Raw genomic sequence first — 57671 nt, 5'->3', positions numbered from 1 at the left:
TGCAGGTCAAAAACCGGTTTACAAGGCGCGCATGATAGGCCGAATTTTTAGATTTTGCCTTGGGCTGTTCTTTGTTACAGAAGTTTGGCCAGTGTATCGTGATGTTAGTTGGGAGGGAGTCTTTATAAGACTTTCATGGGCTATCGGGCTTCTGGCTTTTTATGCCATTCTTCATTTCGCTATTGTTCGGTTTACGCCAAAAATAGATCGAGTGTTTGGAGCTATTTTGGCTTTCGGTCCATTCCTTGCCGTTTTCTTACTTGGGTATGGAGGGCCAGCAGCTACTGGAGCTTTAACCTTTCTATCCGCATCCTTAATACTAGCAGGTATCCGAGCAGATCCGGGCTGTGAAGTGATGACAATACCAGCTATCTTTTCAGGTAAGCATACGCATTTAGCTTGTTTGCTTTTCTCTCCCATTGATTGGTGCGAAAAACATATTAAATCATAAACATTCATGCTACCCAAAGATTTAACAAAAGACATAAAAACCCGACTTCTAAGCATCAAAGGCCAAATGGATGGCTTGATAAAAATGTTGGATGATGGGAAAGATCCGGAAAAGATCCTCATACAGTTCAAAGCAGCAAAGAGTGGCTTAGATAAAGCGCACTACCTTTTATTGGACGAAACATTTAGAAAATCTCTGGCCATTAAGATTTCTGAAACTTCAAGTGCCTGTCCTGGAAATTGTGGTAATGAAGTGCAAATAGAAATGCTGCGTCAACAATTTCCGGCCATTGAATCGGATGATCTCACCGAAAAAATGAAAGAAATTTCGCGACTAAAAAAGAACCTGGATCGATTCAATGAGGTGGATAAAAAATAATTTCTAAACTTTTTCTTGGAGACCACCCCATAGCACCCCGTATGTTTGTTTCAGCTTTTATTTAAACCCAAAAAAGGAATAATAATGAAACGAAATGTAGAAGTATTTACTGCCAATTGCCTGGTATGTGATCCCGTGGTATCTATGGTCAGGGAACTGGCATGTAATGATTGTGAGATCACCATTTATGATTTGGTGAAGCAGTGTGAAGACAAGACCTGTCTGAGCAAACTGGAAGAATATGGGATCAAAAAAGTACCTGCTATTGCTGTGAATGGCAAACTTTTATCGTGCTGTGAAAATCAGGGGATTTCTAAAGAAGAGCTGATTAAAGCGAGTATAGGACAAGGGTAAAAACAAGTAAGGCACGGCTTACCTTATTTATTTTCCCTTGATTCTGTGCTGGTAAGGGAATTCATCAATGTAGTGACAATTAAAATAATGGGAGTCTTAAAATCACTAAAGCAGGATTTCGTCAGCATCGCATCCTTGTTTACATCAGTATCCACCTTACTGTGCTGCGCCCTTCCGTCATTACTCGTGGCGGTGGGTATGGGAGCGGTAGTGGCCGGAATGGTTTCGGACTTTCCGGCATTGATCTGGTTGAGTAAATACAAGGAATGGACTTTTCTGACGGCAGGTATTTTGATCGGGTTCAACTTTTGGCTGTTTTATGGCCGCAAAAGAGACCAGGTCTGTGAAATAGACGAATATGGCAATGAGACACCATGTGATACAGCCGCCCGGTGGAGTAAAATTATCCTATGGATATCCTTTGGCTTATACCTTCTCGGACTATTCTCAGCTTACCTGCTACTACCAATTCAACAATTTTTAGGACTTTAAAATAATACGATGAAAAGAACAGCCTTTTTAATATTACTAACTATTACAGCCATTTCTAAGGTCAGCGCTCAGGGACACGGACCCCTTTATGGTTTACAAACCCCCACATTGGCAAAAGGAGGATTTGACTTTAATGCAGCAGCTATGAGCCTGGCTACCGAAGATGATCAATCCTTTATGCTTAGGTACATCTGGTCGTATGGGGTGACAGAAGATTTGCAAATTAATATTACGACACCCACTATGATCAACAGACTCTCTGAAGCACCAAGAACAAGAGGTAACAACAATATGCCGGCAAATGGCGACATAGAAGCATCGGTATGGTATCGTTTCTTTTCCAATGCATTTGGCGTTGGCAAACGTTTTGAATCCACGGCTATTTTAAGTGTTTCGACACCTACCGAAGAAACCAGGAGTGGTATCAATGTAAGCAACTCCATTCATGGAGCGATCTCTACCGGCTATGCTTCCCGTACCTGGTATGCCTGGGTAGGTGGTGGTTATCAATATTATTTTGAGGAAGGCAATGATCAATTAGGCGACCTGCCTTACGCAAGTCTGGTAGTAGGTTATCGACCAAACATTTTTATGGGTGATTATCCAAAGCCGGACTGGAGGGTATTTGTGGAATCGCTGGCGGAGTTCCCCGGAGCTAATACCAGTGAAGGTCAGCTTACCCCCGTTGATCAAAGAGGGGAAAAAGTTATGCTTGGACCTTCGTTCCTGGGGCTTTATGGAGCCTGGGGCATCTCATTTGGAGCATTATTTCCGGTCTATCAGGATATAACACAGGGTCCAACAGAGGAATACAGGCTTTCAATGAACATTAGTTATTGGTTATAAACTTTAAAAAACAGAAAAAATGAAAAGATTAGGAATAATAACATTGTTAACAATTTTTAGTTTGAGCGGAGCAATGGCTCAGATGATCAAAGTAGATCAGAAAGTATTTGGAATGGATTGTGCACCGTGTGCCTATGGTCTGGAGCGCGGACTTAAAAAAATGGATGGCCTGGAAAGTGTGAAAGTAAGCCTCAATGACGGCAAGGCTTATCTCACGCTTGCTGCCACCAATGAACTGACCTTGCAAAAAATCCAGGAAGAAGTGAAGAATAATGGATTTTCAGCCAGAAATGCTGAAGTTACGTTAAAAGGAGAATTACAGAAAGAGCGAAATGTATGGAAAGTTAAGGTTAATGGAGAAATATTTATAGTGAGTGCTGATACTTCAGGTGACCTACTAACAAAGCTCAAACCAGGTAAGATTTGGATAAAAGGGTTTGTAAAAGATGAGGAGGATGGTGAGTTAACTGGTATATGGGAAATCAGAATTATTGAAGTATTAAAATCTTAATAAAGCCATGGAAATGGAAAATTTTGACAGAAAAAAACATTGGGAAGATATCTATCAGTCAAAGCAGTTGAATGAGGTAAGCTGGTTTCAGCAAACCCCGAAAATATCTTTGGATTTCATAAAACAACTCAAAGTACCCAAGAGTGCTAAAATCATTGATATTGGTGGTGGGGATAGCTTCTTGGTCGATCATTTGCTCGGCATGGGATATCAGGACATCACGGTGCTGGACATTTCTGAATCAGCCCTTAGAAGGGCAAGGAAGAGGCTTGGTACCCTTGCTGATAAAGTGAAATGGATAGTGGCAGATGTTGCAACTTTTGTACCAACCGGACAATACGACTTCTGGCATGACCGTGCGGCCTTCCATTTTCTGACTGAAGAACAAGATATTGCGAGCTATTTGGAAAATGCTCAAAGAAGTATAATGCCAGATGGAATGCTCATACTAGGCACTTTTTCTAAGCAAGGCCCACAGAAATGTAGTGGGATTGAAATCAAGCAATATTCAGAATCAACTATGACCACTCGCCTCCGAAAATTTTTTGAGAAAATAAAATGTATAACGGTTGATCATAAAACACCCTTTGATACCATTCAGAATTTCACCTTTTGCAGTTTTAGGAAATTACCGATAGATCCTATTTAATACTGAGATGGAAAAAGAAATTACACTCGAATCGACCATCACTTGTACCAACCGTGGGCATCAGAAGGAAGAAACCATACCAACCGATGCATGCCAGTATTTCTACGAATGCTGTCATGAAGTTTTGAAACCAAAAGAGGGTGACTGTTTTGTGTATTGCAGCTTTGGAACAAACCTTTGCCCGCCCATTCAGGAAAGTGGAAACTGTTGTGGAAGAAACAAATAAATGAATCCATTCAAAATTTATTTCCAAAATGGGATTGGGGTCTATACCGGTAAGGTGGTAGAAACAAAACCACACAGCCACCATGCCACCGAGATCATTTATGGTTTGGAGGGAAGTTTCAAGGTGGCTGATGCTCAAAATAATGAAAATGAATACAGACTGTCGCTGATACCTCACGATATCAAACATCGATTCATTAATACATCAAACATCACCCCAATTTTCATTTATTTGGATCCGTTTCATTATTTGTCACGGCAACTTGAGAGGAGCTATTCGTTAGATAAGGTAATTGTAGGGGTTGACAATTTGCATCGGTCATCAACCATGAACGACATTCGTTCCTGGGCTCTCGGGAGTGACGTAGATATTATTGTCCTAATCACACAACTTATCCATGATTTAGCAGGTTATGCTTCCCATACCATCACCCTAGATAATAGGATTGTAGAAAGCACAGAACACATCAGGACTGCACTACATGGAGGAATTAGCTTGGCTGATATTGCTGAAAAAGTTCATCTCTCAGAAAGCAGGTATGCTCATCTATTTAAAGAGCAGGTAGGGATTCCATTTCGAAGATTTGTGTTATGGACAAGGCTGCAAGCAACTGTTGAAGCCATCGTGAAAGGGAAATCTCTTACGTCTGCGTGCTATGTGGGTGGTTTTGCTGATCTACCTCACTTTTCAAAGACCTTTGTGGACATGTTTGGGGTTTCACCCTCCAGTGTGTTGAAAGCTTAGCAGGTTTATACAAGCTATCAATATTCGATTTTTTCATTTTTGCAGACTACTAAATGTACGCAGATATGAAAAAATTCTTTCAATTCAGCATCTATCCGGTTTTTATGATCTCTGCATGGGGCCTGATACTATGGGCTATTCAAACAGGTATGAATCAATACTTGGCTACAATCCCTATCATTGCACTCTTCGGTGTAATTGCTCTACTTCTGGAGAGATTCATGCCCTTTGAAAAAGAATGGGTAAATGGAACAGATTGGAACCTTGATTTCACCTACTACATCATCAATTATTTAATCAAAGTGTCTGCTCAGTTTAGCTTTATTTGGCTATCAACGTATGTTGTTTTTTTTGATTGGTTCCCCACTGACTTACCCTTTTGGGCGCAGGTACTTTTAGCCCTAACGATCATAGATTTTTTCTTGTTCTTCGTTCATTGGCAGAGTCACAAGTACCAATGGCTCTGGAAACTGCATGCTATCCACCATAGTTCAGAACGTTTATACTTTTTGAATGGAGAAAAACGCCACGCAATCCATCAGATTTTAGAGGGTGGACCCGGAATCATTGTATGTCTTGTAATTGGTGTTCCTCAGCCCGTGGTAGTAGCGGCATTGGCACTTCTCGCTATCAATATGATGATGCAGCATACCAATCTTGATTACAAGGCAGGGATATTAAAGAAATTTTTCTGCGTAGCAGAGTTGCACCGTTGGCACCATCGTGCAGATTATAAGGATGCACAGGTAAACTATGGTGCCTGGCTCACGCTTTGGGATTACCTCTTTAAAACCAATTATGATGATCCAAAGATTTATGACTCAAAGGGTGTTGGTGAAATTGGTATTAAGGAAGAGCCGGATTATCCTAAATCCTACATAACTCAAATGATTTATCCCTTTAAGAAATGAGGATCAAACTGAATTCTATATTGCTTTTTTTTCAAATAGGTCTAACTATTAATGTAATAGCTCAAAAAGGCCCTGATAGCATTGTTGGGAATTGGGTTTCGTCCGATGGTGTCAGGACTGTGCGCGTATACAAAGAAAAAGATAAGTACAAGGCTGATATTATTAAGTCCAATAATCCAGAAGAGACGGGGAAACTGATCCTTTGGGATCTTGTTTATGATGCTGAAGCAAGGGAATGGAACAATGGACAAATCAAGCTACCTGGGATGGCACATGAGATGGATTGTTATATCAAAATGATGAGCTTGGATTTAATAAAAATCACGGGATATCATGGTTTAAGAGTATTAGGTAAATCTGAGCTGTATTACAAGAGCCAGTAATTCTTGAGACTCAATAATTCAATTGGCACCGAGTGATCAGCTGGCAATCACGAAAGGTAGCAATGATTCTCTAATCCACACTTTACAGAGCCATAAGCTCTTGAGAACTAGAAGCTTATTCACAGTATTTATACACCCGCTACTCTCCGTTCTAATTTCCCTTTTTGTACTGTACAATGTCTATAAGAACCTTCGCAAAAGCATGTTGGTAATCCTACAGGGTATACCCGAGGATGTTTCTCTGGAGGATATCAAAGAGAAACTGAAAGACATTTCGGAAATCACTGATGTGCATGACAATCACGTTTGGTCTATGGATGGCGAATACAATATTCTTACGATTCACCTACAGTTAGACCAGGACTATAAGCTGTCAGAGCAAGCTAAACTCAAGGAGAAAGTACAATCACAACTCAAAGATGAATCCATTAATCATATCACGATAGAGTTTGAAGGGCAAGATGAGAATTGTGAGTTGGAGGATTGTTGAGTAAGAATAAATACTAGGATGATTTGGACTTTATTTTGAGAATCAACTTCTCAGGATCAACATTCAATTTTTCAGCAATCTTGAAAAGTGTCGTTAGTGTTGGTTGTTTATGACCATTCTCAAGCCTCGAAATATGTGTTGCGTGAGATTTAATGGCATGAGCCAGTGCTTCTTGAGATAGCCCATTGGCTTCTCGGAGTTCTTTCAAAACTTTACCAAACGCTTTTATGATTTGCTCATCTGTCACAAAAAGCAAATTCATCCTTAAGTAGACTTTACGCCATAGCCTAAAGGGCAAGATGTAATTTAGTTTTTATATATTGAGCGCTTTTAAATTGGATTATTTGATGAGCCTAGATCAATTCTTAAATACTCGATTAGGAGATGAAAAGAGAAAGTATAGAACGATAAATGTGGATCAAGACCTTCATTATTTTCTGAAGCAAACTTCCAATCATTATAAAATCCCATTATCAGATCTCATTCACAATATCTTATCTAATTGGAAGGCTGAATTTCAGAATCAAATACGCGAGGATATGATAAAAAATCTCAAAAAGTAGGAGCAGAATGTCTAATAAGAATACTTTGAGGCCGGTTGAGGTGCAGCAGAATGGCAAGAAAATTAAAGGCTATTTCCACAGATTTGTTTACTCCAGCTCCAATTATTGCAGTGTAACCCAAGTACTGATAGAGTTAGAAGATGGGAGGTTGAGATTTTTTGACCCATACTTTGTACGATTTGCTGATAGGGAGACGAAGCGGGATATACTTGCGAAGAGCCCTAATTAAATGTACATCAATTAAATCGTTGTTAGAAATCTATGAACGTACTTAATCACAATTCTTGGGATAATGTTGTTAATCAATTGTCATTCTTGGGAGGAAACATTGGCAATATGAACTTTCTGAAATAGGCCAATCAATTCATCATCTGAAATTGGCTCTCTGCCATCATGATTTTCAGGGGCTTCTTTTTTTCCATACATCTCAATTGACTTATCATATAACAGGTTTACATCCACAACTTTCAACAAGATATCGTAATACTCCTGATCAAAGTTTGCCTTATATGGCTCAGGTTCAGACGAACTAATAATTGTACTACTGAAGATATAAAGCAGTTTTAAAACGTAATTATCCGTTTTATTCAATAGGTCATTATTCAATTTTTGAATCTCACCGCTATTCAATTTTGACCACTCCTGCATCAAATACATTGCATGTGCATCTCCAAGTTCATCATAAATCTGCTCAAATGAAATCTCATTCTTCACCCGATCGATTAGGGATACTGTTACTTCAGTGAAGTCTGTTATGGATAAAATTTGTTTATCATCAGAATCTTCTTTAGGATGAATTCTTTGCCAGATTTCCCAAGCAAAGTCGATAGGCCTAGCCATCACAACTATTTCATTAGCCAACTCAAGCTTGTTAGTATTCTTCTTAATTAATCTTCCAATAAAACTGGCCATTTGGGAGAATGGCCCATAAAAAGTAAAAAACCTCTTTGTGTTGGGATAATGGTCACCTAACAGACTAAGATTTCGCGCTAATAGTCTTGACTTCTCTTCCGCTATCTCCTCTTCAAGAAACTGAAATTTAAGAATGAGTTCTTCAATCTCTAACTCCTGAAATATTTCACTAAGATTTCTTTCATTACCTGAAAAATCCTCTTCGCATAATCGATTTAGAAGATCATCAAAAAAGATATCGGATATTTCTCCATCGATCACTGTGTAAGTAAAGTAACGGTTAAAGTATCTCCCAGAACAGAGTCGCTTTGCCGTGTACCATTTTCTCCAGGACCCCTCACCAAATGAGTGATTGCCGAAAACCCCTTTAAGCTGAGGAAACAGTTCCTGAAGAAAATCAAGAATCAAATCTTTTCGGTTTGAATAGTTTTTGGATAAGAAAGCTTCAAGTTCATCCTTAGCATCCTTTTGATCTCTCTCAAGTCTACGATCAGCACTAATTCCATAGGTATAATCCACTGAATAGTTTTTAGTGAAAAGTGTCGGATTATCTCTCATGTAATTGTAGAGCTCGGGGTAAACGATCTTAACACCTTCCAGTATCAATAAGTCAACTATGTTTACTTCACCCAACAGCATAGGGATAGAAAATTGTATCGTGTTCGAATACCTAACAGCTACTCGAGGGTTGTCAAGAAGAGGAAGGTAGAATTGGTCGAAGAACTTAATAAACCTGTGAGCTTCATCGTCCCTTATGTCAATTTTATTATGATCTAACACCAAATTAAGATGGTTGATTGTATAGTTTTTTAGTGCTGATTTTTGCGCTTTGGGTAGTCTTAATGGTACCTGGATAATTTTTTCTAGAAAATCTTGACCACCCATCGGGTACTGGCTACTTAAAGATTCAGCCACTCTTTTATCATCAAATGCTAGTACATAAATTGTGTTTTTAAAATCTGCAGTCAGTTTGACTAGGCGGAAAATTGAATGAATCTCGATATTACTAAGCCTATCAATATCATCAAGCATTACAACAATCTTGATATCTGCCTCTTCAAGAATTAAATTAATTGCTTCTCTCCGATCTTCAAGGCTTTTATTTGCCAACTTCTTACCTATTCTACTTATCCAACCTTTAGTATTGGGGATTCCAGTAAGTGTTCCAATAGTTCCGATTATAGAAGAGTACTCAATTAAAAATTCACCGAGCTTTTCACCCTTTGACTTTAAAGATTTTGAAAGAGCTGCTGATAGAGTCTGAAAAAAAGATATGAGTATTTGATTTTCATTATTAAACAGCCAAGGGTTGAACTTGACAATAACAATCTCTTTGGATTTTTCTAAGTCTCTTTGAATGAAGTTAAGAACCGATGATTTTCCTTCTCCCCATTTTCCATAAATACCGATAGTCAAGGAATCTGATGAGCTATAATTCTTAATTAAGCTACTAATTCTTAAGGCAAATGGTGCTCTTTGAAATTGATCATCGTCAAGCTGATGGACAGGAGTATCTGTGTTTAAATTAAGCTGATTCATGCAATCATTAAATATATTAATCTTATAGTTCGAAAGTAGAAATAGCCGATGCTTCAACTACCCACTTAAAATATTCAATAAGTTAAATGCGATTCGCTTTGTTAATGATTGATCTATTTTTTCTTTTGACAACCTATCGTAATCACCTAACTTCTTTGGATGCCTGATTTTGTCGGCCACACACACTGATTTTAAATATTCCATATCCCAGGATCCACCGCTTGTAGCAAGCTTGGACAAAAGCTCCTTGAAAAATTTAGATTTGTCAATTGTAAGATCCTTAAATATCAATGTTGAAATAAACCTTTCATCTGAGCTATCTATCTCCAATAAATGAATGGCAGGTTGACTAGGGAAGGTGATTAAGACAGCATTTCTTCTAGTGCCATTTATAAAAGCAAATGATGATTTAATCTCAGGGCCAAATTCAATTAACTCGTACTTATAATTTAGTCCCATGATCCTTGCAAGAAGACTAATCGCATTACAAAAAACCTGTAATCCACTTGGGATGCTTGTAAAGTCAAAGGATGGCTCGTCTTTGAAGTCAGTTAGAACCGGAACTGAAACATCTCCTTTATTTCCAGGTTCTTTAAATGAGAGCTTTATATCCATTAATTTGAACTCCTCGAATATAATTTTCTTTGGTTTTGGCTTATCAGGCTTTGCCTTGCTTTTAACTCTTTTAACTTTAGGCTTTTTCCTAAATTTTAAACCTGGTCTTTCAATACTTACTTGAGAGGTTTTCTTAGTGTTAGGTGTTTGCTCTTGATCTTCGAAATCAAACTTCTTCGGGACATCTGTTTCCATTCTGCTATGTTTAGGTTTCCCTTCCGAATTCTTAGCAGTTTCGATTATTGATGGATGCTTTATTTCAACATTATCAAAAGGAAAATCAACTTCTACTTTCCTAGTGATATTCAAGACTAAGTCAAAATTTTCATATTTTTTGATTTGAGCTGAACATGAAAACTTTTTGAATGGAGGCTTTTTGAATTCGAAATGGTTAATACCATTATCGGTAGTATTTAATATTTCTTTCCAATACTTGTTTAGTTCCTTATTATATAGCAGAAGGATATAGTGATTTATAAAGTCATTGCTTTTTGCCAGTCCGCCTTGCATTGTAGAACTGAGATCAAGCTTTAAGAAGGTTTGACCATCAATTTCTGTCTCATCCTCATCGTCGATAAACATCTCAAGCATGTTTGGCTCCAGTAGATACCGGCAAATACGGCTGTCAAATCCAAGAAATTGTCGAAATAACTCGAAAGCAAAAAATATCGTCAGCCGACCTTGGTACATGATAGAGTAGACCATTGTATCGGTATAGATTTCATTTGGTACGTCTATGGGATAGACTTTATGACTCAAACTCCCCAAAGGCTCAATAGTCCCTTTGCTGAAATCTTTAAATTTATAATCTCTAATGGACCTACTTGCTTTATCAATATGAATTCCTTTATCAATCTTGACACCAATAGGAAGTAGAGCTGATTGAGAAATTGGGTACTCATTGTATCTTGTAGTATATGGTTTAATGGACAGGTCTATTTCTAAACTTTGTAAGTACCATCCATCTTTTTTTAGTTGCGCATATGGGATTGAAAATATCTCGATTGACATAGCTTATTTATGCGATTTGACTGATCTCCAGCGGATCATAAATATTATCATTTAATATTTTGAGTACAATATTATGAATGGATTCATTTACGTACTCTTTTCTGATATTGGCAGCCCTTAACAATTTCCAATAGGTCATATGCTCTTTCCTTTCCCTCATTTCTATTGTTGCCATTGCAAGTCTGCGTAATCTGAATTGATGAAGGCTCTCGGATTTTGCATGTAGAAATTTTGTGAGCTTTGGAAGTTTGGCTTTGTTCTTTCTAAACATCGAATCCTTGCCTATAAGATTGAGAAGTGCTGTAGTAGATCGTCTTCTTTTAGGATACTCCGTTTTGAGTTGGTCGAATGCAATCCTTACTTCATTTAATAATTGAGAGTCCCTTTCTTCCCAATCAATCCTTTTGATTGGAATTCTAATCTTAGAAGCGTAATTCTGTTCTAATAACCAGTTCTTAGCATGCCTATACAATAGTGAATATAAAGCTGGATCGACTCTTCTTAAATCAGTTATGGAATGAAATGGAAATTTCTTCATCAATTGAGCCCATTCTTTCTTTTTGTTGATAATAGCTGAAGGTGAATTTTGCTTTGTAACTCTATTTAGTTTGTGCTTTATAGTTTTAGAATCTGCATGTAGACTTGCGACAATTGATCTTATGCTTTTGTCGGATTTGATTAGTTTCATGAGCTCTCTTTCCCACAATGGCCCAAAATCCTTTACTCGAATAAACCAGCTATTTTTTGCTTTGATGAAGCTCTTTGTATAGGAATATCCACAATCACATTTAATGTAAATGATTTCCCGTTTTGATTTTGGATCTGTCCGTACTTTAAAACTGGTGTTCTTATCGGTTTTATATTCTTTGCAAATTGGATTTCTGCAAGCATATCGTTTAGTTCTTTCAAAGAAATGTTTGGCACTTCTTTTCAATTTGAACCCATTAATAAAGTCCTGGATCAGGATGTGTCTCACAGGATCAAATCCCTTTCGATGTTTTCTAAAGATTGCTTTTAGCCAACAATTTTCATTCTGTATATCTACCCCGCTTTCGTAATGAGATAGCATTTCAGTCTCATAGAATTCCTGAAAGCACTCATATAAATTAGCTATTTGAAGAGAGCTACTTCCTTTTCTGAATCCAAGTTGCTTTATCAATTGATTATAATGGTATGAGTTCCCATCGAAATAATAGTCTGATTCTTTACTCAGGATGCTCACTATTTTGTTTCCAAAATCCAGAATAGATTTATTGCTATTGGACCTGATTAAGCTCCTGTCCTCTGATATGAACTGAGGCTTGACAAAAAAGTGCTTATTTATTGATTCGGCGTTGGGCTCAACCTCTTTCAGAAAAAGATTATGAGTAGTGCAAATCTTTAATGAAGGTATTTGATGAGCTCTTCTAAAGTACGTCTCAGAACAAACTAAATGGTCTTCATTATGGCATTCAGGACAGTATCTTGGCATTCTAATAGAAGGAAATTGTCCGGCATTTATTCCGCATCTGGTATGAATGTCTCCAGATGAATTCAGCATTGAAGAAATTACCTTTTCATTTTTCTCAGCTGTCATAAACTTACTGTAGTACGGAAACAAGGTATGATTATGGATCAAATCCATAGAACCTAATTTATGTTGGGATGTCTTTTTGGCCAGGCTTGCAAGACCACTTGGTAGATCAATGGTTGAACTTACGGTGGACTTATCAAAAAGAAATGGCAGAAGTTGCTTTGGGCCTTTATTTCCAAAGTAGCTGATATGTCTGGCAATAATGCTATATAGGATTTCATCAGGATATGGCTTTGTCCAGTAATTCAACATTGCTGTTAAATCATATAATCTTGAAGTTTAGCAATAACATTTAAGTCGACTAATTGCTGATGTAGAGCGGATGGGTCATCAGTGTTACACTTTCTTAAATCTCCTTCCAGATAGTTGGGTTTAAGCTTTATTTGCTTTGTTGAGTTGGTATTACTTTTCTCGTTTTCTAGGCGAAACTCTTTTATAATTTTAAATGCAATTTCAGTGTCTGTATCCGTTGGATTTTTATTGATAAAATCTTCTATAAGCGGGAAGTAGAAGTTTTCTGGGATTTTAAAATCCAGAAGCTCATTCTGAATATTTATTAAGCGATAATTCTCCTTTCTATCTGTTTTCTCATCTGGAAGGAATAGATCCATTGCTCTAGATTGGTTCAGGTTACCCTCGCGTATACTCTTAAATATATCTTCATCAATCCACAATGTATTATTCACCGCTTTGTTGACTATATCAATAGTGATAGACTTTGCTTGAATTTTAAAAGCTAATTTCTGAGAGGCAATAAAGATTTTTATAGCTCTATCTATTACTCCTAAAGCATGACTATAAAATAAAGATGCCCAATCCACATTTGGATCAGCCTGCTCTTCAGTGTATTGGTACTTAAAGAGTTGTTTAATTATTGTATTCCATTCATGATCATTTGGGAGGCGATCCCATCTTAATGCAGCTCCAGCGGTGAATCTTCTTCTTAGTCTTTGTTTTTCTGAAAATAAGTCGACCGTTTCCGGGGTTCCCACAACGATAATTGGAATATGAAGAGTGTTATCTAAGTTCAAAAAGAAATTGAGCATAGCTTCATGACCGCCGCTTTTAGCTTTGCTAAGGTGCTGAATCTCATCCACAATTAGAACACCGACGCAATGAGCAGCCACAAGTTTGGACATAGCTATCACTCTATCACTGGCATTATCTCTATTCCTACAATATTCTGTTTCGTATTTTTTACGTCCTAGAATCCAATCTAGCTCAATGAAGAAATACCTGCATAAATCTTTAATTGATCCATCTTTAGGGCATTCAATTTTAACAATCGGTATTTGAATAAATGATTCACCATCAATATTGGTATGTTGTAATGCCGGAGGGAATAAAGCTGAAACGATATTGATAGACGTTGTTTTACCAATTCCAGATATTCCCACGATCATCGAGCTATTGGAAAAAGTTGGCTCAAAGTTGTCTGTTAACTGGCTCGCAAAATCTCTATAATCTCTTTGAATGTTGGATTTAATTGAGTTTTTGAGAGGATTTCTTAATGCATAGCTATTGTTGATAGAGGAGTGGATTAGTTCATAGACGTTAAAAAGCCTTCTGTTAGGAATTAAGAAGTTCGCTCGTATACTATCAAGAAACTGTGCCCTTATAGAGGGTTCCATTTTTAGCACTTCGTCTCTACTTAATGGGCCTCTTTTAACAAGTATTTCGTAAAATTCTTTGGCGGTTAATTGATCGAAAAGGGATTCTATGAGTGGGTTGCCAAGATGAGATGGATTGGCAGGTTTTCGTAAATCAGCTGGGTAAATTTTATTCTCCATCTAAAAGTCTGTTGATAAAATCAAGATCATTGGGTTCCTCAAGATTTGTATGGTTCATAGAAACAATTTTGCCTTGTTTCTTTTTACCGGATTCACTCTTGTGATTTTTTCTGTTCTTTCTTTCAATTTTCTTATCGTTCTCTCTGTTTTTCCTTACTGATTTAGAACCAGTCTTACTATTTGGTTTTTGGTCTTTTCTTTTAGCCAATATGTTTGAGGCGAACTGTAAAGTGTCAATATCTGCGTATATTCCTTCTTCATTATTTGTATTAAGAGACTTTGATTGAGCGTTTCTTAGATGCTTAATATCCCACAATGTCTTGTCTTTATAAATAGGACTTTTGTTGGTATTCAGCTCACATCTAATGATCTCACCTTCATAAAAAACATTTAGATAGTTTAGGTTATAGGGGTCGTAAGACACTTCAACTCTAGTAATTTTTCGCTGCGTTTTTAATTGAAGATCTCTGAGTTTATGATGAAGCGGAACTAAGTACCAACCTTTGAGAAATTCAATTCCTTTCTTAGTCAACTTGCCTGTTCCGCGTGGAAGCATTCTTTCACGAAGATTTTCAATTTTGTTTGACCTAAGCTTCCCTGACTTATGCATTAGTCCCCATTTGAATACTTCTACCGGAGTTGGAGTATACAAATCATCGAGTGGCATTTCCTTGTCTATTGGATAGTTTGAAAGCTTCGCGTGCTTATTATATTTGATGGCTATCTTAATTATTATTGCCAGGTATTCTCTCATTGTGAAACGAGCAGTTTTTCTTGCCTTCCTTGCGCCACGCCTACCATCATCAATATCTTTCAGCCCAGTATTCTCATCCAGTCCCTTCAAATCCTTATGAAGCAATTGAAAGTGATTTTCAATCATCCCTTTTAACTCCGGGCGGTAGGATTCTTTATTTTCAATATGGATTCCAAGATCTTCTATAAGGCTTTCAGAATTTTTTCCAATTAACTCTATACCACGATCGGCAACAATGCTGTATGGGATATACTCACATGGCCAATCATCCTCGGTGAATTCAAATTCATCAATTTGGTAAAGCAGAGATCTTTTAAAGAAGTCTCCTTTGTTCGTAAAGCTGTTGTAAAGAGCTTCTGAAGCCTGCGTGTATGATGGATTTTCAAGAGTCACTAAGAGGCCTACAATCATAGCACTGTAAACGTCGCTTATAATGTAAAGTGTAGGGCATCCAATTGGAGTTTTTCTGTCTATTTCAGATACAAGTTCCATATCTGAAGGAGTCGAGTCGATTTGGGAAAATCCAGGTCCATTGACAGAATTTGCCGAAGATCCTTCTGTAATTCTTAAATCCTTATCAAAGATTATATCTCCTTTCTTTGATCTTAGTTTTTGTTCAGTGGGCATTTCTTTTTCTCCCCAGTAAACAAATTGCCTAAAGGATGGCACTTTTGCGAATTCCTTTGATTTCCATTCAGACTTGAAACTTGTTCTTATAAAATTGGAATAAGCTACTCTCTTGGATGCTTGTTTAACACGCAAATACCATCTTTTATAACCCTTCCTTATTTTATGTTTTAACTGCTCATCTAGAATGATTGTTGATTGTCTGTCTGTTCTTTGACGCCCATTTATTGTCAGGGTCAAATTTTTCTCTTTTCCTTTACCTCCTGAGTTATAATACTTTGGCACTATTCCTAGTTTAGACTTACCATTATGCCAATATCTAAATAATAGTCTTTGAACAGTTTGTCTGGATACACCATGAACCTCTGCTAATTCATTACATTTTGCGTTGAAATATTTTTTGTCAAAGATTAGAGGCTCATCCCTTACAACAGACTTTATTATATCCCAGGACCTTTCATATTTATCGATTGATTTTTCATCCAACAAATCAAGATCTGCAAATTGATCCTGAATATTTAATTCTTTAATTGAATTATCCTCTAATCTCTTATCAAAATCAGCGAGAGTTATTTCTTCTGGAAAGGTTTTTTGAGCATCATCCAGATTGACCCATACCAATAGATCAATGTCTCTATCAACATATAGAACTCTATAAACAGCTTTATTATGCTGCCAAATCTGATTTATCAATATGTTTGACATTGCTTAATATTTTGATTGAGTTCAATTTTGATTGATTAGAGAATAAGCTTTCGTTTAAATCAGCCTGTATGATTTTTCTACCAATTAGGACTTTCAATATTCTAAGGCTTAATCCTGGTTCAAAATTCATATCACTATCTGTTTTAAGACAATAATCTACAATCCCTAATTCTATATGATCTTCATAGGTAGTCATTAGGTTGGTATAGAAATTTTGTATGTCAGAAAGTTCAAATTCTTTGTTGTTAAAGGAGCTTACCGAATAATAGATATCTCTATAATTCATCAAGAGAACCTTGTTGTTAGCAATATCTTTATCGGTCATCAGCTCCCAATTAATTCCTAATTTTCCCCAGTACGCTCTTTCAATTTGAAACAGTTCAAGTTGCCTCTTGTTAATGTTGGATATCGGCTTAACAGTAATGACTTTCTTCTCTCCGTTTTTAAATTCAATGAAGAAGTCACTTGTTAGAATATGATTATCAGTATGATTGGGATATTTTATTCCTAGCTCAGTTGAAATTTTTTTCGCTAATTCGAGATCTAGGAGTGGGAACTGTTCTCTTATGTCAGAAACATTAGGATTTAAATCCAATACCATGAAGACCATAAATTCTGAGGCTGATAATAAGTGATGAACTCTTTTGGACTTCAGCCCTTTTACTCTATGACCATTTCCTCTACTCTTTTGTCCAGGGATTGATTGATTGGTTTCACCAACCTTGTACCATGGTTTGTAGTTTTTGCCGACACCTTTCCCTCTCTTTTGTTTGATTTTGGAATCATAGGAGATAAGGTTGGCCAATTGTATATTCTAGTAGGTAAAGCCTCAATTTAAAGCCTAATCCACATATGTTCAAATTTCATAAGGATAACAGATGCTAGAAAAAGATCAATACTGAGTGTGAAAAAAATAATGAAGAGCTAAAAAAGGTCAATTATGTGAGTTAATTGACCTTTTTTGGATTGCTGATGAATTGTTCAAACTTTTTTGTTTTTGTTCAAACTTTTTTGGTCACGTTCAAACTTTTTTGATTGATGCCACATGCTCATTTCATGTTTTTAAATTATTCTACAGTCACAGATTTAGCCAGATTTCTCGGTTGATCCACATTAGCACCTCGCATTACCGCAATGTGATAGCTAAGTAGTTGAAGCGGGATTACTGACACAAGAGGCATAAGTGATTCGTGGGTAGATGGCACTTCAATGGTAAAGTCTGCCATTCCTGGTATCAGTGCATCACCTTCCGTTACGATTGCAATGATCACGCCCTTTCTGGCTTTGACTTCCTGAATGTTTGACACGATTTTGTCGTAGCTGCTGTCGCGCGTGGCAATTACTACCACAGGCATGTTTTCGTCTATGAGGGCAATGGGCCCATGCTTCATTTCTGCCGCAGGATAGCCTTCTGCGTGGATATAGGAAATCTCTTTAAGCTTAAGTGCGCCTTCCAGGGCTACAGGAAAATTATAACCTCTTCCCAGATAAAGGAAGTTGCTGGCGCTCTTGAACATATCGGAAATTTCCTCAATCTGATCATTCGACTCCAGTGCTTTTCCGACCTTGTCAGGAATTAGACTCAACTCAGTTAATAGCTCTCTGTACTTGCTTTCAGTTATCGTGCCTTTGTTATTGGCCGCCCGGAGAGCAATCATGTACAGGACGGTCAATTGTGCGGTGAATGCTTTTGTGGAGGCAACACCGATTTCCGGACCAGCATGAAGATAAGCACCTTCATGAGATGCCCTGGAGATGGAAGATCCAACCGTGTTCACTACACCAAGCACTATGGCTCCCTTACTTTTCGCCAGCTCAATCGCAGCTAAGGTATCGGCGGTTTCCCCGGATTGAGAAATGGCAATAACAATATCCCCCTCCTTTATCACCGGATTTCGGTACCTGAATTCAGATGCGTATTCTACCTCAACAGGGATTCTGCACAGATCTTCAAAAACATACTCAGCCACCAGGCCGGCATGCCAGGATGTGCCACAGGCAATGATGATGATTCGCTCGGCATTTTCCAGAGCCTTTGAGTAATTTCGAATACCTCCCAATACTAATTCTCCTCTATCCGCATTGAGCCTGCCACGCATGCAATCGGCAATGGAAATAGGCTGCTCAAAGATTTCTTTGTACATGAAATGTTCATGTCCGCCTTTTTCGATTGCCTCGAGTTCTAACTCTAGCGTATGAATGTAAGGGGTTTGGGGAACGTCCTTGATATCCTTAATGGAATACTCATTATCTTCTATCACTACAATCTCTTCATCCTTAAGATAGATTACCTCGTTGGTATGTTCGATGATTGGAGTGGCATCAGATGCAAGGAAAAATTCATTTTCACCAAGGCCAAGTACAAGTGGACTGCCTTTTCTGGCAGCTACCAATTTATTGGGATTCTCTTTCGAAATGATGGCTATTGCATAGGCGCCTACCACCTTGGAAAGTGCAATTCGAAGTGCTTCTTCCAATGGGAGATCCTCCTTCTTTTTTATATCCTCTATGAAATTGACGAATACTTCCGTATCTGTTTCACTCTTGAAAGTATATCCCCGGTTTTCTAAATCTGCTTTGAGGGTTCCATAATTCTCGATGATTCCATTGTGGATCAGAGCTAGCTCGCCACTATTGGAAACATGCGGGTGGGCATTAACATCATTTGGTTCGCCATGGGTTGCCCATCTGGTATGACCAATGCCTATTTTGCTGGTAAAAGATTGATTGGATATTAGCTGCTCTAGGTCCAGCACCTTGCCTTGTTTCTTGTGGATGGACAATCCTCCATTTTCAATAAGTGCAATTCCGGCACTATCATATCCACGATATTCCAGTCTTTTCAGTCCATTGATAAGGATTGGATAGGCGGGTTTAGACCCTAAATAACCGACAATTCCACACATAATAGTTACTGATCTACTTCGGTGTAATAGAGCCTAAGTTTGATACCGTCTTTTTTGAAGATTGTTCGCTGCAAAGTGACATCAATTGGGCTTATGAGTACGAGATATTCGACAGGTCGGACACTTCCGTTAGTTGGGTTGATGAAGATTAGGCTATCAATATATTGGCGATAAAGCTGCTGATAAAACAAGGTAGAACTTAAGAGCAATTCATTTTTTTCGTTATTAAAACTACTAGCTGCAGGATTCGAATTCAAGTTTAAGTACCCATTGTCTGACATTACAATATTACCAAATGGATTTGCTTGAATAGCGGATCCGAAAAAACTATTGTCTGACTTTCTAAAGTAGTTTAGGAAGATCTCCAATGTATCACGATTTTCATCCGCTTCAAATTTCAAAGCCAGAGAAGCATTATTTATCAGAATGTTTTCATTCTGATCAAAAAAATCTTTTAAGGGCGCAAGTGAAAACGCAGTAGAGAGACCCATAAGCGGATCAATAATAGTTTTACCAGATGGCAGATCAAAGTTTTGTTTTTCGCTAATTCCACTAAACTCTGATTCGGACAAATTTCGATCGATGTGGGAATAATTTTTCCCAATTGGCTCAAAGGAAGTTATATAGGTAGTATCTTTTGATTCCTGGCTTATTGGCGATGAATATAGGAATATTCTTAAAGTATCACTTGAAAGATCTACAGATGAGATGGTTTTGGAATCATTGTTCGGAATTAAGCCGAGCGGCTTGAATAAATAGGAATCGATTGATTGACCAACATCTCCCGCAATGTTGCTTATTTGGAAAAAGAAGGACTTAGCGTATGATGAATCCAGTTTTATTCGATAAACTGAGTCATCTTTTGGGCTTATTGTAGTTGAAAACTCACCAATTTTTAAATCCAAATCTTGTTTATTATTTGATAAATACACGAGGTTATTATCTAAATTATTTTTAAGCTGGAAAACCTCAAAACTTTGCTCTGTTGGCAATGATGGTATCAATGACCCGACTTTGATTACTAATACTAAAGAGTCCAATTTTAGTGTATCTACAGGATTCTGATTTGAGCTTGAAGACTTAGCTCTAGGTAGGGGGCCGCTCTCATATGAATAATTAAAATATCCTTCTGCACTTACCGACCCTGTTAAAGAATCTGAATATTTCCCAACTAGTATTTGGCCTTCCCCATCAGTTTTTAAACTATCTATATAAATATTAGTTGCAGGCAAGGTAAACTCCACAAATTTGACACCCGCCTCTGAACCCAAATCATATTTTATTCCCAAATCCGATTGTGTTTCACAGCCGAAAAAAACCGGGATCAACATCATTAATCCCGGTTTCAATAGGTTCTTTATTGAGAATTTTTTAGCCAATAAGCTCATTGTATAGATTGTAGTAAGACTCTTCAAAATTTTCATCCTTCTCTATCGTATCTGTCTTTTTGTCTCCAAATTCAGCGATTAGTTTCTTGAAACTATCTGTATTTTCCTCATTTGCATTGATCACGGCATCCGCATATTGCATACCAAGCTTCACGAAACCGTCATAATCCGCAGTTTTCAAGGGATCCAACATTTGATCGTCAATATCAATCATTTTCACCTTCTCCAAGAGGTCATCACCAAACTTGTGAGCAAACCTATTATTATAAATGGTGAAAACAGTTTTCGAATCCTTATAGATTGGATCATTTTTATACGTGGTTTTCGTGTAAAGAGGTATGAGGCTTGTCATCCAATCATTACAGTGAATGATATCCGGAGACCATCCCAATTTCTTCACGGTTTCTAAAACGCCCTTGCAGAAGAAAATTGCCCGCTCGTCATTATCCTCAAAGAAATTGTCTTCCTTATCAAAAAATACTGACTTTCGGTAAAAATAATCCTCGTTATCTATGAAGTACACCTGAAGCTTGGCATTCGGAATTGAAGCTACTTTGATTACAAGTGGTTTTTCCTCATCCCCAACGGCAATGTTAATCCCCGATAGTCTCACTACTTCATGCAAACGATTCTTTCTCTCGTTGATCAGTCCAAATCTTGGTACCAAAATCCTGATTTCCATTCCTCTTTCCTGCATAGCCTGAGGCAGCCTTCTCACAAACTCCGCCACTTCTGTGGTTTTGAGAAATGGGTTGATCTCACTTGCCACATAGAGGATTCTAATGTTTTCCATACTTGCTTTTGATTAATTTCTTTGATAGGACCTTAAAAATGAGCACAAATTTACCATTTTTTTCATTTATTATCAACGCTTTCAATAAGTTAGCCAGTTAAAACCTGTTAATCTATGCGCATAATAAGCGCCCTAAATGAGCTTTCCCAAGCGGTTTTAAAATTCAAAAAGGATGGGCAAACAATCGGATTTGTGCCAACCATGGGTGCGCTTCATGAAGGCCATCTGGCCTTGGCAAAAGAGTCTCAAAGTCACAATAACGTGACTGTAGTAAGCATTTTTGTGAACCCGCTTCAATTCAACAACTCTGACGATCTGGCCAAGTATCCCCGAGTGATTGAGGAGGATATCAAATTGCTTGAGACTAAAAATGTAGATGTGGTTTTTATTCCTTCAGAATCTGATTTATATCCTTCTAAACCACAGGTTACAATTGATTTTGGTGAGCTTTCAAAAACACTGGAGGGTCAATATAGGAGCGGTCATTTTGAAGGTGTGGGGATAGTTGTGAGCAAGCTCTTACACCTTGTACAACCGGACAGAGCGTATTTTGGCATGAAGGATCTTCAGCAATATTTGCTCATAAAAAAAATGTGTCAGGATCTCAATTTTCAATGTGAGATAATTGGCGTGGAGACTGTGAGAGAATCCTCTGGTTTGGCCCTCTCGTCCAGAAACAGAAGACTCTCCGAAAAGGGCCTAAAAGAGGCACAAATAATTTCTCAAGGGCTTACTAAGATTAAAAGTGGTATTGAAAAAGGAGAATCTCTCGAAGGGTTGGTGAAAGAAGTGAAGGGACTTTATCAGTCTTCACAAGGTTTTAAGCTCGAATACCTGGAAGCTGTTAACCCCCTGGATCTCTCCCCAATCACCACTCATGTGGGGTTGGATGAACTTGCAGTATGTGTTGCTGGTTATGTAGAGGGCGTAAGACTAATTGATAATTTATATTTGCGCCTCAAATAGTAGGGGGCATGTATATAGAGGTTCTTAAATCTAAGATTCACAGGGTTAAAATCACTGAAGCGGAGTTGCATTATGTGGGTTCCATCACTATTGACGAGGATTTGATGGATGCGGCTAATTTGGTGGAAAACGAGAAGGTGCAAATCGTAAATATCAATAATGGTGAGCGGCTGGAGACCTATGTGATCAAAGGTGTGAGAGGGTCTGGCCAGGTATGCCTCAATGGCCCTGCTGCAAGGAAAGCCCAGGTGGGAGATATCGTTATAATCATTTCCTACTGCTCTATTGATCATGCGGAAGCCAAGGCTCATAAACCGGTGGTAATATTTCCGGACGAAAAGAACAAGCTTAGTTCTTAAGATAATGTCCAAAATACTTATTTCATCTCTTAAAATCTTGATCAGTGTTGGTCTGGCAGGGGGATTGATGTATCTGGTTTTTAGGAATGTGGAATGGGTAGAATTCTGGGAGCGGGCAAAGACAGTAGACTACACTTGGGTAATTGCTTCAATTCTTCTTTCGATAGTCGCTTATGTGGCTCGGGCGTACCGTTGGAATATTCTTCTGGAACCTCTGGGGTATAACTTAAAAACATCACGAACCCTCCTGGCTGTTTCGATAGGATACCTGGCAAACCTTGCATTGCCCAGACTTGGGGAAATAACACGCTGCGGCGTACTCCATAGAAATGATAAGGTGGCAGTGCCAGCTGCGCTAGGTAGTGTGGTCACAGAGCGAATCATCGATGTGATTACCTTGCTTTTGCTGATCCTGGTGAGCTTAGTTGTGGAGTCAGGCCGGCTTCTTAATTTTCTAAAAACTGCCTACAAGGATTTGAATATTCCGGTGTTTGCACTGGTAATTGTGGCCCTGGTTGGCCTGTCAGGGATAATTATCCTGATTCTTTTTGTCAGAAATCAGGATAAACTCAAAGGAAAATTTGCTGAACTTATTAAAGGGTTTGTGGCCGGATTTTTATCCTTAAAAGATATCAAACGACCAATAGGTTTTTTTGTGTCAACGATCATATTGTGGGTTGTTTATTACCTCATGTCCTACATAATTATCTTTTCGCTACCTGAAACCAATCACTTAGGTCTGGGGGTTGGCTTCATGCTTTTAATAACAGGCGGTATTGCACTTTCGCTCCCTGTTCAAAGTGGATTTGGAACCTATCATGGAATGATAGCCGGGATGCTTCTGCTCTATTCTGTAGAGGAGACCACAGGGATTTTCCTTGCCACATTGCTACATACATCCCAGATCATTGCCATTGCAATATTTGGAGGCGTAGCATTGATTATTTCATTAATCATCCAAAGAAAACCAGCAGCCAAACCGACAAATTGACAGGTAGGAATTTTGGCTCGAAAATGGTATAACTTCGGACGGAAATTGATCGTATTTGATTCAATTGAATGTAAAAATAAAGGACAAGAAATATGTTGCTAGTAATAATTGTTGTGTTCATGATCGCGAGTTGGGCGGTTAGTTCACGATTGAAAAACAAATTCAAAAAATACTCTCAGGTTTCACTGGGATCTGGGCTATCAGGTCGGGAGATTGCCGAATTGATGCTTAGGGACAATGGCATCTATGATGTGACCGTCACATCCGTTCAGGGAAAATTGACAGACCATTACAACCCAATGAACAAGACTGTAAACCTAAGCCCTGACGTGTACAGCGGACGATCTGCTGCCGCTGCTGCTGTAGCAGCTCACGAATGCGGTCACGCAGTGCAGCACGCCAAAGCATATAGCTGGCTTGAGTTCAGGTCTGCAATGGTGCCTGTCCAAAATGTGAGTGCAAGGGTTATCAATATCGTTTTCATGGCGATGTTTTTTGGTGCTTTTGCACTTCCTGGGATTATCAATCCACAGCTTGCGCTAATGGTCATCATAGGATGTTACAGTATTTTCACATTGTTTGCTTTTGTGACATTGCCAGTAGAATATGATGCCAGCAACAGAGCACTTGCGTGGATTAAGGACAGAAATATTGTGGATGACAGAGAGCATGCCATGGCAAAAGACGCGTTGAATGCAGCAGCTTCTACCTATTTGGTTGCCGCCCTTGGTGCACTAGCCACATTGCTCTATTATGTGATGATTTTTTTAGGAAGCAGAGACTAATTTTTACCTGAAAAAAATTTCAATTTGAGCCCCAAACATTGGGGCTTTTTTATTGGTTGATAGTCTGCATGCATAACAATGAATATATTTGCGGCCGATTCTTTAACCATAATCCTAACGATAGATGAATTTCAACTTTACCGAGGAGCAATTAGCAGTGCGAGATGCGGCAAGAGATTTTGCCCAAAAGGAGCTTTTACCTGGCGTAATTGAACGCGATGAAAAGCAGCAATTTCCGGCTGAGCAGATTAAGCAACTTGGTGAGCTGGGCTTTATGGGTATGATGGTGGATCCAAAATATGGTGGAAGTGGGATGGACACTGTGTCTTATGTGCTGGCCATGGAGGAAATATCCAAAGTGGATGCTTCCACTTCGGTATGTATGTCAGTCAATAATTCATTGGTCTGCTGGGGTCTGGAGAAGTACGGCACAGAAGAGCAGAAGGAGAAATATTTGAAACCGCTCGCAAGCGGACAAAAAATTGGAGCTTTCTGCCTGTCAGAGCCAGAGGCAGGATCGGATGCCACTTCACAGCGCACTACCGCAGAGGATAAGGGTGATTACTACCTGCTTAATGGCACCAAAAACTGGATCACCAATGGTAATTCAGCTTCATACTACATTGTGATGGCGCAAACTGATCCGGAGAAAAAGCACAAGGGAATTAATGCCTTGATTGTGGAGAAAGACATGGAGGGATTTGTGGTCGGGAAAAAGGAGGATAAGCTGGGTATCAGAGGCAGTGATACACATTCTTTAATGTTTCAGGATGTGAAGGTGCCTAAGGAAAATCGTATTGGACAAGATGGATTCGGGTTCTCTTTCGCGATGAATGTATTGAACGGAGGCCGAATCGGAATTGCCTCTCAAGCCCTTGGCATTGCCTCCGGAGCTTTTGAGCTGGCACTTAAATATTCCCAGGAAAGAAAAGCTTTCGGTGTGGAAATCTCAAAGCATCAGGCCATCCAATTTAAGCTTGCGGATATGGCTACTCAGATTGAAGCCGCCAGGTTGCTATGCCTGCAGGCTGCTCAAAAAAAGGATGCCGGTGAGGACTTCTCCAAAGAAGGAGCCATGGCAAAGCTATTTGCTTCCGAAGTGGCGATGAAGCAAACTGTAGAAGCTGTGCAAATCCACGGAGGTTATGGATTTGTAAAAGAATATCACGTGGAGAGAATGATGCGGGATGCGAAGATTACCCAAATATATGAGGGTACTTCCGAAATTCAGCGAATCGTTATTTCGCGTAGTTTATTGAAATAGTTCAATAGGCAAAGTACTACCCACCCTTCGTTTATTAGGTTTTGAGGATGAATATTATTAGATTCGTCCTATTATTTTACTATTTATTGCTAGATTAACCAGCTTTATTTATAAATGGAGGACTACAATAAGATTATTGAATCGCTAGAAATCAGATTCGTCAAGGCTAAAAATATTAATATTTTGAAGCCGGTGACGATCGATAACAACTACGAGGTTGAAAATTATTTGATTCTAGTTACTGGTGGGGAAATAAAGTTTGGTAAGGAAAAGGAGGTGGCATCAGAAGGTGATGTAATCTTTGTTCCCGGTGGCCGCCCAATTTCCATGAGCTACGGAGCTGGCACTCCCACTATTCTTTCAAAAGATGATTTTCTTACGAATAAGGATCAATTTCTAAAATCTTTCAATGAGCACTCAATCAGCGACGAGCATTATAGCTATGTAGCTTTTGATGCCAAGGCTTTCGATTCTGTCAACTTCTTTTCGTCGCTGGACATACCTCCATTTAAAATTGAGGAAAACTATAAACTGGCTGGATTGATCAAGCAAATCAACGATGAGGTGAAGGCAAGCATGCCAGGTAGAGACCGAATTGTGAAGGTGCTCACTGAGAATATGACCATTGAGCTGATTCGCTATATTTTGAATAATAGCCTGTTTGTGGAAAAGCTTGCTACGAATAGCACTTACTTCAAAGACCCTCGTTTGATAGATATTTTCACATTCATCAAAGAGAACCTTTCTGACGATCTTTCGAACAAAGTTCTGGCCAATGTGGCCAATGTTTCCGAAGATTATGTAGGCCAGTATTTCAAGATGCTAACCGGTATTAATCCTCAAGACTATATTGAATATCAGCGGATGGAAGCTGCTGTGAACCTGCTGCGCACCAGCAAAAAGAGCATCCGGGACATTGGCAAGGAAGTAGGGTATAAGGATACAGCCTATTTCTGTCGCAGGTTTAAGATGATGTTTGGAATTCCGGCGGGTAAGATGAGAAGGCGGGAATCGCTGATGAACGTCTAATCCTCTTCGCTCTCTTCCAGCTCTTTTTTCTTTTTTGGCTCTTCCTCCCCATCCAGAAGCCCATCCAGTATTTTTCCAATATACGGAAGGATAAAGGCAGTGACTTTGGAGGAGATTCCATCTGAATCCCTTTTCCTCTTCTTCTTTGGTCGATCTTCTTCTTCCTCTTCTTCCTCCCGAAAAATCATGTTGAAAATCCAATAGCCAAGCAGTGCCACTCCACCTGCAATTAGGGCTATTTTCCCTATACGCATGGCTTTATCTTTCATCTCATCCGAGTCATTATCGAGCTGAAGTTTGATTTTTTCCTCTCTCTCAGAGAGTGCTTTGACCCTGTTTTCAATCGTTTCTTTCTTGCTCATATCTGGCTTCTTCAAGTTTTACTATTGCGGCCTCAATCCATTTTTGAAGCTTTCGGGTTTTTACCAATAATACCACTAAAATAATCACAAGAAGGTATGCTCCGGCAATGATGAGATACCCTAAATATGTACTTTCCAAACCAATATTTATCATCTCTGCAAAGGCAAAGCTCAAAAACAGCAGGAAGAACAATGAGAACATCCCAAGCATGGAAATGGCGATCACCCCGGAGAGCATTCGTGCCACTCTGGAAATAATCTTGAGCTTGATTTGCTCGGTTTTTACCTCAATAAACTCTATGATGTTGTCGATGACCTTTCTTGCAGAAGATGCCATATTTGCTTGTGTTTATTCACAAAGCTAATCTTCTACGGTCACTTCTGTAGAATCCGCCGGTTTTTCGGCCACTTGAGAAAAATAAATCAACGTGAAAGGCAGCAGGAAGAATGCAATCAGGATGTATGCAAAACCTACCAATCTCACTTTCATGGTAATACGACCCATTTGCTTGGCCAGGTATATTGGTACCTGAGATACGTAAGGGATCAGGAAGAAAACGATGACACCAGTCAGGTTGAACAACAGGTGTACGAGTGCCAGGCTAATAGCGGCCTCTGACTGAAAAATTGCAGCCAGCAGCGCAGTGATCGTGGTGCCAATATTGGCTCCCATGATAAACTGAAATGCCTTCTTAATTTTCACTTTTCCTGTGGCAACAAGGGGCACAATCAAAGAAGTGGTGAGCGAGCTGGATTGTGCCACAGAGGTAATCACAAGTCCCCAGGTAAATGCCCTGAATTTATTTTTAAAAACTACTTTTTCAAACTGGTCTTTTGTTTTTCCAATGAGGATTTTGTACAGCCATTTGGAAATAAACTTAATGCATGAAAAAAGCAATACAATACCAAGTAATAGCGAGACGATGGGGCCAAATGTGCTAACGATCCACTCTGTGCAGGTTTCAAAAATTGAGGTAAATCCATAGCCGCCAGTTCCGTCCAAGCCAGATTTTCCACTGATGTGAATTGAAGTAGAAATAAATAAGCTGAATCTTTCCAGAAATCGGTAATTGACCTCTAATGGGAACAGCAGAAGCACCGTGAGTATATTGAAGAAGTCGTGAGAAGTACCAGCTGCCACGGCCTTTCTGAATTCTTTCTGCTTTGAGATGTAGCTCATCGAGATGATGGTACTTGTAATGGTAGTGCCAATATTGGCACCCAAAACAATTGGTATTGCATTGTGCAGACTAATTGCACCGGAAGCCACAGCGGCTACCGTAATTGAGGTAGTGGTGGAGCTGCTTTGAAGCAGAGCAGTTGAAAGCAGTCCGATGAATAGTCCGATGAATGGATTGGCTGTGACGGCAGTGATGCTATCGGCCATCCCTCCTGTGAGTTCACTTATAGAAAGCCCCATCAATTCTATAGACATCAAGAATAGTAGAATTGCAGTGACAATAACCACTGTTCGGGACAATATGGATTGATAATTATGTTTGTCCATGTCAGTCGACAGGAGAAGATTGTTTATCATTCAGCGTCTAGTTCGTCTTTCAATATCCTCTCTTTCTCGCCCGTCATGGCTTCAGATACGTTGATAGCATGGTCACCTACTTTTTCACATAGGTGGAAAAGATCTTTATACCATCCATCTCTTTGTGGATCGAATTTGTCCTTTTTGATATCCTTGGTGAGCTCTTTTCTCAACGAGTTTCTCAAGCTATCTATTTGCTCCTCTACAATCATTGCAGGCTCAAGTGATTTGTGAGATGAAGTGGAATCAAGATTTTCTACCATAATCTGGAGCGCTTGATCAACCAGATCCATCATTTCAAGCAAACTATTTACTTGTTTGCTTTTGAATTTCTTATCACTCTTAAGAATTCGCTCTACGTCTCTGGACATTTGGAAGAACAAATCTCCAATTCTTTCCAAGTCGTTAACCGCACTAAACAAACTGGTGACTTTTATTGTACTTGCATTGCTAAGTGTTCCATCAGAAGAAACTTTCATTAGGTACTCGGTGATTTCATGCTCCATGCGGTCAGTCATGATCTCATAGTCACGAATTTTCTTTAGGAGTTTCTTTTGTTTCTTGGGCTTATCCTCTTCAATGAGGTTGCGGAATTGCTTAGACATTTTCTGGGTCATGGTGCCCATCCTTACTGTTTCCTTTCTGGCCTCTTCAATGGAAAGCTCTGAGGTATTCATCATGCCGGTACTGATGTACTCCAACTGGAATTCATCGTCTCCGGTCGACTTGATTACCTTGGTTACGGTTTGTGCAATGAAATTGACGAACCACACTAGAAGTAGGGTATTGATGATATTAAATCCGGAGTGGAAAATGGAAAGTGCAATAGGGATGCTGGTAGCTGTGACAAATGGGGATGCTGATCCGGAAGAGACCAAATACCAATCAACAAGACTAAGCGCTGGTCTGATTAGGATAAGTATCCAGATCACGCCAAAGATGTTAAAAATGAAATGGGAAAGAGCGGCACGTTTTGCATGTACATTTCCCACGAGGGCCGCAAGGTTAGCAGTGATTGTGGTTCCAATATTCTCTCCCAAAACCATTGCGGCAGCAAGTTCGAATGGAATCCAACCATTATTGGCCATTACCAAAGTCAATGCCATGGCTGCACTAGAAGACTGAACAATTACGGTGATACCAGTACCAATCAGTACGAAAAGAAGAATAGAGAAGTATCCCAGGTCAGTATACCTGCTAAGGAATTCCAGAATTTCCGGGTTAGATTTTAAATCAGGCACTGAGTCTTTTAGAAGTGCCAGACCCATAAAAAGTAAAGCGAACCCTACCAGTACTTCTCCCCAAAATTTCAACCGATCCCTATTGAAAAACATTAACGGGAAACCAAATGCAATAATAGGAAGCGCATAGCTGGCAATTTTCACTTTAAACCCAACAATTGAAATGAGCCAAGCCGTAATTGTAGTGCCTATGTTGGCACCCATAATCACCCCGATAGATTCGGTGAGGGAGAGAAGGCCTGCGTTTACAAAACTTACCACAAGCACCGTGGTAGCAGAGGAAGATTGGACTAAGCTGGTGATGGTAAAACCAGTGAAAACACCCTTGAACCGATTGGATGTCATGGAGCTTAAGATATTTCTCATTTTAGCTCCTGCCACCTTCTGGATACCCTCACTCATCACCTTCATTCCATATATGAAGAATCCTAGCGCCCCTAAAAGATTAAGGAATTCGAAAAGTCCGTATTGCATTGATCTTTAGTTAATTGTGCTGCAAAGGTATTCGTACAATGTTTTGTGTATGTTAAGAAATTGTGTACTCTGGGTGTTGATTTGGACAAGCATTGAGGGCTAGGAAGGAAGGGATTGCCAGCCATCTCTTTGTTAATCCAGTGTTAACAATTTAACATTGGGTAAATATTTTGTTAACATTAAGATTCTAACATTGCGGCTTAATTGAAAATTCCATTAAGAAATCATGAATTTTTCTAAACACGTAGTTTTTCTAGTGTTTTTAATGGCCCTAGGAGCCACCGCTCAGAATGAAACTTCAAGCTCATGGGGCCAGAGACTTGCCTTTGTAGCTAAGGACTCCACCTTCTATTTTAAGTTCGGTTTTAGGTTCCAAACGCTCTATGATGGTAGATACAATCTTGATTCTGATGTATATGAGGATGCTATGCTGGTTAGAAGGACTCGTTTGAAGTTTGATGGATGGGCCATAGATCCCAGAGTCGTTTATAAACTTGAGTTAGCCGTTTCTAACCGGGATCAAAGTAGCGGGCATAATGATGAATCAAGTAACACAGCGAATATCGTTTTGGATGCGGTAGTGAAGTGGAATTTTGCCGAAAATTGGCATGTGTGGTGGGGACAGACCAAGCTGCCGGGCAATAGGGAACGTGTGATTTCATCACAGGATTTACAGTTTGTAGATCGAAGTTTGGTTAATGCCCGGTTTAATCTGGATAGGGATGTTGGAGTCCAGCTTAGGCATAAAAGTGCCAATGATAAATTCAGACAAATACTGGCAATATCAATGGGGCAGGGGAGAAATGTGACTGACAGGAACCCATCTGAAGGTTATGAGGTAACGGGTAGATTGGAATTCCTCCCAATGGGCGGCTTTACCGCCAAGGGGGATTACTTTGGCTCAGATCTGGAAAGGGAGTCAATACCAAAATTATCAATAGGCATCACTGGGGATTTAAATACAAATGCTGTCCGGTCACGCGGGAATCTTGGTAATTTTGTGACTTTTTCTAATACGGATGATGCATATCTCCCTACGGATTTAAGGTCCTTAATAGCTGACATGATGTTTAAATACAATGGAATTTCAGCCATGTCGGAATTCATAAAGAGGACAGCAGGAAACAATGAGGGTAGATATGGAACAGGTTCTGGTTTTGTTTTTCAAATGGGCTACTTGTTTCCTTCCAATTGGGAAGTGGCGGGAAGGTTTACAGAAATCCATGCTGATGATACACATACGGTTTTTCCAGATCAAAGAGAGTTTACCCTCGGAATCTCAAGATATATCTCCGGGCATGACTTAAAATTCCAGAGCGATATCAGCTTTCAAACATTTCCGGGGCAAACCACCGAATACGTGATTTTTCGGTTCCAGACAGAAGTTGCTCTCTAGCTAGCTGTTCAGCTCGTGAATGGCGAGGTAAGACATCAATCCCATGCCTGTCTTGAGGGCATTTTCATCAATGTTGAAAGTAGGGGTGTGGACGCCTGATACAATTCCTTTTGATTCATTCCTGGTGCCCAATCGGTAAAAGCAGCCGGGTACTTCATGTGTGTAAAAGGCAAAATCCTCAGCAGCCATCCAGAGGTCAAGCTCCACCACATTTTCCTCGCCCAGGTAGGCTTTCGCTGCTTCCATGTTTCGAAGGGTGTATTCCTCATCATTTACAAGGAAAGGGTAGCCTGCGGAAATATCCACTTCGCATGTAGCACCCATGGAAGATGCGATGGAGGTAGAAATATCTTTGATTTTTTGAAGGGCTTGCTTTCTCCATTCCTCATCAAAAGTCCTGAATGTCCCATCAATTTTCACCTCATCTGGGATTACGTTATTCACATTTCCCCCTGCTATTTTCCCGAATGAAAGCACCGATGGAATTTTTGGATTTGCCATCCGGCTGACCACCTGCTGAAGGGAAACAATGATCTGACTGGCAATGGCAATGGGGTCAATGAAGGTTTCAGGCATTGCAGCATGACCACCTTTGCCTTTCACGGTGAGGTAAATTTCATCTGCACTTGCCATGTATTTCCCTGGTCGAAATCCAACCTTTCCTTCAGGTATCAGCGGCATCACATGCTGGCCTAGGATTTTCTCCGGAATGGGATTTTGCAGGATGCCCTCTTTGATTAGAATCGAAGCTCCTCCGGGGGATTTTTCCTCTGCAGGCTGGAATATAAACTTGATGGTTCCCTTGAAATGATCTGTGAGCTGAGACAAAATTTTGGCCACTCCAAGTAGACTGGAAGTGTGTACGTCATGACCGCAGGCATGCATCACCCCTACATTTTTTGATTTGTAAGGCACATCATTAGCCTCAGTGATGGGGAGGGCATCAATGTCGGCCCTTAGCGCGATGGTTTTTCCCTTTCCTTTCCCCTCCAGGCAAAAGGTGACGCCTGTCTCGGCAATGCGCTTAACATTGGACACACCAAATTCTTTTAGTTTTTCCTCGATGAATTTTGCAGTATTGTACTCTTCAAAGGAGAGTTCCGGATTGGCATGGATGTGCCGCCTTATCGCCAGAATATCTTCGAAATGGGCATCAGACAGTGACTTTATTTTTCCGATCAGGTCACTCATACTTTTGCAGGAATCGCTCCGGGATCAATAGTGCCGTGGGAAAATCCTTCTTTACTTGTTCATATATTCGGTGTGCCTTCAATCGGTCGGTAAATCGGCCGGCCTTTACCCGGAATGTGGGCTGATGATAGGAAACTTTCGGATCCAGCTCAGGGAATAACTCATTCATTTTGTAACGGGCATTGTTTGCATCATCGCGGCTACTGCCGGAATACACCTGAATCACATATCCTTCTACATATTTGCCAGCTCTATTTTCCTCATAGGCCACCCGGCCAATGCTGTCCAGCTCCTGCCGGATATGTCCGCTCAGCGGGGTATAGGCCTCCGTTTTTACCTCATCTTTCGAGTCTTCATCCACTTTTTCTTCTGCCACAATTACCGGACGATGGATACTCAAGTCCTCGGAGTATGAGCTTGTAGTGGAGGTGGGGGTGCTGGCTTTGCACGCCCCAAGCAGGATCAATATAGCTAGTCGATAAGTACGCATTTATTGTTTTTAAGGTCGTCTTCTACGGTTTTGTATTTCACATCCTTTTTCACAGATCCATCTGCATACTGCACATTCACGCGCTGATTTCTACTGGCGATTTTTTGAGACTGTACCGGCTGAGTTTGCTGCTGCACCGGTGGCCTATTGCCACCCTGAGGCCCTGCCAGCGCCGATCTGCTCTCTTCTTTTTGCTCCTTGTAGTTTCTGGCTGTGCGTTGCTTCTGGGCAGCTTGCACGTCATCAGCCTGCTCTACTGGGATTTCCGCTTTCATCAGGAATGAGATGGTTTCCTCATTCACTTTGCCAATGAACCGTTTGAACATTTCGAATCCTTCAAACTTGTAGATCAACAGCGGATCTTTTTGCTCGTACTGTGCATTTCTTACACTCTGGCGAAGGTCATCCATGTCTCTTAGGTGCTCCTTCCAAAGCAGGTCAATGGTCGCGAGGGCAATCATTTTTTCCATTTCCAGAATTACTTCCTGCCCCTCTGTTTCCACGGCTTTTGCCAGGTTTACCGAAGTGCCTATTTGCTTTTTCCCATCAGTGAATGGTACCAGCACGTTTTCCAAAGTAGCTCCTCTGGTTAGCTTCAGCTGCTTTAGGATTGGTAGTGCCTTGTCTTTGATGAGCTGGTTTTTCTGCTGGTAGCTTTCCAATGCCTGGCCATAGAGTTTATTCACCAGTGTATTTTCATCGCCTTTCTCAAGTTCCTCTTTCGTGATGTTGAAATCGAGCCCCAGGATGGAAATAGCGTTCAATTTCAGACTGTCAAGGTCATTGGTGCCCTTGGCGTTGAAGATGATGTCCTCGCATGTTTCCAACAGCATGTTCAGGATGTCGAGCTCCAGCCTTTCTCCATAAAGTGCATTTCTTCGTCGCTTGTAAATCACCTCCCGCTGACTATTCATTACATCGTCATACTCCAGGAGATTTTTTCTGATTGCGAAGTTGTTTTCTTCTACTTTTCGCTGAGCACGCTCGATGGATTTGGTGATCATGGAGTGCTGGATCACTTCCCCTTCCTGTAGCCCCAGACGGTCCATAATTTTCGCCACCCTATCTGACATGAAGAGTCGCATCAGGTTATCTTCCAATGAAACGTAGAATTGAGAAGACCCGGGATCTCCCTGACGTCCAGAACGGCCTCTAAGCTGTCTGTCTACCCGACGGGATTCATGTCTTTCCGTACCGATGATCGCCAGACCTCCCGCTTCTTTTACCTCAGGGGTAAGTTTAATATCTGTACCTCTACCGGCCATGTTGGTAGCGATTGTCACTGCTCCTGGCTTACCTGCCTCGGCCACAACATCCGCTTCTTTCGCATGCTGCTTAGCGTTCAAAACCTGATGTTTGATACTTCGCATCTGTAACATTCGGCTCAGAAGCTCTGAAATTTCCACGGATGTAGTACCCACAAGAACGGGTCTACCAGCCTGAGTTAGCTCAACAACCTCTTCTGCCACCGCGTTGAATTTTTCACGAATGGTTTTGTAGACCTTATCGTTTTCATCTTTTCTGGAAATAGGCTTGTTTGTGGGAATTACCACCACATCTAGCTTGTAAATATCCCAGAATTCCCCTGCTTCCGTTTCAGCTGTTCCGGTCATACCGGCAAGCTTATGGTACATTCGGAAGTAATTCTGAAGTGTGATTGTAGCGTAGGTCTGTGTGGCATCTTCAACCTTCACGTTTTCTTTCGCCTCAATTGCCTGGTGCAATCCGTCTGAGTATCTACGACCTTCCATGATACGCCCAGTCTGCTCATCCACAATTTTCACTTTGCCATCCATCACCACATACTCCGTATCTTTTTCATACATGCAGTACGCCTTCAGTAGCTGATTCACAGAGTGAATTCGCTGACCTTTTATATTGTAATCCCGAATGATGCCCTCTTTTTTCTGAAGCTTGTCATTTTCGGAAAGTGCTTCATCTTTTTCCAGTTTGGCGATTTCGTCCCCAATGTCAGGAAGAATAAAGAATGTTGCGTCTTCGCCCTCTCCTGTGATTAGGTCAATACCTTTTTCCGTCAGGTCAATGCTGTTGATTTTTTCATCTATGGTGAAATAAAGCGGCTCATCCGCCTCCGGCATTCGTTTCTGGTTGTCCGCCAGATAAATATTTTCCGTTTTTTGAAGGATCTGCTTGATCCCGGTCTCACTCATAAACTTGATGAGTGGCTTATTTTTCGGGAGACCTCTAAAGGCTCTGAAAAGCGGAAGGCCTGCTTCTGCTTCGTTTCCTTCCTTGATCAATCTTTTTGCTTCATTCAGGTAATCACTAACCAATTTTCTCTGGGCATCTACCAATCGCTGGATACGAGGTTTCAGGTCATAAAATTCGTGCTCGTCTCCTCTTGGAATAGGACCTGAGATGATCAACGGCGTACGGGCATCATCAATCAATACGGAATCGACCTCATCCACCATGGCGTAGTGGTGCTTTTTCTGCACCAGCTCTTCCGGGCTTCTTGACATGTTGTCCCTGAGGTAATCAAATCCAAACTCATTGTTGGTGCCATAGGTGATATCTGCCATGTAGGCATTTCTTCGCTGTGGCGAGTTAGGATGATGATTATCTATGCAGTCGATGGTTAATCCATGGAATTCGAAGAGCGGCGCATTCCATTCTGCATCCCGCTTTGCCAGGTAGTCGTTTACTGTTACAATGTGCACACCTCTTTCGGCAAGGGCATTCAGATAAGCTGGGAGTGTGGCAACCAATGTTTTACCCTCACCAGTCTGCATCTCGGCAATTTTTCCCTGATGAAGTACCACCCCTCCAATCAGCTGCACATCGTAATGCACCATGTTCCATAGCACTTCATTTCCTGCGGCTTTCCACCGGTTTTTCCAGGTAGCTATTTCACCATTTATTTCTACGTTTTCCTTTTTCGCTGCTAGCTCCTTGTCGTATAGGGTGGCCTGCACGACCAGTTTTTCGTTTTCAGCCAATCTTCGTGCCGTTTCCTTCACTACTGCAAATCCCACAGGAAGGATATCGATCAATACTTTTTCCAGTTCCTCATCCCGGTCACTTTCCAGCTTATCAATCTGACTAAATATTTCTTCTTTCTGGTGAACATCCAGTGACCTGTCCCCATCTACTTGCTTATGAAGTGCTTCGATCTGATCGTCGATTTCCTTCAACCGATCTTTGATGATGGACTTGAGTTCAGTGGTTTTACCTCTCAGTTCATCATCGGTGATATTTCTTAGTTTTTCAAACTCAGCATTGATCAGTCCAACATAGGGGGTGAGTTCCTTTAGATCTTTCTCTGTCTTTGTGCCAAAAATTTTGGCAAATCCCTTCGTAATCGAGTTTAGCATTGAAAATTTTATTTAAAGGCATATCCATCAATAAGTCTATGCCATCAAGTTTCGTAAAAATTTCGCCTTTTATAAGGCCTTAAAGTTATAATGGTTTAGTGTAAGAGCGATTAGATTGTGATACTTCCTTCGAAGACTTTTTCTGCCGGGCCTGCGAGCCAGATATCGGAAAAATGATTGCCGTCCCACTTAAATGAAACGCTCAGTTCTCCACCCAGTGTCTGGATTTTAACGGGGCTTTGGTATCCCAACTTGCCCGCCATCAAACCCACGGCTGTTGCGCCAGTGCCGCAGCTCAGTGTTTCATCTTCCACGCCTCTTTCATACGTCCTTATTTTCACCCTGTCCTGCAAAAGCTGTGCAAAGTTGACATTTGTGCCATTTTGTCCTGAATAGGTAGGGGAGTTGCGAATTTTTCTTCCCTCGGCCACTATATCGATTTTGGAGTCTTTGGAAATAATGACAATATGATGAGGCGAACCTGTGTGGATGAACCATTCTTGCTCATTTAACTGATCAACTTTGTCTACATCAAAAAGCTGAAAATGGATCGCTCCATTTTCCTGCCTGATTTTATGAATGCCATCGGTTGTTTCAAAAGAGGCCTCATTCTTAGCAATACCTAATGCCTGAGCAAATGCAAAACCACAACGGGAACCATTGCCGCATAAGCTCTGTGAGCCGTCCGAATTGAAATAGACCATGCGATAGTCGAGCGCAGGATGATTCTGAATGAGGATGAGCCCATCCGCTCCAATGCCAAATCTCCGATCGCAGAGCTTTTGGATCAGTGCGATTTCCTGGGGGAAATCTTCGGATCTGTCATCTATCAGGATGAAATCATTTCCGGTTCCTTGATATTTGGAGAAAGACAGCTTCATTGAAGCTAAGTTAACAGGTAGGAGGGCAAAAAAAATCCCAACACTTGGTCGGGATTTTCAATTTTATTTTTTTGTAAGCTTTTCCTTGATTCGAGCAGCCTTTCCTTTTCTTCCTCTCAAGTAATAAAGTTTGGCTCTTCTTACTTTTCCCCGTCTAAGCACTTCGATTTTCTCGAGATTAGGAGTGAGGATAGGGAAGATTCGTTCTACAGCGATATCTCCGGAAACCTTTCTTACCGTGAAGGTTTCACCGTTTGTGTTTTTGTTGTTGATAGACATTACAGTTCCCTGGAACTGCTGCACACGCTCCTTATTACCCTCTTTAATCTTGTAGTGAACGTTGATGGTGTCACCAGGGCCAAATGAAGGATGCTGAGATCTTACGCCTTTATATTCTTCCGCTACGATATTCAATAATTCTGTGCTCATTTCTGTACTCTTCGCTGAGTGTTTTGAAAAAGGAGTGCAAATATAGAAATAAGTATTGGAAAAAAAGATATTGAGTTAAATAATTCCATTGTTCAGTGCGTACTGGATAAGCTCGGAACTGCTGTGCAGACTTAGCTTTCTTAGAATGTTCTTTCTATGGGTTTTTACGGTGTGCTCTGAGATAAAAAGTGTTTCTGAAATTTGTGAGCTGGTGAGCCCATCACCCAGTTTGCGTATGATTTCTATCTCTCTTTCACTCAGTGAAAGTTCCTTATGATCATTAGCATCGTCTTTGTTAAAATGCTGTATCTGGTCATAATATGATTTGCCGCTATGAACCCTGGCAATCGCATCTGAAAGCTCCTTACCAGTGTTGTTTTTAAGTAGACATCCATCTATCCCGATCTTGATTATTTCTTCCACAAAGGACTTCTGGGCATACATAGTCAGGATGATGACTTTGATTTTTGGATGGGTAGACTTAATTTTTTTAGCGCACTTTATCCCATCCATTTCTGGCATGTTGATATCCAGCACTACAACATCAACGTGTCTATGATTAAGAAAATCCAGTACTTCCAGCCCATTTCCTGCTTCTCCCACCACCTCGAAATCTTCCCTAGAGCTAAGCACAAGTTTCAGTCCGTCAATAACGATCTGGTGGTCGTCAGCGATTAGAATTTTTACCGTGCTCATAGTTGTGCTATTTCAATGATAAAAGTGCTGCCCTTGCCGGGAGATGAGTCTATGGTTAGCTCTCCGTCCAATTTTTGTACCCGATTTTCGATATTTTTTAAGCCCATTCCTCTCATTATTTCATCCTTATTAAACCCTATGCCATTGTCTTCAAAAATCAGATTGAGCGATCCACTGACATGGGTGAGTTCAAGATGCACTTTAGTGGCTTTGGAGTGCTTCAAAGTATTGTTTATGAGCTCCTGGATGATTCGATAAATTTCAAGTGAAAATTCTGAGCCAAGTGTATCCTCAAGTTGGATGGATAAATGGAATATGAGATTGCGGGCTGAAGAAACTGCCTCCGTAAGCTGCTTGATGGTTGCTTCCAAGCCAAAGTGTTTGATCAAGCCCGAGTCCAGACTATGAGAAATTTTTCTGGTCTCATCATTGGCCAGCTTGGCCGTTTCTCCAATTTTCTCTGCCAACCCTTTCATTTCCTCCGGTTTTCGATCCTGAAGGGCATCAGCGTACATGTTGAGGGTCACCAGTATGCTCCCGAGATTATCATGCAGCTCGGCTGCTATACGTTTGCGTTCACGATCCTGTCCTTCGAGAAGGGCATAGGCGGTTTTCATTTCCTGCTCCTGGAGGAGGCCTTGGATTTGTTTTTCGGAGGCTATTTTTAGTCGTTTTCTTCTTTGGGTCAGAAACAGGTAAATGGCAATGGCGGTGATTGTGAGGAAAAGTGCGAAGAGGGATAGGAGCAATAGCTGCCTCTTATTTTGCGCTATTTCTGCTTGCTTAAATGCATTATCACGTTCTATTTCTGCTGTTTTGAATTTGGTTTCGAGTTCGAGGATTTTTTCTTTGTCGCTCTGGTGAAATAAATCATGACCAATTGAATCGTAACTAAAGAAATAGCTGGATGAAGCTCTGAAATTATCCAGGTAATAGTATTCGATAGCCATTTGTCTGGTTGCTCTGGAAAGGCCCTCTGTAGAGTTTGTTAGATGACTTATATATCGCGAACTATCAAGGTATACGAGTGCTTTTTCGTGTAAGCCTGATTTCGAAAGGGCCATTCCTAGATTGAAAAAGGTTTCCATCATAAAAATACTGTCTTTTGATTTTGCCTGGTTAAATAGGGCTTTTTTGAAAGAAGAGTATGCATCGTTTATCATGGCTTTTCCTGACTGGATTAATCCAAGGTTGCTATAAACACCTGATAGATTTGATGTGTCGCCCTCGATTTCAAGCAATGGGATTGATAAGGAATAATAGTGTAAAGCCTTATCTAAACTATCCAAAGAATGATATGCCGCCCCTAAACCAAGCAAGGCTTTACTAATAAGCGAATTATTGGCTTGCTCTTGTCCCAATTCAAATGCCAGCTTATAGTATTTGAGACCAGCATCTATCGAATTTCCAATGCAGTGAGCGGTGCCCAACCTAATATAGATTTTGCCAATGACGTCAGTGTTTTCCTTAAATTCATCTGCCATTCCATAAAGAACTGAAATGGCAGAATCATACTCTCCTTGTTGCAGTATTTCCTTAACTGCCTCAAGTTGTTTTTCCACAGGCTCTTGACAAATTAGGAGATTGGTTGAGATCAATAGAGAAATAATTAAGATTGTTCTCCTAATCATCATCATCATTATTGTCGGGAAAGTGAATTATACCCTGATGAAGGGAATGACCTTCCAAGCTATTTAGAAAATGTGATTTAATCTTTTCAGCCTCATTTGACTTGAATACATCAATCGAGAGATCGTCAAAATCTCCAGTGATAATAATTGTGTGAAACCTTACTTCCTTTCTGTTGAAGATTGATCCGAAAACCCTATAGTTATTATTGATTCTTTCAAGCTGATTCCATTCGATTTTTTTTCCTTCCAGGATAATTGGTTCTGGCTTTTCGTCATATACGTATGCAATTTTCCTAACGTTGGAGCGATCAACATAAGCGTAGAATATTTTTCTATCAACTTCTTCCATGATGAACTTAACACCATAAGCATCTTTGTACACGCCATCCTCAAGAACATGGGTTGTAGACGCATGGGGATAGTCATCAATTATTGCGCTCCTTCTTGAGACTGGGTGATCATGTGATCCTTGCGGAATGCTTTCATTGGCTTGCTGACAAGAAACTAGAAGGATGATTAAAACGATATAATTTTTCATGATAATATTTTTTAGTTGAAAGGTACGATTTTCACTAAAGATGAAAACTTTCAGTATAAGATGAAATACCCACCCAGAGGTATTTATAACAAAAAACCCTCCGAGGAGGGTCTTTTTGAAGGGATTAAATACTAATTTCTTATTCTGGGCAACTTACATTTAAATCCCACGCTGTACCTCCTCCTATGCATCCACTCATGTAGATGGTGACTGTTCTTGCCACCGAAGGATCATAATTTACATCAATAGTCCCAACTCCACTCACATACCCGTTTTGTCCATCCCCACAGCTGCTTACTGGTGGGAAGGAAGCACTACTTATGCTGGATCCTGATCCTCCAATCCACTGGTCATTGTAGAAAACATCAACCCTATCCTGGACTGAATACATATCATAAGTAATGGTGGATGTTCCTGCAGTCTCCCCAAGATCATATGTAGCAATAGTAAGCCCATCACTTCCACTTGTGAAGGCAGGGCATTCCTGAATTGGCCCAACGGTCACGCATGTCTGTAGTAGATTACTCACCTGTCCACTATTGTCATAAATGCAGTAAGTGAGGCAAAAATCCCCATTTTGTACCCCTGCCGGAATGCCAACGGGGATCACAAGTAGCCCGTCTTGTGCAGAGTTACCATCAGCTATATCAAAATAGCTGGACGCACCATTAACCTGAACATAGCATCCTCCATATCCCTGTGCCGACTCAAAATTGAATGGCAAATACAAGGTATTGTCAGCAACAACCGTTGCAGAAGTCTGATTGTTTGATACTGTTGGAGCACCTGGTGCTGTACTTGGTGCCGGCGGCTGGCCGCTCACACTTTGGCTGCCCGGGATTAGAAGTACCCCTGAAAGTGCATCAGCATCTGATGGATCTACATCTATAGGAGCTGGATCATCTCCGCCACCCCCGCAACTAACAATTAAAATGATGGTTGAAAGAGTAAGTAGTAAACTCAGTAATTTGGTTGATTTGTAAAGTGTCTTCATGGCTTTTTCTTTCAAAGGGAGTCAAAAAACCAAACACTTGAAATACCTACTTAGGGGTATATTAAGATCCTATTTGACGGATTATTGAAGTAAATCCGGACGTCTTTTTTTTGTGCGCTCCAAGGCCTGCTCGTTTCTCCAGGCTTCTATCTTGGCCTCATGTCCTGAGGTAAGAATTTCCGGTACCTTCCAGCCTTTGTATTCAGCAGGCCGAGTGTACACCGGAGGGGCAAGGAGGTTGTCCTGAAAGGAATCGGAAAGGGCGGAGGTCTCATCATTGAGAACTCCTGGAACGAGCCTGATGAGGGAATCGGCGAGTACCATGGCGGCAAGCTCTCCCCCGGAGAGTACATAATCGCCAATGCTGATTTCCCGTGTGATCAAGTGATCTCTTACCCGCTGATCTACGCCTTTATAATGCCCGCACAGGAAAATAAAATTCTCTTTTAATGATAATTGATTGGCTATTCCCTGATTGTATGTTTCACCGTCTGGAGTCAGGTAGATGATTTCATCATAACTCCTTTTCTCTGTTAAGGCTGAGATACACTTATCGATGGGCTCAATCATCAGCACCATTCCAGCTCCACCACCAAAGGCATAGTCGTCTACGTGCAGATGCTTGTTGGTGGCATAATCTCTAAGGTTGTGGATTTCTAATTCCACCAGACCTTTGTCAATAGATCTTTTAACGATACTCTGGGTCAATGGACCCTCGAAAAGATCAGGCAAGCAGGTAATGATGTCGATCCTCATACCATGAAGTTAATCATTGTAGATATCAAGCAATCCTTCCGGCAGCACAACAGATACTTTTTTATTAGGGATATCCACGACCGATAGAATTTCATCCTTGAGGGGAATCAAAATTTCCTTTCCTGCTGCGTCTAAAGAAATTAGCTGATTTCCATTGAGGTCAATTATTTCCCTTATTACGCCAAGTCTATCCTCTTTTTCAAAGACATCACACCCTACAAGCTCATGGAAATAATATTGTCCATCTTCCAGTTTAGGTAGAAAGGTAAGGGGCAGGTAGATGTCTGATTTGATTAAAGGCTTTGCATCTTCCAGTGAATTGATATCTTCAAACTTCACCAGCGCCCTGTTACCATTGACTTGTATGGTTTCAATAAAAAAAGGAACCAGCTTTCCTTGTTGTTCAAGAAAAACTGATTCCAAATTTTGATATTCGTCCGGAAAATCAACATCCAGTGAGATGCCAACTTCTCCATTCAGACCGTGGGTTTTGATCACTTCCCCAAGTTGGTAGCAATCAGCTTGCCTCATGGAGACTTAACCCTCTTTTTTGTCTTCTTCTTTAGCCTCTTCAGCAGGAGCTTCTTCTGTAGCTTCAGCCTTTGGCTCTTCTTGAGCTTCTTCAGCAGGAGCCTCTTCTGTTGCAGTAGTTTCAGCTTGTGCTTCTTCTACCTCAGCTACATCCTCTTCCACATCCTCATTTCCTTCAGCTCCACCTTCTTTGATTTCTTCAACCAAAGCTGCTTCAGCTTCCAGAGCTCTTTTCTTAAGCTCTTCAGCTCTTGCTTCGCTCACTTTCTTCTCTGCTTCCAGTGCTGCTTTCTTCTTGTCAGCCTGATCCTTGGCAAGTTTGTCAACTTTACCCTGAATCTTAGACTCTTTGTCTTTCATCCAGGCTTCAAGCTTCTTATCAGCCTCTTCCTGAGTAATTGCTCCTTTGTTTACTCCTATCTGAAGGTGTTTTTTCATCATGATACCTCGGTAAGAAAGCATGGCTCTCACAGTATCTGTGGGCTGAGCACCTTTCATTACCCAATCAAACGCTTTGTCATTGTCTAAATGAATAGACGCTGGATCTGTGTTTGGATTGTAAGTACCAAGTTTCTCAATAAAGCGACCATCTCGTGGTGCTCTAGCGTCTGCCACTACTACATCGTACATGGCTTGTTTTTTGCGTCCTCGACGCGCTAGTCTAATTTTTACTGGCATAATTCTTTTTGTTTATGGAACTCGTCCATCAAAAGGTTTAAAAATGGAGCGCAAATGTAGTCTATTTTTCTCTGAGTGAGAAAGATGTGATGAAAAGAAAAGGATCGCACTTTAGCGATGAGGAAAACTCGTAGATCCCAGCAAAATATTTTAAACCCTCCAGGCCTAAGAAAAGACGATATTAAAATAACTAAGTACCTAGTTATCAGTATTTATTCGTATGTGTATTTGCATAAACGATTTTACAATTTTTAAAGAAACTTATTAGGATATACCTTTGTTTCAGAACACATTATGAGTATGGACAAATATTCCTACATCGCCAATGCTCACGGTAATTACCTTGATGAGCTTTTTAAGGCCTACAAAGATAACCCAAATAGCATAGATGAATCCTGGAAGAAGTTTTTCGAGGGATTTGAATTTGCGCAGGAGAAGTATGGAGAGAATGGGGTAGCAACTACTGATGCCATCGCCACTCCTAAGGAAACGGCAGTTAGAAACCTCATTTACAATTACAGGTCTTGGGCCCATCTGATCGCAGACACAAATCCTGTAAGGGAGCGGAGGCATCACGTTACTAAGCTTGAGATCAAGGATTTTGATCTTTCAGAAAGTGACCTGGATTCAGAATTTGAAGTAGGGGCAGAGATAGGTCTCGGTAAAGCGACCCTGCGGAAAATCGTAGAAAAGCTGAAGAAAGTCTACTCCAATCACATTGGCTTTGAGTATAGCCATGTTCGAAACTCTGAGGTTCATGAGTGGTTTAAAGGCAAAGTAGAGGCGGAGGGTTTTGATATCAATCCGCCTAAAGAAGAGAAGAGAAGGATATTGTCCAAACTCAATGAGGCGGTAGTTTTTGAAAACTTCCTTCACACCAAATTTTTAGGTCAGAAGCGGTTTTCACTTGAAGGTGGAGAAAATATGATTCCGGCGCTTGATCGGATCATTAGCAAAGCTGCTGAATTAGATGCTGCTGAAGTTATGATTGGGATGGCGCATAGAGGACGGTTGAATGTGCTTGCAAACATTATGGGCAAGACTTACGAAGAAATTTTTAGTGAGTTTGAAGGTAATCAGGAGGTAGACCTGACCATGGGAGATGGGGATGTGAAGTATCACCTTGGATACTCTTCTCACATGGAAACAACTTCTGGAAAGAAAATGTATGTGAAGCTGGCTCCAAACCCTTCTCACCTGGAGGCGGTTGACCCGGTTGTTTTGGGCTACTCCAGAGCACAGATCGATGATGAGTACAAAGGGGATATGGGCAAGGCTATCCCAATTCTTATTCATGGTGATGCCGCAGTTGCCGGACAAGGGATCGTTTATGAGTGCGTTCAAATGTCACTTTTGGAAGGCTACAAATCTGGTGGTACGATCCATTTTGTGATCAACAACCAGGTAGGGTTCACCACGGATTTCGTTGATGCACGATCCAGTATTTACTGCACGGATCTTGCCAAAATCGTTGATGCGCCAATTCTTCACGTAAACGGTGATGATGCTGAGGCAGTAAACTTCTGTGCAAATCTGGCTGTCGAATTTCGCCAGCGATTCAATAAAGATATTTTCATTGATATGCTGTGCTATAGAAGGCACGGTCACAATGAAAGCGACGAACCAAAGTTCACCCAGCCAAAGCTTTACAATGCAATTGGTAAGCACCCGAATCCCCGGGAAGTTTACGTGAAAACGCTGAAGGAACGTGGCGATCTGGATGAGTCAGATGTAGAAAAACTGGACAAGGAATTTAAAACCCTTCTTCAAAACCGTCTGGATGAGATCAAGCAAAACCCGCTTCCATACAAGCCTCAAAAAATCGAAGAGGAATGGAATCACCTGAGGAGGTCGAAAGTAGAGGACTTTGACAAATCTCCAGATACAAGTATTTCTCAGGATGTTATTGATAAGGTGGGGAAAGCGATCAGCGAGGTGCCAAAAGGATTCAAGCCTCTTCGCCAAATTGAAAAGCTCATCAAAGACAGAAAAGCAAACTTCTTTGAGAAAAAGGAGCTTGGATGGGCAGATGCCGAGCTACTTGCTTATGGATCTTTGTTAGCAGAGGGAACGATCGTGAGAATGTCAGGTCAGGATGTGAAAAGAGGAACTTTCTCTCACAGGCATGCCTACTTCTTCGATTCAAATACGAATGAGCCGTACTGCGGACTCAACAATATTCAAAAGGATCAGCAGCCATTGAGAATCTACAACTCGCTGCTTTCAGAGTACGGAGTGTTGGGTTTTGAGTATGGCTATGCGATGGCTACTCCAAATGCCCTGGTGATTTGGGAAGCTCAGTTCGGTGATTTTGCCAATGGTGCACAAATCATGATTGATCAGTTCATAATCAGTGCTGAGAGTAAATGGCAAAGGATGAATGGACTGGTGATGTTGCTTCCCCATGGCTATGAGGGGCAAGGTCCTGAGCACTCAAGTGCAAGGATGGAGCGATTCCTTCAAATGTGTGCAGGCGAAAATATCATTATTGCAAACCTTACTACTTCAGCGAATATCTTCCACTTAATGAGACGACAGGTAATGTGGGAATTCAGAAAGCCAGCGGTTGTGTTTTCTCCTAAATCACTCTTAAGGCATCCGGGTACTATTTCTCCAATTAAAGATTTTACATCAGGACGATTTCAGGAAGTAATCGGGGATGACTATGTGACCAACAAAAATGTGAAGAAGGTGCTGTTCTGTTCAGGTAAGGTCTACTTTGATCTACTGGAAGAGCAGAGTAAGAAAAAAGCCAAGGATGTGGCCATCGTGCGGGTAGAGCAAATCTATCCATGGCCGCAAAAGCAAATTGATGCGATTCTGAAGAAATACAATAATCCTAAGTTGGTGTGGGTGCAAGAGGAGCCTAAGAATATGGGGGCCTGGAGCTACATCAACATGCGGATTGACATGGACTTTGAGGTGGTGGCAAGAAAAATTAGTGCTTCACCGGCTACTGGATTCTCTAAAGTTCACAAGGAAGAGCAAGCAAATCTTGTAAAACAAGCATTTGAAATTTAAAAAAAAACAGATCTGGTCTGAAGAAATACAAAACATTAAAACAAGAAGAAAATGAGTCTTGAAATGAAAGTTCCTGCGGTTGGTGAGTCTATCACGGAAGTGACCGTAGCATCATGGACAAAAAGTGACGGAGACATGGTCCAAATGGACGAAGTGATCTGCGAGCTGGAGTCCGATAAAGCCACGTTTGAAGTGACTGCTGAAGCGGCTGGGAAGCTTAGCATCAAAGCACAGGAAGGAGATACGCTAGAGATCGGTGCTGTTTTGTGTGAGATAGATGAGAACGCTAGTGGAGGTGGATCATCCTCAAATAAATCTTCCGAAAGTAAAAGCGAAACTTCTTCCAGTGGCTCGTCAGTAGCAAAGGCTACCGGTGAGGTGCTTGAAATGAAGGTGCCAGCTGTTGGTGAATCTATTACTGAGGTAACCATTTCGAACTGGGCAAAAACAGATGGTGATTTTGTGGAGCTAGATGAAGTGATTGCTGAGATCGAATCCGATAAAGCAACTTTTGATCTTACAGCTGAAGCTCAAGGAAAGCTTCAAATTGTAGCTCAGGAGGGTGACACCTTAGAAATTGGAGCTTTGATTTGTAAAATCGAAGTGATGGAAGGTGGTGTGCCAGCTTCAGGTTCTTCGTCAGGTGGATCATCACAAACTTCGTCTTCATCCGGTTCAGGTGAAAGTAATAAGACTTATGCAACAGGTCATGCTTCTCCAGCAGCATCTAAAATCCTAGATGAGAAAGGAATCGCTACATCGGATGTGAAGGGATCTGGAAAGGATGGTCGAATCACAAAAGAGGATGCAATGAAAGCTGAGAAATCTGCTCAGACTTCCTCTAAACCTTCCGAGGATAAGCCTTCCAAACCTCAGTTTGAGGCACCAACTTTTGGTGGAGGCATCAGCCGTGAGCAGCGAAGAGAGAAGATGTCTTCTCTTAGAAAGACTGTCTCCAGAAGGCTTGTTTCTGTGAAGAATGAGACGGCCATGTTGACCACTTTCAATGAGGTGAACATGAAGCCAATCATGGATTTGCGATCCAAATACAAAGAACAATTCAAGGAGAAGCACGAAGTTGGATTAGGCTTCATGTCATTTTTCACCAAGGCTGTCTGTGTGGCCCTTCAGGAGTGGCCGGCAGTGAATGCTCAAATTGATGGAAATGAGATAGTGTTTAATGAATACTGCGACATATCGATCGCAGTATCTGCACCTAAGGGCCTTGTGGTTCCGGTTATTAGAAATGCAGAGGCATTGAGCTTTGATCAGATTGAGAAGGAAGTGGTAAGACTTGCTACTAAAGCAAGAGATAATAAGTTGAGCATTGAGGAGATGGAAGGTGGAACATTCACCATTACCAATGGCGGAGTATTTGGCTCTATGATGTCTACGCCAATTATCAACGCACCGCAATCAGCCATTTTGGGAATGCATAATATCGTGGAACGTGCAGTAGTGGAAAATGGTGAAGTAGTAGTACGTCCAATGATGTATGTTGCTCTTTCATACGATCACAGAATCATCGATGGAAGAGAGTCTGTAAGTTTCCTTGTGAGAGTTAAACAGTTATTGGAAGACCCAACCAGACTTCTTTTAGGCGTTTAATTCAATCTAAAATCTAAAATCTCCCAATCTAAAATCTATAAAATATGGATTATCAAGTAGTAGTAATAGGTTCAGGTCCCGGTGGATATGTTGCAGCTATTCGCTGTGCACAGTTGGGTATGAAGACTGCCATCATTGAAAAGTATGATACCCTTGGTGGTACATGTTTGAATGTAGGTTGTATTCCATCGAAAGCACTTCTGGATTCTTCTGAGCATTTCCATAATGCGGAACATACTTTTAAGACCCACGGGATAGATATCAGCAAGCCAAAGGTGAATCTGAAACAGATGATTGACCGAAAGGCGGATGTGGTGAAGCAGAATGTAGAAGGGATTGATTACCTAATGAAGAAAAACAAGATTGATGTTTTTCATGGTATGGGAAGCTTTGTTGATAAGAATACAATCCAGATTGACGGGAAGAAGAAGCAGCAAATCACTGCTGAGAAAGTGATTATTGCTACCGGCTCCAAGCCAGCGAGCCTTCCTTTTATCAAGCTGGATAAAGATCGGGTGATCACTAGCACTGAGGCGTTGGAATTGAAGGAAGTACCTAAGCATATGATTGTGATCGGAGGGGGTGTGATTGGCGTTGAGCTGGGATCGGTCTATGCTAGACTGGGAGCGAAAGTTTCTGTGGTTGAGTTTTTAGATAATCTCATCCCAAGTATGGATGGTACAATGGGAAAAGAGCTTCAGAAATCACTTAAGGGAATTGGCTTTGATTTTTACTTGGGACATAAAGTGACAGATGTAGAGAAGAAGGGAAAGAATGTCACTGTAAAAGCGGAGAATAAGAAAGGGGAGACCGTAGAATTGAAAGGTGATTATTGTCTGGTATCCATTGGCAGAAAACCATATACTGACAAACTGGGATTGGATAAGGCAGGCGTAAAAATGGATGATCGTGGCAAGGTGGAAGTGGATGATGATTTGAGAACCAACGTTGACAATATCTACGCGATTGGCGATGTAGTGAAGGGTGCGATGCTTGCTCATAAGGCTGAGGAAGAAGGAGTGTTTGTTGCAGAATCAATTGCGGGGCAGAAGCCGCACATCAATTACAATCTCATCCCGGGTGTTGTTTATACCTGGCCGGAAGTTGCTTCAGTTGGATATACAGAGGAGCAGTTGAAAGAGCAGGGAAGAGCCTTCAAAACAGGAAAATTTCCATACAAGGCACTCGGAAGAGCAAGAGCGAGTATGGATACCGATGGCCTGGTAAAGATTCTTGCAGATAAAGAAACGGATGAGATTTTAGGAGTCCATATCATCGGTGCGAGAGCAGCAGATATGATTGCGGCCGGAGTTACTGCCATGGAATTCCGGGCATCAGCAGAGGATATTTCCCGAATGTCTCATGCACACCCCACCTACATGGAGGCCTTCAAAGAGGCAGCTCTTGCAGCTACCGACAACCGACCAATTCATATGTAATTATTTGGGGAAGGAAATACGGAAAGTAGTGCCTTCCCCAAGTTTACTTTTCACAGATACTTCTCCATTGAGCCTCTCCACGGCTCTCTTCAGGATGTGAAGTCCAAGGCCAGTTCCCTCAATTTTTCTGTTTACCCGGAAAAACATGGTGAAAATTTTTGAGACAGTTTCTTCGTCCATGCCAATGCCATTGTCGGTAGACTCGATCTCAATCGCATCCTTTGTCTGGCGCACGGAAATGTGTATTTCCGGCGTATTGTTTTCCGTGCGGGCATACTTAATTCCATTCTCAATTAAGTTTTGCATGATCGTATTGATCAGTGCCCACTCCGCTTCAAACCGGATCTTCGGGTCCACATCAATCTTGAATTGAACCAACTCATAATTGGCCAGAAATTTATAGGAAGCAATGCAGTCGTAGATGATCTTTTCAAAGTCTATCTCCTGTTTGGTGTCCTCATTGAAAGACATTTTAGTCAAGTTCAAAAGTCCGTCAAGGATGGTATTGAGACGACTTGTCTGATTGTCATACTCGTTGATAAACCTAAGGGCAGTCTCATCTTTGACATCCATTTTGGCAATGTAGCTCAGGCTCATCATGGAGGTGATGGGACCTTTCAGGTCGTGGGAGATCCGGTAGAAAAAAGAATCCAATTCTATGTTTTTCTTTTCAATGATCTCTGCTTTCTCCTTTTGCGCAGTGGCTTCCATCTCCAGGGTTTGCATCTTATTTATGGTATCATACCCTTCGATCACTTTCGCCGTTCGGTCATTGATCACACTCTCCTTTTCATCCACATACTGTGACAGGTATTTTAGCGCCAGTTCATAGTTTCCCCTTTTCCTGGCAATGTCATGCAAGAGTAGGTTTGCTCTAAACTTTATGAGGATGATTTTATGCTTATTGCTATACTCCAGCACTTTAATAAGCGTCTCTTCAGCCTGATCAAGATTACCCATTTTGATGTATAGAGCCCCAAGCTTGTGATAGCTCATAGCCCAGCCAAGCTTTTCCCCCATCTCATTGTGTATCCTGATGGACTCCAGAAAGTCCTGTTCCGCTTCAGCAAACTGTCTTGTTTGGGTGTATATTTTACCCCTTCCATACAGTGCAAAAGCCAGCCCCCGTGTGTCCCTGGTTTCCTTTTTCATGCGTATGGACTCCTCAATGAGATCCATCGCTTCAGTCACCCTGCCTTCATTGAGGTAAATGCCGGAGAGTGGATTGTACGCATTTGACTGAAGGTTCAGGTCGCCGGCAAACTTTGCTGAATCGACGGATTCCTTATATATCTGCTTGGCACTTTTTGTATCCCCAAAGTATTCGTAAATCGTGCCCATCGATTTTTGCACCCTGGACAGATTGTGATAGTCTCCAAGTTTTTTGTAGGTAGCCAGACAGTCAGTGAGATAGTTTAATCCCTGATGAAAATCGTCCCTTTTATACAAAGCTCCTGCAATGGTGTATTTAGCATCCGCTATGCCTTTCTCATCCTTTAGGTTTTGGAAGTGATCGATTGCCTCATTGGCCATGTTGATGGAGAGATCAAAATCTCCTATGATCATGTGAAAAAGGGAGAGCTGTGCAAGGGACTGAGCGATGAACGACTTGTCATCTGCCTCTTTACTAAGCTGAAGTGCCTCCTCCGCCAGTGAAATGCTCTTTTTAAGGTCGTTGACCCTGCAAGCATAGGCATCACTTAGTAGTGATTCAATTTTCGTTTTGGCAGTCGTGGGCGGGATCACGTCGATAAGAATAAATGATTACCTCTAAAAATAATGGAGGCGACCCATTTGCCCACCTGATTTTCAAATTCCCGGTGCTTCGGACTGATGAATTAAGGGGTTATACCTACAGATTTGATAAGCAAATTACTTATTAGATTTTCTAACGCTGTACTTTGTGGTTTCGTCAAGGATAAGCGCTTCATGGATGATCTCATGGATTTGCTGCTCCGGCATATCTGCCACGCTGTATAAGCCAATGCCGGCTATCTGCTTCCTGCCTTTGAAATCAAGAATGCCCTGGTCATTGGATAGCTCATTACCCCTGGTAAATGCCAGTTCCACTCCACCATCCTTCAGTGGGTTGAGGTAGCAAATCCAGCTTTTTCGGTAATAAAATGGCACATTGTAGCTAATCTTTCCCATCAGGTCATAATCACTTGTCAACCGCTGGTGCAAGTAAGACACGATGGCCCTTTGCTGGCCATCGAGTCCAAGGATAAAATGATTGATCGTTTTCAAGGAAGCTCAAAGTATGGATTGTAGATCAACCCAATGATATTTCCCCAAGGGTCTTTCAGGTTTGAAACGACAATTTCACCGCCTACATTTTTAGGCCCTTCATGTTCGGTGGCACCCAATTCAATCAACCGCCTATGCTCCTCTTCCACATTATTCACTCCCCACAGAGCCTGGATATTGGCCGACTTTTGAGTTGCGGGGGTGTCGTCAGGCAAAAGACCCAATTCATAGCCCTGAATGTTATACCCCACGTAAAACGGCTCATCAAAATAGGGTTCTTGATCAAACGCTTTGGTATACCATTCCTTGGCTTTATCCAGATCGGCCACATGGTAAATGGTGGTCCTCAGACCCAAAAAATGCTTGTTCATGGCTAAATCTTTTTAACTGAATACCTCAGGATCGTTTTCAATTTTTCCTCCAGGGTTTTCCTAGGGTCGCTAAGATAAATCTCGTGGTGATGTCCGTTGATCACCAGCCCGTTTTCCTTTGCAAACTCCAGCATTTTCATGATGGAAGGCTCTTCTTTGTGGTAGCTGCCAATGTGTAGAATTTGGACAGAAAGCCCTTCATTAATCAGTTCAAACTTCACTTCATCCTCAGGGAGCAGTTCAGGATTTTTTGTCTTTACTTTTTGAACCGCTCGATAAAAGTGATCTCCCTCCACGAAATCGGGCATTCGAATGACAATTTTCCAGTTCCACTCTTCGGGAGGGGTCTGGGTAAACTTATGCTGCGCCTCCAGCCCCCCATCAATCCACCAAAAACCCTCCATCTTTGGCACCACAAAATCCATATCCTCTGCCTTGCAGGTAAACTTGATGGCATATGCCACGGCATACATTTTTTCGATGGCCTGAAGGAATTCCGGTGCATTGGGATTGCCCCTGCCACTCACTGATAGATAATAATAAGGCTCCAAATCCCTTAATTCTGGAGTTTTGGTTGCTTTGTAATAGCTGGGATCTGCTTTCTGCAGATTTAGTTTGTCAATTGTTGCTTCCATAGTATATGATGTTTTGTGTTTATGAAAACAAAGAAATCAGGTGTAGTGACAGCCCTATGTCACTCGATAAATGCAGCAGACAAATTTTATTCAAAGTGGGTGAATTCCCTACTTTCAACGCTCTGATAAGTGATTCGTTCTCCGTTGATTTCGCTGGTATCCCAATCCTGGGTGATTTTCCACTTGCCGTCGATCTTTTTTAATGCCACATGAAATCTGCCGATGTGTATGGGTGGTTCATCAATGGAAGGGTTGCTGATTCGATAATAACCTACCTCATAGGCATTATCCCCATTGACCATTCTGTGCTCAAAGGAAAACTCGATAATGTTTGGTTGCTGGCGGCCGGTCATTCGCTCGGCATTCCGGCTTTTGTATTCGTCCCCCACCAGTAAGCGTCCGGGGTTGATTCGCCAGACATCATCAGAATGAATTGCATTGTAGGCCGCTCCATCATTGGCCTCCCAGGCCTTAGTGAATGGAATCCAGATTTGAGTATCAATTTCCTCCTGAGCTGATTGACTAAAAGAAAGGAAAGAAGTAATGAGTAGGGTTAATGTGAATGTCTTTTTCATGAGATTATTTTAAACGAAAACCGAACTATGGTGTTCCAGAAGTTCCTTGGCGTATGTCGCGGCAAGACCCTGCAACTCAGATGGGGATTCAATCTCCACGTCTTTCCCAAACATCATGAGCCATTTTGCCAGGTAGTTGTAATAGGGTGTGACAAATTTCATCCTGTACCTGCCGTCTTTAAGCTTTGCCTCACTCACAAAACCCATATAGTATTTCTGATCTCCCATCATACGTGCAATCATGCCGGTGCAGATAATAACAGCTTCTTTGGCATCTGTCCCTATCAAAGAGTCATTTAAAAAATCCAGATAGTGTGGGTGCTTTTTAGGATCAATTTCTTCTGGTAGTATTTTCACTTTTTGGATGCGATCTGCACGAAAATCCCTGAGATCTTGTCTCAGCCTGCAAAATCCGATCAGGTGCCATCTGGAAGAATAGAAGACCATTCCCAGGGGTTCCACCTCCCGCGCGGTGGTAGTGTCAGTATAGTGGGAATAATAGGTCATGGATATCAGCCGGTTGGTGGCGATGGCCATCTGGATTTCTGCAATGTGGGAGTCTGGAAATTGATCTGCTTGAGGAGTAGGCCGGATGGAAATTCGCTCTTCCAGGTTGTCCAGAAATTCCTTGTCCGAGTACTTGAGAACCGCCTTGATCTTATACATGGCTTTTTGGAAAGCTTCTACGGTATGACTATCGGCAGCTTTTTCTATAAATTTTGCCCCAAGCAGGATAGCGCTGGCTTCTTCTTTATTGAAAACCACGGGAGGCAGGTGATACCCCTCCACAATGAAGTACCCCTCGCCGGCATCTCCTCCTATGGGTACGCCTGCTTCCATTAGTGATTTGATGTCGCGGAAAATGGTGCGCCTGCTTACTTCAAATCGATCTTCCAGTTCATCGATGGGAATCCGGGGTTTCCCTTGCAGATGGATGAGGAGGGCGTTGAGTCGGTCGATACGGTTCATGAGAGAAAATTATGAAATTCTCTCACGTTTAAAGTACCAATTTGGTTTAATGATTTTTGGGAAGGCAGAGTACCTGACCGAAATTACTCCGCTGCTACAAGGACATTTTGTTTTGCAATTTTCAGCCTTAGCTCTTCGTATCCTTCCCAGAAGTCTTGCATTGATTCTTCTGTGGCCGTCTCAAAAAGCGGGGTGTTTTCATAGATGAAATCCTGAGATGGTATCTGGCTCACAGTCTCTATCTGATTCATCACCAAAAGGGCACTGTAATGAAAATCATCCAGGCTGATTCCATTAAACTCCACGCTTGTGAGCTCATATGCGCCATGGTTAAAATCAAAATCCTCTGTCCATGAGATGGATTTCCATATTTTGGAATTTTCTGCCAGCGGTGTGTATTCAATCCTCACGATGGCCAAATATGTTTTGTCCACATAGATTTTACCACTTGCCTGTCCGCCTGATTTTACAGGCCTAAATTCAATAACCGATACGTCAAACCCGTTGATTTCCGTGTCACCCGCATAGCTAAAACTATAATAGCCCCGGTGCTTCTCATCCAGAAAGGAGTTTGGCCGCCAGATGGATGATCGGGCCATGTCGCTGGCATTGCCTAGCAGGAGTTTGGTCTTGTCCACCTCATGAAAAGCCTTTTTTCTGGTTCTGATTGGGCTGATGGATGCATTGGATACCCTATTAAGGTTGGAGGGGATGTAGATGTCCACGATTCCCTCTGCCAGGTAGTAAGTGGAGTTGGTATCCGAAACGGATTCTTTGTAATAGCCAACTTTGTGCAGTCTGCTCATTTCATAGTTGATATGAAAACGATTGAAGACCTTTTCCATGATCACGCGCCCAGCTGCTACCTGTTCTTCTTCAGAGCCCGATTGATGATATGCCGAATTTCCGTACTGGAAAATGAGCATCAGTGTAATTAGTGAAATAAGTCGCATACCGGTATAATTTGGTATGATACAAACTTAGAACCCGTGATGCCTGAATTTACCCCTTAAATTCACCCAATTCAATGTAAGTAATAAGCCTAAGGGGGTATAGCTACTTTTACTTAAAGTGATACTTTAAGCTTTTAGTGTTTTAAGTAAGGTTGCTCTTTAGTGTTTCGATCACCTTTTTGCTATTGCCCACGAAGATTTGATTATCGACGATAAAGACAGGACGCTTCAAAAATGTATATTCTTCCTGGATGAGTTTTCTGTAGTCATCTTCAGATAGATTTTTATCACCCAGGCCCATGGATCGGAATTTCATGGCTTTTCGGGAGAAGAGCGATTCGTAGGATCCTGATAGTTTTTTCATTTCGTCAATCTGAGCAAAAGTCATCTGTTCAGTTTTGATGTCTTGTGTTTCAAAATCTGAAATCAAATCGCCAAGTTCATCCATGATGCGCTTGCAGGTAGTGCAAGTGGATAGGTAGTATACTTTTTTCATCCCTCAAAGAGACCAAAAAGTGATAAAAAACAGCAAGGATCGATAAATAAATATGAACAGGCTAAATGCAATTGAGCCAAGCATTGCATTGGCAAATGCGCGGATTCCTCCGGTTGAATAAAAAGTGAATTCTACGCGATAGAGGTAGTATAAAATGAGCGAAAACATTACTCCGCTTGTGACTAATTCTGAGATAAAGCTGGAATTGATCGATGCAATAAGCAAAAAGGCCAATCCTAATACCTGAATGCAAAAGAGGATGATGAAGGACATCAATTCGAGGCTGACAATTATATGATCGCTGAAGAAACGCTTGCTATTACGAGAGTGGATCATCCAGAAAAACATTGCCTGAAAGAGTGAAATGAGGATTAACAGCAGTTTCGACAGCTCTGTTGACTTTGAGTCATATCTTAGGCTAAATGATTCAAGTGTTTCACCGGACTCTTCAAGTCTGGAATTCACCATTTCTGTGGCCAGATCACTATGAAGGAACGGAAAGGCGTTCATCTGCAAGTGGAGATTTGTGTTGAACGTATTGAAAACCGGAAAAAGAAAATAAATAAGGTTGGCCAGGAAGAAGATCGAAATCGGCTTCATGTACTTTTTGCGCTTGCCTTCCACAAAATCTGCCGAAAGCCTGCCCGGAGCAATCAGGATGGTTTTGACCGTGCGAAAGAGCTTATTGTCAGCAAAGGTGATGGCATTGATAAACTCTCCCAGAAAATGCTTTAGCTTCCTATCCTCCTGACGAATGACTTTCTCTCCGCACTGATTGCAGTAGTTGCCGGAGAAGGATGTGCCGCAAGATTTACAGGTGTGTGTTTGCAAGTGATAGAATTGATCCAATCAAAGCTAAGTAATCTTTCTATTTGACGGGAGCTCCAATAGGTGCTAAACCTGGGGTTCATGCCTCAAGCTTATAGTTAACAGTTGCTCCTTTCTGTGTGGCATTCACGGATGGAGATCCTTCGCTTTGCTCAGGATGACAGCTCCGAGTGAAGTCCAGTGCTATCATGCTGAGGAACGAAGCATCTCTGCACTCGTAGAAGAACAATCAAATTTCCAGACTTAAAATACTATTCAGTGAAATAGTCACTAGCTTCAAGAAACGCCTGGGCATCTGAGACACCCAAAATATCTTTCAATGCCTGATCCTTGTCTCTGGCATTCAGATAGTATGATTCACAAA

59 protein-coding genes (2 of these 59 cut by a window edge) are annotated in these 57671 nt (G+C 41.1%); 23 read left to right on the top strand and 36 right to left on the bottom strand.

Annotation, left to right across the window (positions count from 1 at the left end; genetic code table 11):
• The 12 genes from RLN88_RS01370 to RLN88_RS01315 all read left to right on the top strand — a co-directional run.
• Positions 1-451 carry the 3' portion of a hypothetical protein gene (locus RLN88_RS01370; RefSeq protein WP_350219572.1) on the top strand. Its footprint begins 5 nt before the window's first position, so 451 of the gene's 456 nt are visible here — the last part of the coding sequence; the start codon falls outside the window, past its left edge; the stop codon is at positions 449-451.
• Between the two features lie 6 nt (positions 452-457).
• Positions 458-829, top strand: a complete 372-nt coding sequence (locus RLN88_RS01365) for a metal-sensitive transcriptional regulator (RefSeq protein WP_350219571.1) — start codon at positions 458-460, stop codon at positions 827-829.
• Between the two features lie 84 nt (positions 830-913).
• Positions 914-1183 carry a thioredoxin family protein gene (locus RLN88_RS01360; protein WP_350219570.1) on the top strand — a complete coding sequence of 90 codons (270 nt, stop codon included), beginning with the start codon at positions 914-916 and terminating at the stop codon, positions 1181-1183.
• Positions 1184-1270: 87 nt separating this feature from the next.
• Positions 1271-1675, top strand: coding sequence for a hypothetical protein (locus RLN88_RS01355; protein WP_350219569.1), 405 nt, complete (start codon positions 1271-1273; stop codon positions 1673-1675).
• Positions 1676-1684: 9 nt separating this feature from the next.
• Positions 1685-2521 carry a hypothetical protein gene (locus RLN88_RS01350; RefSeq protein ID WP_350219568.1) on the top strand — a complete coding sequence of 279 codons (837 nt, stop codon included), beginning with the start codon at positions 1685-1687 and terminating at the stop codon, positions 2519-2521.
• A gap of 19 nt (positions 2522-2540) precedes the next feature.
• Positions 2541-3032 (top strand): heavy-metal-associated domain-containing protein, encoded by a 492-nt coding sequence (locus RLN88_RS01345; protein ID WP_350206596.1) that lies wholly within the window; start codon positions 2541-2543, stop codon positions 3030-3032.
• A 13-nt stretch (positions 3033-3045) separates the two neighbouring features.
• Positions 3046-3681: a class I SAM-dependent methyltransferase gene (locus RLN88_RS01340; protein ID WP_350206597.1), complete on the top strand. Its 636-nt coding sequence runs from the start codon at positions 3046-3048 to the stop codon at positions 3679-3681.
• A 7-nt stretch (positions 3682-3688) separates the two neighbouring features.
• On the top strand, positions 3689-3907 hold the full coding sequence (locus tag RLN88_RS01335) for a GDCCVxC domain-containing (seleno)protein (RefSeq protein WP_350206598.1): 219 nt from the start codon (positions 3689-3691) through the stop codon (positions 3905-3907).
• Complete coding sequence (locus RLN88_RS01330; protein WP_350206599.1) at positions 3908-4651, top strand: helix-turn-helix domain-containing protein; 744 nt, start codon at positions 3908-3910, stop codon at positions 4649-4651. It begins immediately after the preceding gene.
• Positions 4652-4716: 65 nt separating this feature from the next.
• Positions 4717-5562 (top strand): sterol desaturase family protein, encoded by an 846-nt coding sequence (locus tag RLN88_RS01325; protein ID WP_350206600.1) that lies wholly within the window; start codon positions 4717-4719, stop codon positions 5560-5562.
• Positions 5559-5945, top strand: a complete 387-nt coding sequence (locus RLN88_RS01320) for a DUF2147 domain-containing protein (protein WP_350206601.1) — start codon at positions 5559-5561, stop codon at positions 5943-5945. Before RLN88_RS01325 ends, RLN88_RS01320 begins: the two co-directional genes overlap by 4 nt.
• Positions 5946-6147: 202 nt before the next feature.
• Positions 6148-6435, top strand: a complete 288-nt coding sequence (locus RLN88_RS01315; RefSeq protein ID WP_350206602.1) for a cation transporter dimerization domain-containing protein — start codon at positions 6148-6150, stop codon at positions 6433-6435.
• 13 nt (positions 6436-6448) lie between these two features.
• On the opposite strand, the gene RLN88_RS01310 is transcribed toward RLN88_RS01315, so the two are convergent.
• Positions 6449-6697 (bottom strand): helix-turn-helix domain-containing protein, encoded by a 249-nt coding sequence (locus RLN88_RS01310; RefSeq protein WP_350219567.1) that lies wholly within the window; start codon positions 6695-6697, stop codon positions 6449-6451.
• Positions 6698-7005: 308 nt separating this feature from the next.
• Between RLN88_RS01310 and RLN88_RS01305 the strand changes: the two genes are divergently transcribed.
• Positions 7006-7227: a hypothetical protein gene (locus tag RLN88_RS01305; RefSeq protein WP_350206604.1), complete on the top strand. Its 222-nt coding sequence runs from the start codon at positions 7006-7008 to the stop codon at positions 7225-7227.
• Between the two features lie 80 nt (positions 7228-7307).
• On the opposite strand, the gene RLN88_RS01300 is transcribed toward RLN88_RS01305, so the two are convergent.
• From RLN88_RS01300 to RLN88_RS01260, 9 genes are all read right to left on the bottom strand, one after another.
• The gene (locus tag RLN88_RS01300) at positions 7308-9449 is read right to left on the bottom strand and encodes a KAP family P-loop NTPase fold protein (protein ID WP_350206605.1); all 2142 of its coding nucleotides are present in this window, start codon (positions 9447-9449) and stop codon (positions 7308-7310) included.
• Between the two features lie 57 nt (positions 9450-9506).
• Positions 9507-11075 (bottom strand): Tn7-like element transposition protein TnsE, encoded by a 1569-nt coding sequence (locus RLN88_RS01295; RefSeq protein WP_350219566.1) that lies wholly within the window; start codon positions 11073-11075, stop codon positions 9507-9509.
• 7 nt (positions 11076-11082) lie between these two features.
• Positions 11083-12900, bottom strand: a complete 1818-nt coding sequence (locus RLN88_RS01290) for a TnsD family Tn7-like transposition protein (protein ID WP_350219565.1) — start codon at positions 12898-12900, stop codon at positions 11083-11085.
• Positions 12901-12905: 5 nt separating this feature from the next.
• Positions 12906-14438, bottom strand: a complete 1533-nt coding sequence (locus tag RLN88_RS01285; RefSeq protein ID WP_350206608.1) for a TniB family NTP-binding protein — start codon at positions 14436-14438, stop codon at positions 12906-12908.
• Complete coding sequence (locus RLN88_RS01280; protein ID WP_350219564.1) at positions 14428-16524, bottom strand: TnsB C-terminal domain-containing protein; 2097 nt, start codon at positions 16522-16524, stop codon at positions 14428-14430. Before RLN88_RS01280 ends, RLN88_RS01285 begins: the two co-directional genes overlap by 11 nt.
• Complete coding sequence (locus tag RLN88_RS01275) at positions 16487-17329, bottom strand: TnsA endonuclease N-terminal domain-containing protein (protein WP_350206610.1); 843 nt, start codon at positions 17327-17329, stop codon at positions 16487-16489. The genes RLN88_RS01280 and RLN88_RS01275 overlap by 38 nt, the downstream gene beginning before the upstream one ends.
• Before the next feature lie 262 nt (positions 17330-17591).
• A complete protein-coding gene (glmS, locus tag RLN88_RS01270) occupies positions 17592-19430 on the bottom strand; it encodes a glutamine--fructose-6-phosphate transaminase (isomerizing) (protein ID WP_350219563.1) in 1839 nt (612 codons plus the stop codon).
• A gap of 5 nt (positions 19431-19435) precedes the next feature.
• Positions 19436-20818 carry a hypothetical protein gene (locus RLN88_RS01265; protein ID WP_350219562.1) on the bottom strand — a complete coding sequence of 461 codons (1383 nt, stop codon included), beginning with the start codon at positions 20816-20818 and terminating at the stop codon, positions 19436-19438.
• On the bottom strand, positions 20802-21611 hold the full coding sequence (locus tag RLN88_RS01260; protein WP_350219561.1) for a glycogen/starch synthase: 810 nt from the start codon (positions 21609-21611) through the stop codon (positions 20802-20804). The genes RLN88_RS01265 and RLN88_RS01260 overlap by 17 nt, the downstream gene beginning before the upstream one ends.
• Positions 21612-21725: 114 nt before the next feature.
• On the opposite strand from RLN88_RS01260, the gene panC reads away from it, so the two are divergent.
• The 6 genes from panC (at position 21726) to RLN88_RS01230 (ending at position 27005) form a co-directional block, all read left to right on the top strand.
• The gene (gene panC, locus RLN88_RS01255; protein ID WP_350219560.1) at positions 21726-22577 is read left to right on the top strand and encodes a pantoate--beta-alanine ligase; all 852 of its coding nucleotides are present in this window, start codon (positions 21726-21728) and stop codon (positions 22575-22577) included.
• A gap of 8 nt (positions 22578-22585) precedes the next feature.
• Positions 22586-22936: an aspartate 1-decarboxylase gene (panD, locus tag RLN88_RS01250; RefSeq protein ID WP_350219559.1), complete on the top strand. Its 351-nt coding sequence runs from the start codon at positions 22586-22588 to the stop codon at positions 22934-22936.
• 4 nt (positions 22937-22940) lie between these two features.
• Complete coding sequence (locus RLN88_RS01245; RefSeq protein ID WP_350219558.1) at positions 22941-23927, top strand: lysylphosphatidylglycerol synthase transmembrane domain-containing protein; 987 nt, start codon at positions 22941-22943, stop codon at positions 23925-23927.
• Between the two features lie 92 nt (positions 23928-24019).
• Positions 24020-24712, top strand: coding sequence for a zinc metallopeptidase (locus tag RLN88_RS01240; RefSeq protein WP_350219557.1), 693 nt, complete (start codon positions 24020-24022; stop codon positions 24710-24712).
• Between the two features lie 124 nt (positions 24713-24836).
• A complete protein-coding gene (locus RLN88_RS01235) occupies positions 24837-25976 on the top strand; it encodes an acyl-CoA dehydrogenase (RefSeq protein WP_350219556.1) in 1140 nt (379 codons plus the stop codon).
• A gap of 114 nt (positions 25977-26090) precedes the next feature.
• Positions 26091-27005, top strand: a complete 915-nt coding sequence (locus tag RLN88_RS01230) for an AraC family transcriptional regulator (RefSeq protein ID WP_350219555.1) — start codon at positions 26091-26093, stop codon at positions 27003-27005.
• Here RLN88_RS01230 and RLN88_RS01225 read toward each other — a convergent pair.
• The 4 genes from RLN88_RS01225 to RLN88_RS01210 are packed head-to-tail and all read right to left on the bottom strand — an operon-like array spanning position 27002 to position 30619.
• Positions 27002-27367 carry a hypothetical protein gene (locus RLN88_RS01225; RefSeq protein ID WP_350219554.1) on the bottom strand — a complete coding sequence of 122 codons (366 nt, stop codon included), beginning with the start codon at positions 27365-27367 and terminating at the stop codon, positions 27002-27004. The genes RLN88_RS01230 and RLN88_RS01225 overlap by 4 nt on opposite strands.
• On the bottom strand, positions 27345-27704 hold the full coding sequence (locus RLN88_RS01220; RefSeq protein ID WP_350219553.1) for a phage holin family protein: 360 nt from the start codon (positions 27702-27704) through the stop codon (positions 27345-27347). Before RLN88_RS01220 ends, RLN88_RS01225 begins: the two co-directional genes overlap by 23 nt.
• Positions 27705-27728: 24 nt before the next feature.
• A complete protein-coding gene (locus RLN88_RS01215) occupies positions 27729-28904 on the bottom strand; it encodes a Na/Pi symporter (protein WP_350219552.1) in 1176 nt (391 codons plus the stop codon).
• A complete protein-coding gene (locus tag RLN88_RS01210) occupies positions 28901-30619 on the bottom strand; it encodes a Na/Pi cotransporter family protein (RefSeq protein ID WP_350219551.1) in 1719 nt (572 codons plus the stop codon). Before RLN88_RS01210 ends, RLN88_RS01215 begins: the two co-directional genes overlap by 4 nt.
• A 265-nt stretch (positions 30620-30884) precedes the next feature.
• Here RLN88_RS01210 and RLN88_RS01205 point away from each other — a divergent pair, with 265 nt between their 5' ends.
• Positions 30885-32015, top strand: a complete 1131-nt coding sequence (locus RLN88_RS01205; RefSeq protein WP_350219550.1) for a porin — start codon at positions 30885-30887, stop codon at positions 32013-32015.
• Here RLN88_RS01205 and RLN88_RS01200 read toward each other — a convergent pair whose 3' ends face one another.
• The 12 genes from RLN88_RS01200 to RLN88_RS01145 all read right to left on the bottom strand — a co-directional run bounded on the left by RLN88_RS01200 (position 32016) and on the right by RLN88_RS01145 (position 44165).
• The gene (locus RLN88_RS01200; RefSeq protein WP_350219549.1) at positions 32016-33206 is read right to left on the bottom strand and encodes a M20 metallopeptidase family protein; all 1191 of its coding nucleotides are present in this window, start codon (positions 33204-33206) and stop codon (positions 32016-32018) included. It abuts the gene before it with no gap.
• Entirely contained in the window at positions 33199-33696 is a 498-nt protein-coding gene (locus RLN88_RS01195) for an SPOR domain-containing protein (RefSeq protein WP_350219548.1), read from the bottom strand. Before RLN88_RS01195 ends, RLN88_RS01200 begins: the two co-directional genes overlap by 8 nt.
• Positions 33678-37031, bottom strand: a complete 3354-nt coding sequence (gene secA, locus RLN88_RS01190; protein ID WP_350219547.1) for a preprotein translocase subunit SecA — start codon at positions 37029-37031, stop codon at positions 33678-33680. Before secA ends, RLN88_RS01195 begins: the two co-directional genes overlap by 19 nt.
• A 110-nt stretch (positions 37032-37141) precedes the next feature.
• Positions 37142-37912: a diaminopimelate epimerase gene (gene dapF, locus RLN88_RS01185; RefSeq protein ID WP_350219546.1), complete on the bottom strand. Its 771-nt coding sequence runs from the start codon at positions 37910-37912 to the stop codon at positions 37142-37144.
• Between the two features lie 63 nt (positions 37913-37975).
• Entirely contained in the window at positions 37976-38341 is a 366-nt protein-coding gene (gene rplS / locus RLN88_RS01180; RefSeq protein WP_350219545.1) for a 50S ribosomal protein L19, read from the bottom strand.
• Between the two features lie 75 nt (positions 38342-38416).
• Positions 38417-39037, bottom strand: a complete 621-nt coding sequence (locus tag RLN88_RS01175) for a response regulator transcription factor (RefSeq protein ID WP_350219544.1) — start codon at positions 39035-39037, stop codon at positions 38417-38419.
• A complete protein-coding gene (locus tag RLN88_RS01170; protein WP_350219543.1) occupies positions 39034-40599 on the bottom strand; it encodes a sensor histidine kinase in 1566 nt (521 codons plus the stop codon). The genes RLN88_RS01175 and RLN88_RS01170 overlap by 4 nt, the downstream gene beginning before the upstream one ends.
• Positions 40600-40660: 61 nt before the next feature.
• Positions 40661-41206, bottom strand: a complete 546-nt coding sequence (locus RLN88_RS01165; protein WP_350219542.1) for a hypothetical protein — start codon at positions 41204-41206, stop codon at positions 40661-40663.
• Positions 41207-41345: 139 nt separating this feature from the next.
• Complete coding sequence (locus RLN88_RS01160; protein ID WP_350219541.1) at positions 41346-42200, bottom strand: hypothetical protein; 855 nt, start codon at positions 42198-42200, stop codon at positions 41346-41348.
• An 81-nt stretch (positions 42201-42281) separates the two neighbouring features.
• Positions 42282-42956, bottom strand: a complete 675-nt coding sequence (gene trmD, locus RLN88_RS01155; RefSeq protein ID WP_350219540.1) for a tRNA (guanosine(37)-N1)-methyltransferase TrmD — start codon at positions 42954-42956, stop codon at positions 42282-42284.
• Between the two features lie 9 nt (positions 42957-42965).
• Positions 42966-43487: a ribosome maturation factor RimM gene (rimM, locus tag RLN88_RS01150; protein ID WP_350219539.1), complete on the bottom strand. Its 522-nt coding sequence runs from the start codon at positions 43485-43487 to the stop codon at positions 42966-42968.
• Positions 43488-43493: 6 nt separating this feature from the next.
• The gene (locus tag RLN88_RS01145; protein ID WP_350219538.1) at positions 43494-44165 is read right to left on the bottom strand and encodes a 30S ribosomal protein S16; all 672 of its coding nucleotides are present in this window, start codon (positions 44163-44165) and stop codon (positions 43494-43496) included.
• A gap of 300 nt (positions 44166-44465) precedes the next feature.
• On the opposite strand from RLN88_RS01145, the gene RLN88_RS01140 reads away from it, so the two are divergent.
• From RLN88_RS01140 to lpdA, 3 genes are read left to right on the top strand one after another with little or no spacing between them, the layout of a single operon-like run.
• Positions 44466-47186: a 2-oxoglutarate dehydrogenase E1 component gene (locus tag RLN88_RS01140; protein WP_350219537.1), complete on the top strand. Its 2721-nt coding sequence runs from the start codon at positions 44466-44468 to the stop codon at positions 47184-47186.
• Between the two features lie 51 nt (positions 47187-47237).
• On the top strand, positions 47238-48794 hold the full coding sequence (gene odhB, locus RLN88_RS01135) for a 2-oxoglutarate dehydrogenase complex dihydrolipoyllysine-residue succinyltransferase (protein ID WP_350219536.1): 1557 nt from the start codon (positions 47238-47240) through the stop codon (positions 48792-48794).
• Positions 48795-48838: 44 nt separating this feature from the next.
• Positions 48839-50233, top strand: coding sequence for a dihydrolipoyl dehydrogenase (lpdA, locus tag RLN88_RS01130; RefSeq protein ID WP_350219535.1), 1395 nt, complete (start codon positions 48839-48841; stop codon positions 50231-50233).
• On the opposite strand, the gene RLN88_RS01125 is transcribed toward lpdA, so the two are convergent.
• The 10 genes from RLN88_RS01125 to RLN88_RS01080 form a co-directional block, all read right to left on the bottom strand.
• Positions 50234-51979, bottom strand: coding sequence for a tetratricopeptide repeat protein (locus tag RLN88_RS01125; RefSeq protein ID WP_350219534.1), 1746 nt, complete (start codon positions 51977-51979; stop codon positions 50234-50236). It lies immediately after the preceding gene.
• A gap of 126 nt (positions 51980-52105) precedes the next feature.
• Entirely contained in the window at positions 52106-52480 is a 375-nt protein-coding gene (locus RLN88_RS01120) for a DUF1801 domain-containing protein (protein WP_350219533.1), read from the bottom strand.
• On the bottom strand, positions 52477-52851 hold the full coding sequence (locus RLN88_RS01115) for a VOC family protein (protein WP_350219532.1): 375 nt from the start codon (positions 52849-52851) through the stop codon (positions 52477-52479). The genes RLN88_RS01120 and RLN88_RS01115 overlap by 4 nt, the downstream gene beginning before the upstream one ends.
• 2 nt (positions 52852-52853) lie before the next feature.
• Positions 52854-53486 carry a GyrI-like domain-containing protein gene (locus tag RLN88_RS01110; protein WP_350219531.1) on the bottom strand — a complete coding sequence of 211 codons (633 nt, stop codon included), beginning with the start codon at positions 53484-53486 and terminating at the stop codon, positions 52854-52856.
• 86 nt (positions 53487-53572) lie between these two features.
• Positions 53573-54061 (bottom strand): YybH family protein, encoded by a 489-nt coding sequence (locus tag RLN88_RS01105; RefSeq protein ID WP_350219530.1) that lies wholly within the window; start codon positions 54059-54061, stop codon positions 53573-53575.
• A 9-nt stretch (positions 54062-54070) separates the two neighbouring features.
• The gene (locus RLN88_RS01100) at positions 54071-55030 is read right to left on the bottom strand and encodes a helix-turn-helix transcriptional regulator (protein WP_350219529.1); all 960 of its coding nucleotides are present in this window, start codon (positions 55028-55030) and stop codon (positions 54071-54073) included.
• A gap of 83 nt (positions 55031-55113) precedes the next feature.
• Positions 55114-55983 carry a LolA-like protein gene (locus RLN88_RS01095; RefSeq protein ID WP_350219528.1) on the bottom strand — a complete coding sequence of 290 codons (870 nt, stop codon included), beginning with the start codon at positions 55981-55983 and terminating at the stop codon, positions 55114-55116.
• Positions 55984-56125: 142 nt separating this feature from the next.
• Positions 56126-56479 carry an arsenate reductase family protein gene (locus tag RLN88_RS01090; RefSeq protein ID WP_350219527.1) on the bottom strand — a complete coding sequence of 118 codons (354 nt, stop codon included), beginning with the start codon at positions 56477-56479 and terminating at the stop codon, positions 56126-56128.
• A 3-nt stretch (positions 56480-56482) separates the two neighbouring features.
• The gene (locus RLN88_RS01085) at positions 56483-57310 is read right to left on the bottom strand and encodes a DUF3667 domain-containing protein (protein WP_350219526.1); all 828 of its coding nucleotides are present in this window, start codon (positions 57308-57310) and stop codon (positions 56483-56485) included.
• A 248-nt stretch (positions 57311-57558) separates the two neighbouring features.
• Positions 57559-57671, bottom strand: the final stretch of a protein-coding gene (locus tag RLN88_RS01080; protein WP_350219525.1) for a DUF2268 domain-containing putative Zn-dependent protease. Its footprint extends 805 nt past the window's final position; the window shows 113 of its 918 coding nt (coding positions 806-918); its start codon lies beyond the right edge, outside the window; it ends in the stop codon at positions 57559-57561.

Source organism: Ekhidna sp., assembly GCF_040223195.1.
Classification (GTDB): domain Bacteria; phylum Bacteroidota; class Bacteroidia; order Cytophagales; family Cyclobacteriaceae; genus Ekhidna.
This window is presented reverse-complemented; position numbering and strand designations above follow the sequence as displayed.

Coding starts and splice junctions, on each gene's coding strand:
- RLN88_RS01280 (WP_350219564.1), bottom strand. CDS start 16,524: ATGTCAAACATATTGATAAATCAGATTTGGCAGCATAATAAAGCTGTT.
- RLN88_RS01290 (WP_350219565.1), bottom strand. CDS start 12,900: ATGTTGAATTACTGGACAAAGCCATATCCTGATGAAATCCTATATAGC.
- RLN88_RS01145 (WP_350219538.1), bottom strand. CDS start 44,165: ATGCCAGTAAAAATTAGACTAGCGCGTCGAGGACGCAAAAAACAAGCC.
- RLN88_RS01105 (WP_350219530.1), bottom strand. CDS start 54,061: ATGAAAAAGACATTCACATTAACCCTACTCATTACTTCTTTCCTTTCT.
- RLN88_RS01335 (WP_350206598.1), top strand. CDS start 3,689: ATGGAAAAAGAAATTACACTCGAATCGACCATCACTTGTACCAACCGT.
- RLN88_RS01330 (WP_350206599.1), top strand. CDS start 3,908: ATGAATCCATTCAAAATTTATTTCCAAAATGGGATTGGGGTCTATACC.
- RLN88_RS01295 (WP_350219566.1), bottom strand. CDS start 11,075: ATGTCAATCGAGATATTTTCAATCCCATATGCGCAACTAAAAAAAGAT.
- RLN88_RS01175 (WP_350219544.1), bottom strand. CDS start 39,037: ATGAGCACGGTAAAAATTCTAATCGCTGACGACCACCAGATCGTTATT.
- rimM (WP_350219539.1), bottom strand. CDS start 43,487: ATGAGGCAAGCTGATTGCTACCAACTTGGGGAAGTGATCAAAACCCAC.
- RLN88_RS01110 (WP_350219531.1), bottom strand. CDS start 53,486: ATGGAAGCAACAATTGACAAACTAAATCTGCAGAAAGCAGATCCCAGC.
- panC (WP_350219560.1), top strand. CDS start 21,726: ATGCGCATAATAAGCGCCCTAAATGAGCTTTCCCAAGCGGTTTTAAAA.
- secA (WP_350219547.1), bottom strand. CDS start 37,031: ATGCTAAACTCGATTACGAAGGGATTTGCCAAAATTTTTGGCACAAAG.
- RLN88_RS01355 (WP_350219569.1), top strand. CDS start 1,271: ATGGGAGTCTTAAAATCACTAAAGCAGGATTTCGTCAGCATCGCATCC.
- RLN88_RS01195 (WP_350219548.1), bottom strand. CDS start 33,696: ATGCGTACTTATCGACTAGCTATATTGATCCTGCTTGGGGCGTGCAAA.
- RLN88_RS01305 (WP_350206604.1), top strand. CDS start 7,006: ATGTCTAATAAGAATACTTTGAGGCCGGTTGAGGTGCAGCAGAATGGC.
- RLN88_RS01220 (WP_350219553.1), bottom strand. CDS start 27,704: ATGGCATCTTCTGCAAGAAAGGTCATCGACAACATCATAGAGTTTATT.
- RLN88_RS01260 (WP_350219561.1), bottom strand. CDS start 21,611: ATGGAAAACATTAGAATCCTCTATGTGGCAAGTGAGATCAACCCATTT.
- glmS (WP_350219563.1), bottom strand. CDS start 19,430: ATGTGTGGAATTGTCGGTTATTTAGGGTCTAAACCCGCCTATCCAATC.
- RLN88_RS01325 (WP_350206600.1), top strand. CDS start 4,717: ATGAAAAAATTCTTTCAATTCAGCATCTATCCGGTTTTTATGATCTCT.
- RLN88_RS01345 (WP_350206596.1), top strand. CDS start 2,541: ATGAAAAGATTAGGAATAATAACATTGTTAACAATTTTTAGTTTGAGC.
- trmD (WP_350219540.1), bottom strand. CDS start 42,956: ATGAGGATCGACATCATTACCTGCTTGCCTGATCTTTTCGAGGGTCCA.
- RLN88_RS01235 (WP_350219556.1), top strand. CDS start 24,837: ATGAATTTCAACTTTACCGAGGAGCAATTAGCAGTGCGAGATGCGGCA.
- RLN88_RS01310 (WP_350219567.1), bottom strand. CDS start 6,697: ATGAATTTGCTTTTTGTGACAGATGAGCAAATCATAAAAGCGTTTGGT.
- RLN88_RS01200 (WP_350219549.1), bottom strand. CDS start 33,206: ATGAGTGACCTGATCGGAAAAATAAAGTCACTGTCTGATGCCCATTTC.
- RLN88_RS01265 (WP_350219562.1), bottom strand. CDS start 20,818: ATGAGCTTATTGGCTAAAAAATTCTCAATAAAGAACCTATTGAAACCG.
- panD (WP_350219559.1), top strand. CDS start 22,586: ATGTATATAGAGGTTCTTAAATCTAAGATTCACAGGGTTAAAATCACT.
- dapF (WP_350219546.1), bottom strand. CDS start 37,912: ATGAAGCTGTCTTTCTCCAAATATCAAGGAACCGGAAATGATTTCATC.
- RLN88_RS01165 (WP_350219542.1), bottom strand. CDS start 41,206: ATGAAAAATTATATCGTTTTAATCATCCTTCTAGTTTCTTGTCAGCAA.
- RLN88_RS01365 (WP_350219571.1), top strand. CDS start 458: ATGCTACCCAAAGATTTAACAAAAGACATAAAAACCCGACTTCTAAGC.
- RLN88_RS01340 (WP_350206597.1), top strand. CDS start 3,046: ATGGAAAATTTTGACAGAAAAAAACATTGGGAAGATATCTATCAGTCA.
- RLN88_RS01160 (WP_350219541.1), bottom strand. CDS start 42,200: ATGAAGACACTTTACAAATCAACCAAATTACTGAGTTTACTACTTACT.
- RLN88_RS01240 (WP_350219557.1), top strand. CDS start 24,020: ATGTTGCTAGTAATAATTGTTGTGTTCATGATCGCGAGTTGGGCGGTT.
- lpdA (WP_350219535.1), top strand. CDS start 48,839: ATGGATTATCAAGTAGTAGTAATAGGTTCAGGTCCCGGTGGATATGTT.
- RLN88_RS01320 (WP_350206601.1), top strand. CDS start 5,559: ATGAGGATCAAACTGAATTCTATATTGCTTTTTTTTCAAATAGGTCTA.
- RLN88_RS01140 (WP_350219537.1), top strand. CDS start 44,466: ATGGACAAATATTCCTACATCGCCAATGCTCACGGTAATTACCTTGAT.
- RLN88_RS01230 (WP_350219555.1), top strand. CDS start 26,091: ATGGAGGACTACAATAAGATTATTGAATCGCTAGAAATCAGATTCGTC.
- RLN88_RS01115 (WP_350219532.1), bottom strand. CDS start 52,851: ATGAACAAGCATTTTTTGGGTCTGAGGACCACCATTTACCATGTGGCC.
- RLN88_RS01095 (WP_350219528.1), bottom strand. CDS start 55,983: ATGCGACTTATTTCACTAATTACACTGATGCTCATTTTCCAGTACGGA.
- RLN88_RS01205 (WP_350219550.1), top strand. CDS start 30,885: ATGGCCCTAGGAGCCACCGCTCAGAATGAAACTTCAAGCTCATGGGGC.
- odhB (WP_350219536.1), top strand. CDS start 47,238: ATGAGTCTTGAAATGAAAGTTCCTGCGGTTGGTGAGTCTATCACGGAA.
- RLN88_RS01350 (WP_350219568.1), top strand. CDS start 1,685: ATGAAAAGAACAGCCTTTTTAATATTACTAACTATTACAGCCATTTCT.
- RLN88_RS01315 (WP_350206602.1), top strand. CDS start 6,148: ATGTTGGTAATCCTACAGGGTATACCCGAGGATGTTTCTCTGGAGGAT.
- RLN88_RS01210 (WP_350219551.1), bottom strand. CDS start 30,619: ATGCAATACGGACTTTTCGAATTCCTTAATCTTTTAGGGGCGCTAGGA.
- RLN88_RS01100 (WP_350219529.1), bottom strand. CDS start 55,030: ATGAACCGTATCGACCGACTCAACGCCCTCCTCATCCATCTGCAAGGG.
- RLN88_RS01300 (WP_350206605.1), bottom strand. CDS start 9,449: ATGAATCAGCTTAATTTAAACACAGATACTCCTGTCCATCAGCTTGAC.
- RLN88_RS01090 (WP_350219527.1), bottom strand. CDS start 56,479: ATGAAAAAAGTATACTACCTATCCACTTGCACTACCTGCAAGCGCATC.
- RLN88_RS01215 (WP_350219552.1), bottom strand. CDS start 28,904: ATGATAAACAATCTTCTCCTGTCGACTGACATGGACAAACATAATTAT.
- RLN88_RS01360 (WP_350219570.1), top strand. CDS start 914: ATGAAACGAAATGTAGAAGTATTTACTGCCAATTGCCTGGTATGTGAT.
- rplS (WP_350219545.1), bottom strand. CDS start 38,341: ATGAGCACAGAATTATTGAATATCGTAGCGGAAGAATATAAAGGCGTA.
- RLN88_RS01285 (WP_350206608.1), bottom strand. CDS start 14,438: ATGGAGAATAAAATTTACCCAGCTGATTTACGAAAACCTGCCAATCCA.
- RLN88_RS01225 (WP_350219554.1), bottom strand. CDS start 27,367: ATGAGCAAGAAAGAAACGATTGAAAACAGGGTCAAAGCACTCTCTGAG.
- RLN88_RS01245 (WP_350219558.1), top strand. CDS start 22,941: ATGTCCAAAATACTTATTTCATCTCTTAAAATCTTGATCAGTGTTGGT.